This is a genomic window from Pseudomonas viridiflava (assembly GCF_900602065.1).
Taxonomy (GTDB): Bacteria; Pseudomonadota; Gammaproteobacteria; order Pseudomonadales; family Pseudomonadaceae; genus Aquipseudomonas.
In genome coordinates this window covers 57672-115342 of sequence record NZ_UWFN01000265.1, presented here as the reverse complement: position 1 = coordinate 115342, position 57671 = coordinate 57672, and the positions used below count along the sequence as shown (strand labels likewise).

The 57671-nt window shown below is 58.3% G+C and carries 49 protein-coding genes, 1 tRNA gene and 2 pseudogenes; 21 read left to right on the top strand and 31 right to left on the bottom strand.

From position 1 onward, the window contains the following. Positions 1–571: 571 nt before the first annotated feature. The gene (locus tag EE949_RS15500; RefSeq protein WP_122665084.1) at positions 572–2605 is read right to left on the bottom strand and encodes an acyltransferase family protein; all 2034 of its coding nucleotides are present in this window, start codon (positions 2603–2605) and stop codon (positions 572–574) included. Positions 2606–3040: 435 nt separating this feature from the next. On the opposite strand from EE949_RS15500, the pseudogene EE949_RS29840 reads away from it, so the two are divergent. Further along, positions 3041–3214 (top strand): annotated as a pseudogene (locus EE949_RS29840) (saccharopine dehydrogenase); the annotation flags it as partial. Positions 3215–3217: 3 nt separating this feature from the next. After that, the gene (locus EE949_RS15490) at positions 3218–3700 is read left to right on the top strand and encodes a DUF2269 family protein (RefSeq protein WP_122665083.1); all 483 of its coding nucleotides are present in this window, start codon (positions 3218–3220) and stop codon (positions 3698–3700) included. Between the two features lie 210 nt (positions 3701–3910). On the opposite strand, the gene EE949_RS15485 is transcribed toward EE949_RS15490, so the two are convergent. The 23 genes from EE949_RS15485 to EE949_RS15375 form a co-directional block, all read right to left on the bottom strand. Then, complete coding sequence (locus tag EE949_RS15485; RefSeq protein WP_122665082.1) at positions 3911–4498, bottom strand: biliverdin-producing heme oxygenase; 588 nt, start codon at positions 4496–4498, stop codon at positions 3911–3913. Between the two features lie 95 nt (positions 4499–4593). Further along, on the bottom strand, positions 4594–6738 hold the full coding sequence (locus tag EE949_RS15480; RefSeq protein ID WP_122665081.1) for an HlyD family efflux transporter periplasmic adaptor subunit: 2145 nt from the start codon (positions 6736–6738) through the stop codon (positions 4594–4596). A 40-nt stretch (positions 6739–6778) separates the two neighbouring features. Beyond that, the gene (locus tag EE949_RS15475; protein ID WP_122665080.1) at positions 6779–8122 is read right to left on the bottom strand and encodes an efflux RND transporter periplasmic adaptor subunit; all 1344 of its coding nucleotides are present in this window, start codon (positions 8120–8122) and stop codon (positions 6779–6781) included. Next, positions 8119–8931 carry an efflux RND transporter periplasmic adaptor subunit gene (locus tag EE949_RS15470; protein WP_205504986.1) on the bottom strand — a complete coding sequence of 271 codons (813 nt, stop codon included), beginning with the start codon at positions 8929–8931 and terminating at the stop codon, positions 8119–8121. The genes EE949_RS15475 and EE949_RS15470 overlap by 4 nt, the downstream gene beginning before the upstream one ends. Before the next feature lie 57 nt (positions 8932–8988). Continuing rightward, positions 8989–10671, bottom strand: a complete 1683-nt coding sequence (locus EE949_RS15465; protein ID WP_205504988.1) for a TolC family protein — start codon at positions 10669–10671, stop codon at positions 8989–8991. A 152-nt stretch (positions 10672–10823) separates the two neighbouring features. Beyond that, positions 10824–20336, bottom strand: a complete 9513-nt coding sequence (locus EE949_RS15460; protein ID WP_162874451.1) for a beta-propeller fold lactonase family protein — start codon at positions 20334–20336, stop codon at positions 10824–10826. Positions 20337–20379: 43 nt separating this feature from the next. Next, positions 20380–21966 carry a Tad domain-containing protein gene (locus EE949_RS15455; RefSeq protein ID WP_205504989.1) on the bottom strand — a complete coding sequence of 529 codons (1587 nt, stop codon included), beginning with the start codon at positions 21964–21966 and terminating at the stop codon, positions 20380–20382. A gap of 281 nt (positions 21967–22247) precedes the next feature. After that, positions 22248–22676 carry a YbaN family protein gene (locus EE949_RS15450; protein ID WP_122665077.1) on the bottom strand — a complete coding sequence of 143 codons (429 nt, stop codon included), beginning with the start codon at positions 22674–22676 and terminating at the stop codon, positions 22248–22250. A gap of 395 nt (positions 22677–23071) precedes the next feature. Beyond that, a complete protein-coding gene (locus EE949_RS15445) occupies positions 23072–23662 on the bottom strand; it encodes a TadE/TadG family type IV pilus assembly protein (protein ID WP_122665076.1) in 591 nt (196 codons plus the stop codon). Then, positions 23659–24165, bottom strand: a complete 507-nt coding sequence (locus EE949_RS15440) for a TadE/TadG family type IV pilus assembly protein (RefSeq protein WP_122665075.1) — start codon at positions 24163–24165, stop codon at positions 23659–23661. Before EE949_RS15440 ends, EE949_RS15445 begins: the two co-directional genes overlap by 4 nt. Before the next feature lie 8 nt (positions 24166–24173). Then, positions 24174–25022, bottom strand: coding sequence for a tetratricopeptide repeat protein (locus tag EE949_RS15435; RefSeq protein WP_162874452.1), 849 nt, complete (start codon positions 25020–25022; stop codon positions 24174–24176). A gap of 30 nt (positions 25023–25052) precedes the next feature. Continuing rightward, positions 25053–26015, bottom strand: coding sequence for a type II secretion system F family protein (locus EE949_RS15430; protein ID WP_122665073.1), 963 nt, complete (start codon positions 26013–26015; stop codon positions 25053–25055). Beyond that, positions 26012–27013, bottom strand: coding sequence for a type II secretion system F family protein (locus EE949_RS15425; RefSeq protein ID WP_205504990.1), 1002 nt, complete (start codon positions 27011–27013; stop codon positions 26012–26014). The genes EE949_RS15430 and EE949_RS15425 overlap by 4 nt, the downstream gene beginning before the upstream one ends. Then, on the bottom strand, positions 27013–28380 hold the full coding sequence (locus EE949_RS15420) for a CpaF family protein (RefSeq protein WP_122665071.1): 1368 nt from the start codon (positions 28378–28380) through the stop codon (positions 27013–27015). Before EE949_RS15420 ends, EE949_RS15425 begins: the two co-directional genes overlap by 1 nt. Positions 28381–28411: 31 nt before the next feature. Beyond that, the gene (locus EE949_RS15415) at positions 28412–29650 is read right to left on the bottom strand and encodes a histidine kinase (protein ID WP_122665070.1); all 1239 of its coding nucleotides are present in this window, start codon (positions 29648–29650) and stop codon (positions 28412–28414) included. Between the two features lie 85 nt (positions 29651–29735). Further along, positions 29736–30398, bottom strand: coding sequence for a CpaD family pilus assembly lipoprotein (locus tag EE949_RS15410; RefSeq protein ID WP_122665069.1), 663 nt, complete (start codon positions 30396–30398; stop codon positions 29736–29738). Positions 30399–30413: 15 nt separating this feature from the next. Beyond that, positions 30414–31901: a type II and III secretion system protein family protein gene (locus EE949_RS15405; RefSeq protein ID WP_122665068.1), complete on the bottom strand. Its 1488-nt coding sequence runs from the start codon at positions 31899–31901 to the stop codon at positions 30414–30416. Positions 31902–31970: 69 nt separating this feature from the next. Further along, positions 31971–32867 (bottom strand): Flp pilus assembly protein CpaB, encoded by an 897-nt coding sequence (cpaB, locus tag EE949_RS15400; protein WP_122665067.1) that lies wholly within the window; start codon positions 32865–32867, stop codon positions 31971–31973. Between the two features lie 15 nt (positions 32868–32882). Beyond that, positions 32883–33440 (bottom strand): A24 family peptidase, encoded by a 558-nt coding sequence (locus tag EE949_RS15395; protein ID WP_122665066.1) that lies wholly within the window; start codon positions 33438–33440, stop codon positions 32883–32885. Between the two features lie 21 nt (positions 33441–33461). After that, on the bottom strand, positions 33462–33662 hold the full coding sequence (locus EE949_RS15390) for a Flp family type IVb pilin (protein ID WP_122665065.1): 201 nt from the start codon (positions 33660–33662) through the stop codon (positions 33462–33464). Between the two features lie 137 nt (positions 33663–33799). Beyond that, positions 33800–35191: a sensor histidine kinase gene (locus tag EE949_RS15385; RefSeq protein ID WP_122665064.1), complete on the bottom strand. Its 1392-nt coding sequence runs from the start codon at positions 35189–35191 to the stop codon at positions 33800–33802. Further along, entirely contained in the window at positions 35184–35849 is a 666-nt protein-coding gene (locus EE949_RS15380) for a response regulator transcription factor (protein ID WP_122665063.1), read from the bottom strand. Before EE949_RS15380 ends, EE949_RS15385 begins: the two co-directional genes overlap by 8 nt. A 288-nt stretch (positions 35850–36137) precedes the next feature. Continuing rightward, on the bottom strand, positions 36138–37037 hold the full coding sequence (locus EE949_RS15375) for a LysR family transcriptional regulator (protein WP_122665062.1): 900 nt from the start codon (positions 37035–37037) through the stop codon (positions 36138–36140). Positions 37038–37169: 132 nt separating this feature from the next. Between EE949_RS15375 and EE949_RS15370 the strand changes: the two genes are divergently transcribed. The 8 genes from EE949_RS15370 to nadA all read left to right on the top strand — a co-directional run bounded on the left by EE949_RS15370 (position 37170) and on the right by nadA (position 44739). Next, complete coding sequence (locus EE949_RS15370) at positions 37170–38375, top strand: aminotransferase class I/II-fold pyridoxal phosphate-dependent enzyme (protein ID WP_122665061.1); 1206 nt, start codon at positions 37170–37172, stop codon at positions 38373–38375. Positions 38376–38462: 87 nt separating this feature from the next. Next, positions 38463–39269: an ABC transporter substrate-binding protein gene (locus EE949_RS15365; RefSeq protein ID WP_205504991.1), complete on the top strand. Its 807-nt coding sequence runs from the start codon at positions 38463–38465 to the stop codon at positions 39267–39269. Positions 39270–39309: 40 nt separating this feature from the next. Then, positions 39310–40011: an amino acid ABC transporter permease gene (locus tag EE949_RS15360; RefSeq protein WP_205504993.1), complete on the top strand. Its 702-nt coding sequence runs from the start codon at positions 39310–39312 to the stop codon at positions 40009–40011. Positions 40012–40013: 2 nt separating this feature from the next. After that, the gene (locus EE949_RS15355) at positions 40014–40760 is read left to right on the top strand and encodes an amino acid ABC transporter permease (protein WP_122665060.1); all 747 of its coding nucleotides are present in this window, start codon (positions 40014–40016) and stop codon (positions 40758–40760) included. Further along, the gene (locus tag EE949_RS15350) at positions 40757–41485 is read left to right on the top strand and encodes an amino acid ABC transporter ATP-binding protein (protein ID WP_122665059.1); all 729 of its coding nucleotides are present in this window, start codon (positions 40757–40759) and stop codon (positions 41483–41485) included. The genes EE949_RS15355 and EE949_RS15350 overlap by 4 nt, the downstream gene beginning before the upstream one ends. Beyond that, positions 41485–42522 (top strand): amidohydrolase family protein, encoded by a 1038-nt coding sequence (locus tag EE949_RS15345; RefSeq protein ID WP_122665058.1) that lies wholly within the window; start codon positions 41485–41487, stop codon positions 42520–42522. The genes EE949_RS15350 and EE949_RS15345 overlap by 1 nt, the downstream gene beginning before the upstream one ends. A gap of 196 nt (positions 42523–42718) precedes the next feature. After that, positions 42719–43396 carry an RraA family protein gene (locus EE949_RS15340; RefSeq protein WP_122665057.1) on the top strand — a complete coding sequence of 226 codons (678 nt, stop codon included), beginning with the start codon at positions 42719–42721 and terminating at the stop codon, positions 43394–43396. A gap of 284 nt (positions 43397–43680) precedes the next feature. Continuing rightward, on the top strand, positions 43681–44739 hold the full coding sequence (nadA, locus tag EE949_RS15330; RefSeq protein ID WP_122665055.1) for a quinolinate synthase NadA: 1059 nt from the start codon (positions 43681–43683) through the stop codon (positions 44737–44739). Positions 44740–44970: 231 nt separating this feature from the next. Here nadA and EE949_RS15325 read toward each other — a convergent pair whose 3' ends face one another. Then, positions 44971–46401, bottom strand: a complete 1431-nt coding sequence (locus EE949_RS15325) for a M48 family metalloprotease (RefSeq protein WP_122665054.1) — start codon at positions 46399–46401, stop codon at positions 44971–44973. Positions 46402–46550: 149 nt separating this feature from the next. Here EE949_RS15325 and EE949_RS15320 point away from each other — a divergent pair, with 149 nt between their 5' ends. Then, a complete protein-coding gene (locus EE949_RS15320; protein WP_122665053.1) occupies positions 46551–46802 on the top strand; it encodes a sulfurtransferase TusA family protein in 252 nt (83 codons plus the stop codon). Between the two features lie 35 nt (positions 46803–46837). After that, positions 46838–47908: an AI-2E family transporter gene (locus EE949_RS15315; protein ID WP_122665052.1), complete on the top strand. Its 1071-nt coding sequence runs from the start codon at positions 46838–46840 to the stop codon at positions 47906–47908. 117 nt (positions 47909–48025) lie between these two features. On the opposite strand, the gene EE949_RS15310 is transcribed toward EE949_RS15315, so the two are convergent. Continuing rightward, positions 48026–48499, bottom strand: a complete 474-nt coding sequence (locus EE949_RS15310) for a peroxiredoxin (protein ID WP_122665051.1) — start codon at positions 48497–48499, stop codon at positions 48026–48028. 9 nt (positions 48500–48508) lie between these two features. Further along, complete coding sequence (locus tag EE949_RS15305) at positions 48509–49072, bottom strand: glycine cleavage system protein R (protein WP_027899149.1); 564 nt, start codon at positions 49070–49072, stop codon at positions 48509–48511. A gap of 325 nt (positions 49073–49397) precedes the next feature. On the opposite strand from EE949_RS15305, the gene dapA reads away from it, so the two are divergent. The 9 genes from dapA to EE949_RS15260 all read left to right on the top strand — a co-directional run bounded on the left by dapA (position 49398) and on the right by EE949_RS15260 (position 55524). Continuing rightward, the gene (gene dapA, locus EE949_RS15300) at positions 49398–50276 is read left to right on the top strand and encodes a 4-hydroxy-tetrahydrodipicolinate synthase (protein ID WP_122665050.1); all 879 of its coding nucleotides are present in this window, start codon (positions 49398–49400) and stop codon (positions 50274–50276) included. 18 nt (positions 50277–50294) lie between these two features. Further along, positions 50295–51410 (top strand): outer membrane protein assembly factor BamC, encoded by a 1116-nt coding sequence (bamC, locus tag EE949_RS15295; protein WP_122665049.1) that lies wholly within the window; start codon positions 50295–50297, stop codon positions 51408–51410. Further along, positions 51411–52169, top strand: coding sequence for an MBL fold metallo-hydrolase (locus EE949_RS15290; protein ID WP_027899152.1), 759 nt, complete (start codon positions 51411–51413; stop codon positions 52167–52169). Between the two features lie 28 nt (positions 52170–52197). Next, complete coding sequence (gene purC / locus EE949_RS15285; RefSeq protein WP_077571533.1) at positions 52198–52911, top strand: phosphoribosylaminoimidazolesuccinocarboxamide synthase; 714 nt, start codon at positions 52198–52200, stop codon at positions 52909–52911. A 94-nt stretch (positions 52912–53005) separates the two neighbouring features. Further along, positions 53006–53095 (top strand) — tRNA-Ser (locus EE949_RS15280). A gap of 270 nt (positions 53096–53365) precedes the next feature. Next, positions 53366–53608: a hypothetical protein gene (locus tag EE949_RS30275; protein WP_240350594.1), complete on the top strand. Its 243-nt coding sequence runs from the start codon at positions 53366–53368 to the stop codon at positions 53606–53608. A gap of 80 nt (positions 53609–53688) precedes the next feature. Then, on the top strand, positions 53689–54276 hold the full coding sequence (locus tag EE949_RS15270) for an OB-fold protein (protein WP_162874453.1): 588 nt from the start codon (positions 53689–53691) through the stop codon (positions 54274–54276). A gap of 242 nt (positions 54277–54518) precedes the next feature. Further along, positions 54519–54839 carry a phage holin family protein gene (locus tag EE949_RS15265; protein ID WP_205505013.1) on the top strand — a complete coding sequence of 107 codons (321 nt, stop codon included), beginning with the start codon at positions 54519–54521 and terminating at the stop codon, positions 54837–54839. 457 nt (positions 54840–55296) lie between these two features. Further along, positions 55297–55524, top strand: coding sequence for a hypothetical protein (locus EE949_RS15260; RefSeq protein WP_122665047.1), 228 nt, complete (start codon positions 55297–55299; stop codon positions 55522–55524). A 120-nt stretch (positions 55525–55644) separates the two neighbouring features. Here EE949_RS15260 and EE949_RS29830 read toward each other — a convergent pair. From EE949_RS29830 to EE949_RS15240, 4 genes and pseudogenes are all read right to left on the bottom strand, one after another. Next, positions 55645–55728: pseudogene (locus EE949_RS29830) on the bottom strand (HAD family hydrolase); the annotation flags it as partial. 63 nt (positions 55729–55791) lie between these two features. After that, positions 55792–56076 carry an addiction module antidote protein gene (locus EE949_RS15250; protein ID WP_122665046.1) on the bottom strand — a complete coding sequence of 95 codons (285 nt, stop codon included), beginning with the start codon at positions 56074–56076 and terminating at the stop codon, positions 55792–55794. Between the two features lie 3 nt (positions 56077–56079). Beyond that, positions 56080–56373 (bottom strand): type II toxin-antitoxin system RelE/ParE family toxin, encoded by a 294-nt coding sequence (locus EE949_RS15245; RefSeq protein WP_122665045.1) that lies wholly within the window; start codon positions 56371–56373, stop codon positions 56080–56082. Positions 56374–56699: 326 nt separating this feature from the next. Continuing rightward, entirely contained in the window at positions 56700–57350 is a 651-nt protein-coding gene (locus EE949_RS15240; RefSeq protein WP_122665044.1) for an HAD-IA family hydrolase, read from the bottom strand. Positions 57351–57671: the final 321 nt, after the last annotated feature.

Genomic DNA, 57671 nt, shown 5'->3' with positions numbered 1-57671 from the left:
GCGAAAAATCAGGTAAAGGCTGATGAATGACCTTTATCCACATGCAATCCTATAATCATCCCGCAGCACCTGACAGCTCGGAGCTTTCTCGCCTGATAGATCTGATCGAGCTGCATCAGGCAATCGCAGCGCTCGGCCAGCCACCTGACTATAGTGGCGCTGCACTGTGGCAATAACCAACCGAAAGGAACCCGCGAAATAGGCAAGCCCCCTGTAGATGTATTGGCCTATCACCATGTGCGTGAAGTATTGAGTCAAGAAGGTATCAGTGCTGGGTCGTTAGACTCTCAGCACAAGATCAGGGAAGGGGTGAGCCTGCTGAAGGCTGAGGCCGAACGTCTAGAGCTTCTGAGCTAGAGCTTGATGGCTGAGCTGGACGATGCTGATGCCCCGGTGGCCAAGGAATAAAGGAAAAGACAGGCCATGGCAATGGGGTTAATCAGTTTGTAACCTGAAAGTTTCGGTGTGTTGTACGGCAGATTTTGTTGCCCCGTCCAGTGCCAGGACCGCTGTTGGCGTACGATCCCTGTACGCCTCGGGCATGTTGTTAGTTTGATAGTGCGGTACTGACTTATAGATCCTTACCAAACACCCACTCAAACGATTTTTTCTCTGCTTGATAGATCCTTTCCATCCCCGCATCGCTGATATGGCTGGTGTCAGCGTAAAGTAGCCCCTCTTCACCGTAGCCTCGGCAAAGTTTCTCATCACAGAACTGGGTGATTGGATCAATGAATCTTATGTTCGGTTCTTGGGCTACTGACTCTCTGAGCCAGGACAGAGCGTCCTTACGGGCTGTATCTACAGCAATACGTTCCTCTGAGCAGTGGATATCTCTTTCAACCCTATAGCGGTCAGATCTCATCACGCAGTCTTTAGCTGGTGCATTGAACACAGGAACTGGGCCAATAACGAGGATTCTGTCGATACCCTGCGCGCGAAGGTAGTTATAGGTGCCTTTCAGTTTCTCAACAAAACCAGCGCGAGTATCTGTGAACGGGGTGATGCTGCCGGGCTCGCTCAAGGAGTATTGCCCTCGACCTGTGTACAAGGACCAGCGTGAAAAAATGACTGCAAACTTTGGCTTGATCTCATCTCCAATAAGGCTTTTGGCATTGGCTCTGCCTTTCTCGCATCGCTCGCCCATTGCTTCATCTGGATCGTTTATGTGAGTGTTGAAAAATGCACCACACCCTCCTGAGGATACGCTGGCAATTACTGCGTCATCAGCAAGCGCGTGCTTTGCTATCCCTCGGTAAGCTGCGTCGGCATGTGAATCGCCAATTAGCAGTCCAATCGGTTTTTCGGCTGCGAGATCCAGGCAGGCTTGAGGGTCTGTGATTGAGTGGAGATTGCAGACACCAGCTCGGCTTGCCCGCTTAGGCGCTTGAGCTTCGGTGTAGTTTGAAGCAACTGACGGTGCGTAAACTTTGGTCATGTACACACCGGACAATCCTACGGCTATGCATAGCGATAGCGCTGCGCCCGTATGCTTCCAGTTCGCTCCACGAGGCAAATGCTGGCGCCAGGCTAAGATTTTTTTATCAACCAGCAAATAGGTCGCCCATGCAAGAAGGAGTGAAATGCCGGCCATCGCGAGATCAAATGAGAGATCTCGAGCGCCGAAATGGTATATCCGGCCGAATGAGAGAAGTGGCCAGTGCCAGAGATACCACGCGTAGGAAATCAGTCCGATTGCTACCAATGGCTTCAGTGATAGAGCCCGAGCTACCAGATTCTGGGGTTGAGCTACGCCACATAGGATGATGAGCGCTGCTCCAGCCACTGGCATAATGGCTTTCCAGGAAGGATAGGTATCTTCACCGGAGTACATGAATATTGCAGTTGCAACGAGTGTGAGCCCAAAGAGAGCAATGATTTCTGTTGCAGCTCTCGGAAATCGAAGAACGAATGGAACCAGAAACGCAAGAACCCCGCCTGCTATGAACTCCCATGCTCTCAGTGGCATCAAGAAAAACGCATAATTCCTACCAGCGCCACCGCCTGTTAATGTAATACACCCATACAGAGAAAGGCCGAACAATACAAGGATTGCGGAGATGCAAAGAGCGCGAGCCTTCGTTGATGATAGCTTCCTACATGCAGTGTAGATTCCAAAAATAGCGAGTGGGGCAATGATGTAGAATTGTTCTTCGACCGAAAGTGACCACATGTGTAGTAATGGTTTAACGTCAACCTCTGTGTCGAAGTAGCCTTGACTCCTGAGGAAGAAGTGGTTGGCTATCATTACGGCCGAATTTGTTACCTGTCTTCCAAATGATTCCAGTTCGTCTGGAAGAACTAGTACGAATGGGGCGATGACTGCACACGTCGCAATAACCAATAAATACGGTGGAAGAATTCTCAGTGCCCGTCGAGCCCAGAACTCGCTAAATTTAAATTTCTTTGCCTCCATTGAGCTGATCAGATGGGTAACAATCAGAAAGCCTGAAATCACAAAGAAAATATCAACACCGACAAATCCACCTGGTACCTGAGAAAAGCCCACATGATAGGCAACCACGGCCAGGATGGATAAGGCTCGGAGGCCGTCGATAAATGGCTTGTAGCCAGATGAATACTGCAGTGCTTTGCTGACTGTCATTCTTTGCAAATCGCCTGTATTAGTGTGTGTCAATGGTACTAGCTTTTAGCCATTTACGTCAGGCGTAAAGTCCTGGCAGGTATCATTAATAGGTGACTTCATTTTAGTCTGAGTTGGAACCTCAACAGTTTTCTGGGCTTCCCTTTAGCCGCCGCAGGCCCCTTTCAGGTAAGGCACTTACCCTTGACCTCCATTCCATTCAAACCCTTCTAGAACCCTTTGCTTGGGCCATTTACCCTTTCGAGGGGGTATGCGTGGTGCGGACTACACAGCGCATTCGAAATGGTATGCACCTTTCCTAAGGGACACAATTTCCCCGCGCTCTACCCAAGGACGAAAAAGCACATTGATCCGGAAGAAGTGATCATCCTGAGTTTCTTGATAAAGCTCCTTCAGGATTGATAGGCGTGTATTACCACCGTTGCGAATAATGAGGAAATTCCCAGTTGCGCTGCTGTCGCACTGATTGCGAAGGTCGCACAGGATTACCGTTCCGAGCCTGGTGCCCGACCGTGTGTAGGAGAAATTAACGTTGATGAGTACCTGGCGGCCATTGGTGATCCGCAGGATGTTCGGCTGTCGGTGTGCTTCTCCAGTGAGCAGGGCTGACGGATGCTCTATTTAGGGCTGAAGTATTTGCACGTTATCGCCGCGATTTTCCTGTTCGGATTCGGCATGGGTTCTTTCCTTTATCTGATTGCCGCCAACCGCACGCGAAATCTGCAGGTCATTGCCCACGTCTGCGCAATGGTTGTGCGTTTCGATACCTGGATCACCACCCCGGCAGGTTTTCTGCAAGTCGCCACAGGCTATGCGTTAGTCAGGCTTGCCGGGCTGCCTTTGACGTCGCCATGGCTGCTGACCTCGTTGCTGATCTTCTTCATGGTGGGCGCGCTCTGGCTGCCTGTGCTGGTGCTGCAAAAGCGCTTGCACAGGTTAGCGTTCAGCGCTGCTGAGCAAGGTTTGTCGCTGGATGAGCGATACCAGAGCGCTTACAGCAAATGGTTCTGGATGGGGATCTGCGGTTTTGCGGGGATGTTTGTCATTGTGCTGATGATGGTGACAAAGATGACGCCATGGCAGTGGCTAAGTTGACTCTGTTCCGTCGGAGCAATCCTGTGTCTCTGATACCGCGCTGTCGCCAGCGAACGAATTTGTTGGAGCGAGGCTTGCCCGCGAGCTCGCCAACCCGGTGTGTCAGGCACCACCGCATTAACGTTCTTCGCGGGCAAGCCTCGCTCCAACAGAGCTGTGTTTGCTAGCGAAGGCGCGTTATCAAAGAGGCGGGGCCGGGCGAGCGCTCACTCAGTGAAAGCACTCACGCAGGGCACTGCGATAGAAATCGAAAGCGTCAATGGCGCCCTGAATCGCTTCGGCTTTTTGCGCTTCGTCCAGGTTCAAACCATCCAGCAATGCCACGAACTGACGCCAGTGCAGCGCACGGCCGTCGGGGTGGGCGGCAAGATGGCGTGCGCCGTGTTCTGCGTTGAAGCCCATCTGCTGGGTTTCCTTGAAGAGAAACGCTGCACCCAGATTCGAGCCTTCCGCACAGTACAGCCAGCCAATTGCAGCGTGCATGGAATGCGGCTTCACTGCCGCCGGGGCCGCGGGAACTGACAGGCCGAGGTCTTTCATGTCCGCGCACACGGCGTCAAAACGAGGCAGCTCCCTAAGACCGGGCAGCAACTGATTCAGATCTGCATCGTCGTACAGGTCATGAATGGCACCATGAAAGCGATGCTGAAGGCGCAGAAAGCAGCCGTAGCGTTGATTGTCTTCAAATGGGCGGGACTGCATGACCAGCGTGTCGACGCTGTCATGGTCGCGGGTGCTTCCTGCTTTCAGGCGTTTGCTCAGCGGAAGTTCTGGTGGCTGTTGGGCGTTGGCGAGCATTGGCGAGGGTCCTGTGTGTGCTGCGACAAGTTACCAAATGATGGCCATGGCATGTAAGCGGGGCAACGAGCGGAGCATTAAGAATGCTTAACCGTTCAGAACGAGGACTCGCGAATCAGCACGGTCAGTGTGCTGCGCCAGGCTCGCATGATCAGGCTCTGTGCTTGAGCTTCGATGACCACGGTTCCACGCAAGCCCATTCGGGGGGTGGATGAAACGTGCGAGGGTGTCAGCAGGGCCCGGTAGATGGCCTGCTCGGGTTGCGGAACGCGCTCGCTGTCGAGGGTCGCCGCCAGACCTCCAGCATAGGTCGAAGCCAGCTCCGGTGCAGACGACAGGCGGCGTACGGCGGTGTGCTCGACGCTGTCCAGATTCAGTTCCAGTGACGCTCTGGAGAAGACCTCCGGGTAGAAGCGCGCGCTGCTGCCGGGTTCCAGACGTGCCAGATCATGTTCTTCTACGAAGGCTTCCACGACACCGGCATCGCTGCCGATCAGCGTACCAAGCCACTCGCCCGCCGACAGCCATTCACCTTGCTCCAGTGGGTCGGCAATGTCTGCCATGACACCGCTGAATGGCGCTCGAACGGTCAAATGGCTTGATTGCTGGCGTAGCACCGCCTGACGTTCCAGAGCCGCAATTAACTCCTGGCGGACCACCATCAGGTTAGCCGCAGCCTCCGTGTTGAACTGCTGAAAACTGCTTTGCCATTGCAGGGTGACAATCTGCCGATCAAGGATCGCCAGCTCCTGCTTGAGGCTGGGGGCCTCCAGAATGAACAACGGCTGACCTGCCTCAACGTTCGCACCGGGCTTTACCAGAATCTGTTGCAGCTGCGACCCGACCGGCACGTAAAGTCCCGCCTGTTGCTGGGTGCGCAGCAAGGCCGGGGCATGGATGCTCCCGCGCCAGGGAACACAGGCCAGTAGCAGCAGCCCAAGACATACCAGCAAGGTGCTCAGTGAGTTGCGATTCATGCGGTAGTCCTTGCGTCGGGAGAACCACTCACGCAGTTCGCTGAAGATGGGGCGCAGCAGGAAATAAACGATTTCAACGACGAACAGCAGGATGCCCAACAGCTTGAAGGCGAAGTGGTAGACCAGTAACGCGATCCCTAGAAACAGAAAAAACCGATAGATCCAGGTGCCCAGCGAATAACCAATCAGGGTGCGCTCCAGCCACGGTTCAAAATGTTCGGGGCGTTCTTCACCAAAACGGAACAGCCACTCACGTAAACGCCAGCGCGTCAGGCGGAACGCACGGGTTTGCAGGTTGGGCACGTCGAGCAGATCGGAAAGCAGGAAATAGCCGTCGAACCGCATGAACGGGCTCAGGTTGACCGTCAGGGTCAGAATCCAGGTGGTGGCGGCCAGCATGAACGCTGCGCTGCGCAGCATCCCGTCAGGCAGAAAGCTCCAAAGCAACGTGGCCCAGGCGGCTAATGCCAGTTCCACCAGCATGCCCGCTGCGCCAACGGCCATACGTTGGCGTCGCTGTTTGAGTCGCCAGGCACCGGAGGTGTCGGTGTACAGCACCGGCCACAGCACCAGCAGTGCAACACCCATCGTGGCGACTCTGCCGCCATAACGCTTGCAGGTATAGGCATGGCCGAGCTCATGCAGCACCTTGGACACAATCAGCGTTGCGCCGGCCAGTGCGGCACCTTCCAGCGTAAAGAAGTGCAGGAAGGTATGAATGAAGGTTTCCCACTGGCGTGCCGCCAGAAACAGACCAAGGCCCGCTGCTATCAGCGTCAGGTACAGGAACGTGCGACTGTAGAACGGCTCGACCCAATGACGGGTTTTGCCGAGAAAACGGTCTGGACGCAGTAACGGAATGCGTACAAACAGATAGTTCTTGAGCAGCCAGCTGGCCCAACCGACGCTTTGCGCATCAGCGATATGTTGCAGACGAGCGTTGTCTTCGGCACCGCAGGCTTGCAGCAACTGATTGGTTTGCAGAAAGTTTTTGAACGCAGAGATATCATTCCCATCCAGCTCCAGGGTGCTGTCCTGACTGATCGCGAGGGCAATGGCTGCCACATTCCCCAGATGCCAGCGCGAGAGGATCTCTACTTCAGCCCAGCCGAGCCGGAAAAATTGCCCCCGTGCCGGATCCTCCAGTGTCCAGGTCGGCGAACCGTCCCGATTGCGCGGCCCTTCGTGCAGCAACAGCTCATCGCGCAGTCTGGGGAGTGGCGTTGGTGGATTGGCTGTGCCCGGCAGCGCGGCGCTGTTCATCGGTTGTGCGCCTCATAGCTCGCGCAGGGGACGGCAGGCCTCACAATGCGAGCCAGATGCGTAGCGCTGACAGCGGGCGACGGAGCAGGTAATACAGCACGCTGGTGCGTTCGCCGTAGAGCTTCGCCGTGCCTTTGAGGCCAACCCGAATACGTGGGTCCGCCTCGGTGAATTCGGCTTTCAAGCGATAGGCCATGCTGCCGTCTGCTGTCGGGCTGGCCCGGTAAGCCAGACGTTGCAGGCTCGCAGGCAGCGGTGACGTTGGGTCAGTATTGAGGAACATCAGGATGTCGGCACCCGGCTGCAAGTCTATGGCATCAGCGATGGGCAACTGGATGTCCAGTTGTGCCTCGCTCGGCTCAGCGACCAGCATGATGCGTTCACCTAATGACACCGGACGACCTACCCAGTCGCTCGGATCATCGAACACCGCGACGCCGGCACGGGGAGCCAGAATGTTCATGCGCTTGAGGCTTTCCTGCAGGTAATACACCTCGGTCTGCGCCTGTTCGCGACGCCCCTGCAATACGGCCAGGGTTGCTTTGCTGCGTTCATCGCTGAGCGCTTGTTGCTGAGCCTGACGGAACTCGGCATCAGCGATCGCCATGGCCTGGCGTGATGATTCCAGGCGGCTTTGCAGTTCCCGGGCGTCGAGTTGCACCAGTACCTGCCCGGCCTGGACCAGTTCGTTGGGCTTTACCAGAATTTTTTCCACCACGCCTTGCAGCGGTGCACGCAAAACGCTGGGTTGACGGGCAACGATTTCGGCGGGGGCCAATACCGATTGGCGGACCGGCAAGCTCAGTAGTACGGCCGTTGCGAGCAACCCGGCCAGCCACCGGCGTTTGTGTGATTGGCCAGTTTTGCGTCGGCTGCTCTTGCCCAGCAATGCTGCCCAGGCATGGCCATACGCATTGATCAGCAGGGCAGCCAGTGGCTCCTGCGACGAGGGCAGCAGCGTTTCCCTGGCCAGCAACAGTGCGCCGAGGAGTCTGCCGTCGACATGCCGTAACGGCATCCAGATCAGGTGTGCAGGAAAATGCTCGGCCCACAGCGGCAGGTCATCGGTAGCCAGGCCGGCGGTATTGAGCGAATGAATGTGTTGAGCGTCGGGCTGGTCTTGCCAGCGTTTGCATAAGCCGCTGAGCCAGATATTGAACGGCGCATCCTGCTCGACCACCGCCAGGCCCGAGATTGCGTCGATCCGTGAGCGATCGCAACTCCACAGCAGAGCCTGACGATAGTCGAGCAGCAAGCGGCTGTCGTTGACCATGACAAATGCCAGTTCCTGAGTCGTCAGCGCACTGCGCGCCTGCTGTTCGAGTTGCAGCAGTTGGCTGAGGCTTTGCAGGGCTTGCTGGTCAGGGGGCTCGGCGGTCTTCATTTGGCGCTGACGATGGGCGGAGCGAGTTGCGCGGTGCCGCTCATGCCTGGCAACAGGCTGGCATCGCTGGCTGCGATTCGGCCGAAGACCTTGACCGACTGGCTGAGCGGATCAATGACCGAGCCCATGCGTACAACTTCTGCGGGGTAGCTTTTGCCGGTCTCATCAAGGCTGACTTGAAAGCGGCTGCCGGGCTTGAGCCAGGTCAGCCAGCGCGATGGGGCGATCAGCTCCACGTCGAATGCACTGTTGTCGTAAATGGCCAACAGCTCCTTGCCTTCGGCGACGTATTCACCTGGCTGGACCTTACGCTCGGCAATGCGCCCGGAGAACGGCGCGCTGATACTGCATCGCTGCAGCATGACCCGTCCTACGCCACTTTCAGCGCGTGCCATGGCCAGGGCTGCTTCGGCCTGAGCGACATCCGCAACACTGATGGACTGCAACTGGTCGAGGCGTTTGGCGATCATCAGTTTTTTGCTGGCGGCAGACTCGGCGGCGGTTGAGTGATTGAGTCGCGCCTGGTGAATGGCGCAGTCGAAGGCCACCAGACGTTCGCCTTTCTTGAAGCTTTCGCCTTCTTTCACGTCCAGACTGATGATCTTGCCAGCCAGTTCGCTGGACAGCACCGTGCGTTGGCTCGCGATCAGTTGTACGCGGATGTCGGCTGCCGAGGAGCCAGTCGCCGGGGACCCGACAGTCGAGGCGGTCGAGGGCGGTTGCAGGGGCGCGGGTTCGTCGGCATTGACCGTGGCGCAAGCCATTGCCAGCAGTAACAAGGAATAGGGGAGCGGAGGCGAAATACGCATGGCGGCTTGGGAATCTCGGCAGGGAAGCGCCACCCCGGTCGGAGTGGCGTTAATGGATCAGCGCAGGGTCGGAGTGTTCACCGGAACCAGCTCGGCATCTTGCAGAGAGCCGAGGCTGCTCCAGGTATTGATTCGCGCTGGAGCAGGCGCGGCTTTCGGTGCTGGCAGCGGCTGGGCTACGGTACGGGCCATCAGCGACGGAGCGGCATGCAGGCGTGGCACCGGCGTTTCACCTTTGGCCAGAGCAATCGCGTTGTGGGCGATGGCCTGGCTCAGGGTGGCGACGCTTTTGTCGGCCAGTTGTTCGGGCAGCGGATCAAGCCCGGCAGACTGGTAAACCGCGCCATAAGCGTTCTGCAACTCGGCATAACTGCGATCGCGAGTACGCGTTGCCAGGACCGTTTCGGTGCTGGTGCGTACACGCTCGACCAGCGTTTGCGCGTCGCTTTGGACGGCGCTTTCGGTCTGGGTGAGAATGCCGCGCTGAATACGCTGCAGTTCGTTGGAGCGCTCGAACAGGCGTGATGCGCGTTGGTATTGTTGCCAGGCCACGTTGACTTGAGTCAGCACGGCCATACGCAGTGCCTGGCGGCGAACATCGGCAACGGCTTCGCGCGCTTCGCCAGCCCGGCTGATCGCAGGGTAGGAGAGCACGCTGAGCAGGTTCCAGCTGACTTGCACACCGGCATCGGCCCAGTTGTTATTGGCCATGTAACTGGTGCTGTCGTAATTACCACCGATGAACAGCGAAGCGCCTGGCAGCAGGCGCAACATGGCGCTGCGGGTTTCCAGCACGGCGTTGCGCGCCAGGTAGCCTTCCTCACGGACCTCCGGACGCTTGACCATGGCCATGGTTTCCAGGTCTTCGAGGCTGTAGGCCAGTGGCGGTCGGGTCAATTGTTGCTCGCTGGGAACGACCAGGCTGTATTGGGTGGCCGGTGGCAGGTTCATCAACGCGGCCAGTCGGGATTTGGCAGTGGCCAGTTCGCTGTCCACTGATTCCAGTTGGCGGACCATTTCCAGCAGCCCCTTCTGGAAGCGCAGGGCATCCAGCGGCGCGAGCAGACGTTGTTTCTCGGTCTGTTGCGCGCGCTCCAGTGCACTGCGCGCTTCCACCAGTGTGCGTTGCACCTCAGGTTTCAGGCGCTCGGCCGTGGCGGCTTCCCAGTAGGCGGCACGTACCTGCTGAATGATGTCGGCCACCACTCGCCTGCGGCGTTCCTCGGCTCCCAGGGTTTTGTTGGCCTGAGCTTTGGCGCTGAAGTAACCGAGGCCGAAATCAAGGGTGTTCCACGACATTTGCAGGTCGGCGTTGCGGCTGGAGCGGTCCTGACTGGTGGACGGCTCCAGGGACTGGCTGCCGGTGCGAATAGATTCGCTGGACGACGCCGACACGTTGTCACGTCCACGCCAACCCGCCCGCGCCGCCAGTTTGGGTAGCATGTCGAGGTTCTGTGCGTCCAGCAGGTTGTCTTCCAGCGCTCGCTCCATCAGCATCAGACGTTGCTGCAGGTTGTATTTCACGGCCCGGGCCATGGCTTCATCCAGGCTGATTGGCCGGGTGACGGGCTCTTGGGCGTCGAACATCTTGACCCGGTCGGAGCTCGCCTCAGCGATTTGCTGGTCGAGGGTGATCGCTTCGGGTTTCACGGCGCAGGCAGACAGGCTGAGCGTGGCCAGGCCGATGGCCAGACGCAGCGACAGGCGACCAGTGAGGCCTGGAAGTTTGGTGTTGATCACGAGTGTTCCTCTGAAAAGTGCTGTCCGTACCGCGATCGGGTGAGGCCGGGGTGCGGGCCAGTTTGGGGCGGCGACAAGATAAGAATTATTCTTGATAACAGGCAATTGCGGGTTCATTAAGAATGCTTAATGAACCCGCGTCGTTGTTGCGATCAGGCCGCGTCGCGGTCGGATTTTTCCCCGGGCGTGGCATCTTTTGGCAGCAGTGCGGCGAGCAGTGCCTGAGCCCGGGCCAGCAGTCCGCCCTGGCTGGCGACCTGCAGTTGCTCGCTGACGCCTCTCTGTGCCGACGCCTGTGAGCGAGGCTCTGCGGTTTGAAGCGCGGGCGTCTGTTCAGGCGTTAGGCTGAGTGTCCGGTTGCCGTCGGTTTGCAGCTCTACGGGAATGCGCGCCTCTTTACCGCTCGCGTCCCGGGCAATCAGCACCAGCCGCAACCGTTCTGCCTGCTTCATACGATCGCGGTCAACCACGATCTTGCCGGTACGACTGTCGAAGCTGACCCAGCCCGGCAGCGGTAGCCCGTTGCTCAGGCGCAGGCTGACGGTCAACTGGCTGTCGCGGCTGCTGAAAATCCCGTCCGGTAGCTGGAAGTCGATCCGTGACGATGTCCCGCTCATGTCCAGCAAGGCACCGATCCGCTCGCGGTTGGTTGATAACGTCGTGCCATCGGGGGATGTCTGGCTAACCCACAGGGCGCTCTGCCCATTGGCTGTCCGCAACGGTGTGTCGAACACCGTAAAGCCGGAATCAGGCTGGGTGAAATCCAGAGGCTGGCCGAAGCTGTCGAGTCCGATGTTGTCGGTGAAACGTAAGGGCCTGTTGCCCGCGACCTCACCGACAAGGCTCGGCGATGACGCGCTTTCCGGTCGCCCTGAAGAGTCAAAAACAGGGTCGCGGGAAGCCGACGGCGCTGTATGCCAGGCGACCGGATCGACGGGAATTACCGGGCTTACGCTGTCGATCACCGGCGTCGGATTGCCTGCACCGGGTTCGCTTGCGACCTGTACGGTGAAGTTGATCGTGCGCGTGGCGGTCAGCCCGGCAGTGTCGCTGACCACCAGTGTCAACACGCCGCTGCCAGTCGGGATGCCGGACAGAATGCGAGTGGCCGGATCGAAACTCATGCCGTCGGGCACGACATCGGCCTGCCAGGTCAGCGTGTCGCCGTCCGGGTCGTTGAACAGGTTGGCGGGGAGGGTGACGCTGTAGTTCTGGCCGACGGTGCCTGGTGTCAGGTTGTACGGCGTGGTGCCCGCGATGGGCGACTGGTTGGCCGCCGGGTCGCGCAAGGTGATCTGCACCACGCGGGTCTGGCTGGTCAGTGCGGCATCACTGAAACTCATATTGAGATTCACTGAACTGTTACTGACGCCGGTAGCGTCTGTGGCGTAGGTCAGCTTGCCGAAAATGGCATTGGCGTCTGCGCTGCTGACCTGAGCTGTAAAGGTCAGGGTCAGCGTGCCGTTGAGGTCGATCAAGCTCGCAATGGCCGCGCCGCCCTTGAATATCTGGCCGTTCACCAGGCTCAGGCCATCGCCGTCGGCAAATCCGAAATGGTCACGGCTGTCGGCTGATGGAGCGCGGGAAATACTCACGCTTGCGCCTTGGTAGTTGCCTGCGCCAGCGTTGGCCGCATCCAGTTCAGCGTCGCTGAGGCTCAGCCCTGGCGCCAGTATTACCGGGTCTGTGCCGATGATGTAGATCGGCGCGGGCGTGGCGATGACGCTGAGCGACGTCAGGCCCTGACCTACGACAATGGCGTTGCCGTTACTGTCCAGAACGATCTGTTTCGCGCCGCCGAGCGTGCTGCTGTCGCTGCTTTGCAGGGTGTCGGCAAGGATCAGTGTCTGATCTACCACTGCGTAGCGATTCAGGGTGCCGTTTGCGGTTGAGACGAACAGTGCAGCGCCATCGTCTGAGAGGACCAGATCGCTGATATCGCCCAGGCCGCTGGCGACAACGCCTATTAACGTGAAGCTGCCATTACTGGCGTCGAAACTCAGCAGGCGTACGCTGTCGCCGCCAGCGATGTAAACGTATCGACCATCGTTTGACACGGCGACATGTTGCAGGCTGCCCAGTTCGACCGGGTTGTCGATTGCAGGATCTGTTGGGGTGTTTCGGATAAAGCCCAGCAACGTCAGTTGCCCGTCGCTGCCTTGACGGTAGGCGATCAGGCTGTTGCTGTAGTCGGTGCTGACGAATACCAGATCTCCCGACACATCAATTGCAGTGGGTAGCCAGAGGTAAGGCGCGTTCCAGCCATCGCCCAGCGTCTGGGTTTGAGTCAGTTGACCCGTGCCTGCATCGCGGCTGTAAACCAGCAGGCTGGTGCTGCCGAGGATGTACAGCGAGCGACCGTCAGGCGACTGGACAATATCCTTTGTCTCGTAGAATTCGAAGTCGCTTTGGGAGCTCAGGGTCTGAACAACGCGCAGCACGCCAGAACTGTCGCGGCTGTAAATCGCCACGCCGTTTTTCTCGGCATCAATGGCACCGATGGCATAGAGCGCCTGGCCATCGGCACTGATCAGCAGGCGGTTGATCGAGGTGAGTTCGCCTCCACCCGGCAGGGTGCTGAGGTAGGTCAATTCGCCTGTTGTCGCGTTGCGGCTGAACAGGGCGATGACGCCTCTGTTATCGGCGGCATACAGCGTCGAACCGTCCTGAGAAAGGCTGATCGCGGTCACACTCGACAGCCCGCCAAGCGTGCTGATGCTACTCGTGACCTGAATATCACCCAGCGCGATGACCGGATCCTTGACGATCACCGGTGTGTCATTGACCGGCGTTATGTCGATGCTCAACGCCATGGTGCTGGAGGTCAGGAAGCGGTCAGACAGGGTCACGCTGATCGCGAGGCTGTCAGCCGGGGCGTGATCGGCACTCACATAGGTAATCTGACGCAGGGTGTTCTGTACGTCCGCAGTGGTCGGGATAGTGCCCGCGTCATCATTGAAACGAATGGTCAGCACGCCGTCCGTGTTGGTCACTTGGCCGATGACGACGCCGTCCTTGAGTAAGGTACGGCCCTCCAGGCTCAGACCATTACCGGCATTGAAACCCAGCGTGTCGAGGCTGGTAGCACCGCTGCCTAGCGTCAGGGTCAGGGTGGCACCGCTGTAGTTACCGGCGCCGCCGTTCAGGGCGTCCATTTGTGCGTCGGTGACCGTTGCACCGGGAGCGATCGCAATTGCACTGTCGCCTTCGGTATAGGGGCGCGCTGGCACCGGGCCGGCCAGTACGGGCGCGGTGTTCGGGGTACTGGCGGGTTTGAGAGTGACGGTGACCTCGTCTGCCAGCACTGTTGTCGGCGAGCTGCCGCTGGCAAAATTCTCGGTAATGCTCAGGCCGATGCTGCGGGTACCGCTCAAACCGCTGCCGGTGTTGTTGTAGGTGATGCCGTCGATAAGTGTGGCGGTGCTGGCTGGATCTCGGCCCACAAAAATCGTCAACGTTGCCACACCGTTCTCCACGAGAACACTGTACTGAATACCGCTGGCAGTCTTTGGTGTGCCGTTGGTTGTTTGCAGCACAATGTTGCTGCCGTCGACTCGCAGCACTTCGTTCGGACCGCTGGCATCGACCGTAATGAAGACTTTCCAGATCGTCTGATCAGTCTCGATGGTGTCGATTTGCGTGCCATTGAACAGCTTCACCCCTTCGCCGTTTTCGGCGAGGTCGGGGTTGAGCGGGGTACTGATCAGCACGGACGGGTCATTCACGCCGTGCAGATCAACGCCCACTTCCAATACCGTGCTGTTGCCTGCGCCGTCGTCAAAGGTAACGCTGAAGTCCGGCGTTGCTCCGGCCCGCTCCGGGTCGTTGCTGGTATTGGCGTAAGCGATCTGGCGCAATACGTTCTGCGCATCTGCCTGGCTGCTGCCTGCCAGGAAAGTCACCGTCAGTTCGCCATTGGCCTGCACGAATGTGGCAATGGCCACGCCGCCTTTCATGATCTGGCTGCCATCCAGAGTCAGGCCATTGCCATCCAGGAAGGTGAACAGATCGTCGGCCAGTGCGCCGCCATCGCGGACGATGCTGATGCTGGCGTCTTCATAATTGCCGGTAACATCCAGTGTCGGGCTGGACAGGTGAGCGCTGGGCAACAGCGCGCCAGCGGAACCGCCTTCGGTGTAATCAAGGCGTGGCAGGTCGACGTTCATGGTGAAGAGTATTGAGGTTCCGGTGTCGCTGATGTACAGCTGTTTGCCGTCGTTACTCAGGCTGATGCTGTTCAGGCTTTTGAACGACAGGCCGAACTCGGTCCCGTCATCCGTCACGTCCGCATAGTGGGTGAGCGTGCCGTCGGCTGCGCGAGTGAACACTTTGAGGGTGTCTTCACCGACCAGAAACACTGCCGAACCATCGGCGGAAACCACCAGATCGCTGCCAGCCAGATTCACTGCGCTGCTGCCAATCAGCGTCAGGCGGCCATCGCTGCCGATGCTGATGGCTTCAAGGCTGCCAGGTGTGCCGTTGTTGATGGCGTAAAGGGTTTTGCCATCGGCGGAGACGGTCAGCCCGCCAATGTAGTTTTCCCCGGTGCCGACGCTGTTGAGGTAGGTCAACACACCGTCGGCACCGATACGCAGTGCGCTGGCAATGGCATTGCCGCCGGTGCCACCGACGAACAGGAACTGGCCGTCCACCGAGAGTTGCAGGCGATTGATGCTCGCCAGGCCCTGCATGCCATCGGCACCGTCGCTGTAAGTTTTGTCCAGTGTCAGCGAGCCATCGGCTTGCTGGCTGAACACCGACAGGCTATCACCGGCGGCGATGTACACATGGCCGCCAACGCTGACGATATCGCGGATAGCGTCGACACCACCGGCAATGGCACTGCCGTTCAATGTCCCGGCCAGGGCCAGTTCGCCGCTGCTGGTGTCGCGGCTGAAAACCACTACCGCGTTGTCAGTGCTGCCAATCACATACAGCGACTGCTGATCGGCCGACAGCACCACTTTGATTGCGCCGCCCAACCCGGCGATGCCATCGGCCAGGCTGGCGTCGAACAGGCTTCGTACCAGTGTCAGGCTGCCGTCCGCGGCCCGGCTGAACTGGCTTAGGTAGGAAGTGCCGCTTTCCGGGATGCTGACCACATACAGGTACTTGCCGTCGCTGGACAGCACGGAGTCCTGAGCGCCGCTGAGTACATCGGTAAAGAGCTCGGAGCTCCAGCCATCGGTCTGGCCTGCATACTCGATATCTGTGGTATCACCGCTCAACACCGGTGCGAGTGCCGGGTCGGCAGCGACGGTCAGGGTCACCTGCAGATCACGACTATTGCCGAGGGTATCGGTCACGGTGACGGTAATGGTGTAGCTGCCTTTGCTGTCTGGCGTACCGGAAACGGTTCGGGTGGCCGGGTCGAAGCTGAGGGTCGAGGGCAGGCCATCGACTTGCCACGTCAGCACATCGCCCTCGGCATCCTTGAACAGATCCTCAGGCAATACGACGCTGTACGAATGATTGACCGTTGCGGTGACGGGCACATAACTGTCGTTGCTGACCACGGGCGCATGGTTAACCAGCAAGACGACCACGGTGCTGTCGGATTTGCCGCCATCGCCGATGCTGACGCTCAGGTTGACCCTGGCTGGCGCGGTGCTGTCGCCGTTCTGATAGGTGACTTGCTTGAGCACCTGATTGGCCAGGGTTTTGTCCACGCTGGCGGTGAAGGTCACGGTCAGCTTGCCTGCATCGATCATGAAGTCGGCGATGGCCTGGTCTTGATAGAGAATCTTGCCGTTTTCCAGGCGCAGGTCGTTACCGTCGGCGAATGCGAACAGATCACTGACAGATGCCGTGCCGGAGCGGACGATGGTCAGCACCGTGCCCTTGTAGTCGCTCAAGGTGTCGAAGTCGGCGTCAGCGAAGCTCACGCCGTCGGCAAAGGTGGTGGGGTGTTGATCGCTGTAAACGGTATTGGCGCGGGCCGACAGAATGGCGACGCCCGTGCTGACCTGCGAAGACCCTGTGTAGATGTTCAGGCCGTCCGCGCTGACGGCCAGGTGGTTGATGCTCTTGCCAACGTTGACGCTCTCGGAAAAGGTCAGTTTGCCTGTCGTGGCATCCCGGGCGAATACCAGTACTGACTGGCCACCGAACGTGGTGACGTACAGCGCTGAGCCGTCCGCCGACAAGGCCATCTCGCGCATGGTCAGCGCAGTGGTGTACTTGCTGTTGTAGGTATCGACGGTGCCGACGTAGGTCAGCCCGCCATCGACGTCGCGCTGGAAGATGCTGATGGTGCCGATGGCATTAGAGCCGACATACAGGAACTGATCGTCCGGTGAAATGACGATGTCCTGCAGGTTTTGCAGGAAGCGGTTGTCAGTCGGTTGCACACCACTGTCCGGGTCGGCGCTGATACTGGCCTGATTGACGGCCGCCACATAGGTCAGGATGCCGGTGCTGATGTCACGCTTGAGGATCGTGATCATCGCGTTGCCGTTGTTACTGACGTACACCGACGTGCCGTCGGCAGACACGACCAGCCCGGTAGGCTGATTCAATCCCTTGTCGGCGGTACCTCCCAGATAGGAACCGATAAACGTCAGGTCGCCTGTGGCTGGGTCGCGAGAGAAAAAGGCGATTTCGCTTTTGTTTGTGGAGCCGTCGTTCGCGCGCACACCGTTGATGGTGTACAGCGACTTGCCGTCAGCCGAGAGCACGATTTCGCTGACCACAGTATCCAGGCCCGAGGTGGTCAGGCTGCCATTCACTTCGCCTTGGGTGGCAACGATGCCGCTGTAGGTCAGCGCGCCGTTGGCTGCGTCGCGGGTGAACAACACCAACGAATAGGCAGTGGCGCTGCCCGTGCTGGAGTACCCGGCCACATACACTGAAGTGCCGTCCGGGGAGACGGTCAGGGTGTTGGCGCCATTGAGACCGTTGACTTCGATGGCGGTGGTGTTCGGGTCGTCGCCGGTGCCTTGAGTGAAGGTCTGCAACAGGGTCAGTTCGCCGCTGGCCGTGTCCCGGGCGTAGACCCGGATATACGCGATGCCCGTTAGGCTCGCGCCGCTGCTGCCGGTGACGTACAGGGTTTTGCCGTCCGTGGACAGCGTGACGCTGGTGACGTAATCGGTGTTGCCGGACAGCGTGCCATCGGAATAGAACAGTGTCGGGTCGGGATCGACGTCCACTTGCAGCACGGGCGCATTGTTGACTGCCAACACAATATTCGCGACCAGCCCCGGCGCGCCGGTGTCCTTGCCATCGTTGGCCGTACCGCCGTTATCGCGCAGGGTGACCAGCGTCACGTTGCGGTTGCCGGTGACGGCCTGGTTGCTGTCATTGACGTATGCGATGGCGTTGACCAGCGCTTGCGCGGCGAAGGTGCTGATGCCGCTGGCGCTGCTGATGGTCAGGCTGCCAACGCCATTGGTCAGGCTGTAAACGTAGCTATAACCGTTAATGGTGGTATTGCTGCTGGAGGTGGACAGATCGATGCGCGTGCCATCAATGATGATGAATTCGTTGGCGACTGAGCCAAGGCCATCGATGCTCAGCTTCATCTCGATGATGCTCTGACCGACTTCGCCGGTGTTGACTGAGGCGTCCTTGAACAACGTCGCCACAGTGCCCTTGGTATCGTAAACCGGCTGCACCGGCACGGTAGCGCCGAGGGTCGGTGCGCTGTTGTCGGTCAACAGAAGAGCAACCGTTGCTGCAACGCTGCTCAACGTGCCATCGCTGGCGCTGATGTTCAGTCTGACCAATGTGCCGTCGACGTTATTGCCGGTGTTGCTGTAGGTGATCTGTTGCAGGACAGCGTTGGCATCGGCGCTGCTCGCCGCGGCTGTGAAGGTTATCGTCAGAGTGCCGCCGCTCTCGGTGAAGGTGGCGATTTCCACGCCATTCTTCAGGATTCTGTTGTTCTCCAGTGTCAGGCCCGATGCCGTGGCGAAGCCGAACTGATCCTCGCCGTTCGCGCCACCGCTGCGCTCAATGGTGATGCTCGCGCCTTGATAATTACCGGCGTTGTTGGCAAGGCGGTCGAGGTTGGCATCGGACAGGGTCAGGCCATCAGTGATTCTGGTTTCACTGCCATTGATGTAGCTGAGCGTGGTGCTGAAGCGGCTCAGGCTACTGCCTGCCACGACCAGCGATTGGCCGTCCGGTGCGAGGCTTACTGCTCCCGCGCCACTCACGTCGTTGAGAGTGCGGGTCAGGCTCAGAGCCCCGTTGGCGCCAATGCTGTAAACGCTCAATGTGCCTGCGCTGCTGGAAGTGGCATACAGTTTGGTGCCGTCGCCGGAAACGCTCAGTGCGCTGACCCCGGCCAGGCTGGTACTGCCCAGCGATACCAGGGTTTTTCCGCTGCCGTCGCCTTGCAAGGCATAAATGCGAATGGTCGAGCCGTCACCGATGTAGATCAGGCTGCCGTCTGCCGAGGCGGTCAGTGAAGGGGTGATGCTGGTGGGGATCCCGGTGGAAAGGGTGCCTGCCGACAGCTTGGTCAGCTTGCCATCTGCATCACGCTGCAGGGTTACCAGGCTGGTGCCAGACGCAACGAAGACATAGTCCCCGGCACTGACGATGGTTCGTGTGCGACCACCACCCAGGGCGCCCTCCTGAAGGGTCGGCAAGCCAGTACCGCTCAGCTCTCCGGTCGCGGTATCACGAGTGAACACGGTTATGCCGCCAACCCGGGTGGAGACGTAGACCTGCTTGCCGTCGCTGGACAGCGCCACACTTTGCAGCTCGCCACCACCACTGGTGCTATTGAGATAGCTGAGGGTGCCGTTATCCGAGACGTCGAGCGTGATGATGTTGCTGCCGGAAATGGCATACATCGACTTGCCATCGCTGCTCAAAGCCAGGTCGGTGATGCTGCTCAGATTGGTGCTGTCTTTGAAGACCTGCTCACTGGTCAGCGCCCCGTTTGCATCCACCGCGAATTTGACGATGGTGCCCGACGCATTGGCCGCATAGAGGTACTTGCCGTCGCTGGAGTAGACCACTTCCTTGCTGGTGCCCAGGTCCGCAAGGGTGACGGATTGCGCCAGATCCGGAATCCCGGCATCGCCAATCACCGGGGGGCGGTTGATCTGGTTATCGAGGTTGATCGTGGCGCTGATGTTCAGTGTGGCGGTGTCGCTGTCGTCACTGAGGCTTTTGAGTGTGATAGTGGTTGCGCCGCTCTCGATGCTACTGTCTTTTACTTGATAGGCAATGTTATCGATCAGGTTAGCGACGTCAGCAGGCGTGTTGTCAGCCGACGAATTCAGGGCGATGGTCACCGTGGTGATGTCGCCGTTGACAGCGACGGTGTACGCGTACTTATGGGTCTCGGTTACACCTGGCCCTGTCGTCAGATCGATTGTCGTGCCATCGATCACCAACGCCTGATTGGCACCGCTGCTATTGACTGTGACCACCAGTGATTCCAGCTCATGGTTGGCACTGTCTGCGCTGACTGCTACTGCGCCGAACAGATCCACCGCCGGGATAGTGGTGGTACTGTCAGTGACCGTGACAGTGGCGTTCGCGGGCGTTGCTTCTACACCGGGCGCGACATCGGTGGCCGCGACCTGCACAGCGACGTCCGCTGCCGTCGCCACGGCTGCCGCATCGAACATCATGCGCGGTTCCAGGGCCAATGCCAGGCTGGCGTGCTTGAGGCGTTTGCGTGTGTTCGAGGCGGGCAATGTCATGGCGGTGTCCTTTCTGCAAATGGCTGACGAAGTGGCCTGAGGCTTACTCGACCAGGCGGGCGTAGTGTTCATGTTTGATCTTGTTGGCGATCTTGTTCAGCAGCGTCTGGATCTGGTCTTCGCCCTGAACGAATGTGCTGGCGTCTGCGAACACCATGTCGCCGCCACCCTGGGCGCAAATCTGCAGGCCGGGGCCGGCAATCTTGTCGAACAGCACGCGTTGGGAGTCGGCGGGGTCACCGGGGCGCACGCCGATGAAATAGAACTTCAGCTTGCGTGCCCGGAAGCTGCTGCACAGGCTTTCGAAACGGCGCATGGCATAGTCAGTGCCGTTGTTTTCGCCGCTGACTGACTGGCCTACTTTTGCCGCGTTGTAGGAATCAGTGTCGAACCAGTCACCGACGGTGTTGGCCAGCATGACGATGATCTTGACGTTCTCGCTGCCGTCACCTTCGTTGAAGTCCAGCGGCAACTCAGGGTCCAGCCAGCCGTTGCTGCCGCGCATTTGCGGTGACAGGGCCATGCCTGCCCAGCCCATGGCGATGGAGTAATTAACGTTGAAACCGGTGCGCATGGCGTCCAGGCGCTTTTCGAGTTCTTCCTTGTCGTTGGTCAGCGGAAGCAACGCTGCTTTGGGGCAACCTTTGTCGGCGACGATGAAACGGGTGTCACTGATGCCGTTGGCCAGGCCGAAGTCCGGGTTGGGACCGACCCACGAAACCCATCTGGCACCCGGGTCGTTTTCGATCAGGTCGTGACGGTAATACACACGGGTGAACTGGCCGGTGGGTGGCTCATCCCAGAAGTAGTTTTCACCCAGAACCAGACCTCGGTTCATACAGGTCAGGCCGGATGCCAGGTCTGGCGTGCGCCGGTCAGCAAGGCTGCTGATCTTGCCGGTGCGAAACAGCGATTGCAGTTCAACCGCGTTGATCGCTTGAGAGGTTGCCCAGCGTCGGATGCGCTGTGCGTCGGCGGGGTCATAGACATTGACCGCCTGGCTGTAGGGCACCAGCGAAATCCACAGCCGTTTATTGTCGTTACTGCTGCTGTCTTCACCCAGCAGGCTGGTAATGAAGTTCTTCCCCAATCGACGCAGGGCGGCGAGTTGGGCGTCATTTTCGCTACCGGTATTGGGCAGCATCAAAGCGATCTCGGTGGCCCGGGAGATCACTTCCACAGTGGAGTGCACGTTCAGGTCCTGGCGCTTGCCACCGAGCAATTCAGGGTCGGCATGGAAGCTCACTTCGGCCCTGTAACGTACCCGGCTCTCGTCGTCGACGGTTTTGCTCAGTTCAAAATTGCTGTAGTCGATCTGCTCCGCCAACTGGCTGTCCATGCCCAGGTTGTTCTTCACATAGTCGTAGGCCAGTGCACTCAGTTTCGGCATGGAGTTTTCGCCATTTATCAGGCGTTCGTTACCCACGGCCATCGCGGCCGCGTCGGTGGCCCGCTTGACCTGGGCCGCATTGCTGACCATGCGGCTGGTATCCAGAACGTAGGCGGTGGCCAGCAAAGCGCCGCCCATGGCCAGGACCATGAACGACGCAATGCTGCCGCGCTGGCTGGCCGCACTGGGCAGTCGTGCGCGGCGCGCGCCTGCGGCCATCGGTGTGAAGGGGCGTTTCATGGGGGGCGGTGTTCCTGCACGATAGGGGCTGACGGCGCTCCATGAGAGGAGTGTCAGCAAGTGCGGCAAAGATAAGAATAATTCCTAATAGCGGGCAACCGCGGGTTCATTAAGAATGCTTAATGAGTGAGCTTTAACTTGGCAATTACGATACCTGTAGGAGCTGCCGAAGGCTGCGATAGCGGTGTCTCAGGATGAATGCTTCGCAGCCTTCGGCAGTTCCTACAAAATTACTTGCCTGCTGCGCTACAGCGTCGTGCCAGGTACGTCGAGAAGATGTTTCACTCGGAAAACTGCGGCCCATTGAGCAAATGGCCCGGTATCTGCTCAGGCCGCGACCAGATCCACAACGCGCCGCTGCCCATGCCCAGCCCGGCGCTGACCAATAGCCAGAGCGGCGGCTGATGCCAGATAAGGATCGCCAGACATAGGCTCATGCTCAGGCTGGCGACCAGCTTGCTCTTGCGGTTGATCACGCCGCCGTTTCGCCAGTTATGCAGCAAGGGCCCGAGCACCCGGTGTTGCTCCAGCCAACGACTCAGGCGTGGCGAACTCTTGGCAGAGGCCCACGCACACAGCAGGACAAATTCAGTTGTCGGCAAGCCGGGAATGATCAACCCGAGAAAGGCAAATGCCAGGCTGCCATAAGCCAGGGCGAGAAAACCCAGGCGCTTCAAACCGGTGGCGGGTGTTACGTGAGAAGGCGTCATGTTCAGGTGCGCAAAGTCCGAGAGCGGAAGGGCTTCCAGTAAAGAGTGCCGGCGATGGGTGAACAAGTTAAGAAGGGTTAATTTTCTGAAGTGGAATGTGTTTTCTGTAGAGCTGCCCGGCGTCCCTGACACCGCGCTGTCTCGCGGTAGACACGATTCCCTGTGGGACCGGATTCATCCGGGAAGGGGGCATTCCTGACGATGAAAATGTAGAGAATGTACGTGCCTCTCCCGGATGAATCCGGTCCCACAAGTGCAGCGTAAATTCAGATAGTTCTGCGCTGTTTGATAAGATTGCCCGTTGTCCCTGACAAGCGCTGACGCGTAGCAAACGAATGCCCTGTAGGACCGAAGGCTGCGATGGCGGTATGTCAGGATAAATGAGCTGCCACAGTTCAATCCTCCTGCTCTTGCCCCACTTCTTGTGCCAGGCGGTCATCCAGCTTCAATTCGGTGTAAACCATCCGGCTGAACGCCACTGCCTGCAAGGTCTTGTCTACCAGCAGATTGCTGCTCAAGGCCAGGGTGTTGCTGCTACGGCACAGCTGCACGACCAGCAAGGTGGTTTTGTTCTGGCTGTCATCTTCGTCGTCCTCGCTTTGCTCCGCACGTTCCTCGGGCATGTCCCCGGTGTAGCGCGTCGAAGCGCTGTAACTTGGGCAGATGCCTTCATCGCTGCCCCGGTAAATGGGGCGCCAGGGCATTTTCCGATCCAGCGCGACCCTGCTGATGATCAGCTCGTAATCGCCCAGCACGTCAGGCGTTGCCGCCTGTTCGATCAGCGCGTCGAGCCCGGCGCTGTCCAGTCGGCTTTGCATCGCCAGTACCGAGGCGATGTTATGCGCGCTCTGTTCCAGATAACTGCGAGCCTGACTGACGTTGTAGAGATCGGCGCTGATCAGTGCCGTACCAATCAGCAGCGGCATGATCAGGGCCGCCTCGATCAGCGCGTTGCCCCGCTGGCGAGAACGCAAAGCAACTTTCATTCGTCGTCTTCCTCGCTGATGAGATTGCCCAGCAGGTGTCGGTACTGGTACTGAAACGCGTTGCCCAGCCCAAACAGTGCTGGCAGCGGAGTCATGAATTCCTGGCTCATGTCGACGCTTATGCTAAGGATTGGCGGCGAGTTGTCCGTGCTGTCTTCTTCTTCCGGATCAGGTTTGGCACCCCCGAACTGGCGCAGGTTATCGAAGGCCAGGACGTCCACCGTGAAGTTCTCCTCGGTCAGAAAACCGTAGGAGGAGTCGATCATGCGTTGCGCGATATCGCTCTGCAGGTCTGCCTGGCTGTAATAGCGGGTGTCGGTGCGAAAGTCCTGTACCGCGCGTTCGAGTGACAGGCTGCCAACCCCGATCATCAACGCAATGCGCGCCAGCTCGAAAAGCATCATGACGCCGAACAGCAAGACCGGCAGGATCAGGGCGGTCTCTACCGCGGTGACGCCGCTCTGATCGCGCCACAGCGTGCGGCAATTGGGTGTCTCGGCCATGTCAGTGTTCAGTCCTGATCATGCAGTGTGAAGGGGTGCTGGCTAGCGGCGAGCAGCTCACTGGCCAGCGGCGCACCTTTGCTCACACGATCACGTGCAGCCTGGAACTCCACGAGGATCTTGCCCGCGCGCTCCGGTTGCAGTTTTTCCAGCAGCACCCGTTGCGCGGTTTCGTCATGGCCTGCCAGCACATAGGCCAGGGCCAGATTGAGTTGCAGTGCGACATTGCCGTTGTTACGCGACTGATTGAGCAAGCCGATCGCACGGGTGGTGTCGCCATCCGCCAGCCAGGCGAGGGCCAGGTTATTGACTGCTGCGTTGTAGCCCGGATCGATTTCCAGGGCTTTCTCGAACTGCTTGCGCGCTTCGCCATCCTGATGCTGCAGGTTCAGGGCGACACCCAGGCCGTTGAGCGCCTGGGCGTTGTTCGGTGCGCTTTCCAGAGCACAGCGGAATTCCTGCTCGGCCTGTTTCGCCATGCCCAGCGCCAGATACGCACGGCCGCTGCCACTGCACACGGTCAGGCGTTGCACTGGAGCAAGGTCATTGCCCAGTTGCTGTCTGGCCCGCCGATACAGCGCCAGTGTTTCCTGAGGTGGGCGAACGGTCGCTGCGACGCTGGCGTATTCGAGCAGATAGGGACCGCTCAACTGCTGACGCTGATCCATGCGCTCGTAGATTTCGTAAGACGCTTCAAGGCGACCGTTGTCACGCAGAACGTGCGCCAGGCGCAGTGCTTCTTTGGCTTCCTTGCCCAACGAAGGCGCCGAAGTGCTGCTGCTTAGCGAGGGGAGGTGAGTGCAGCCGCCAAGGGCCAACAGGCCGATCAGCATCAATTGAGAGCGCAGGCGTGACATAAACGGGGTGCTCCGTAGCAGCATGTAGGGTCAGTTACCGAGCAGACGAATGATGCGCACCATGGCGGGTGCTCCCATCATTGCGACAATCGGCGGGAGGATGAGGGTCATCAGCGGAACGCTGAGTTGGGCGGGCAATTTACCGGCCCGTTCTTCAAGGTCGAGAATCAGGGTTTTACGGCTTTCATCGGAGATCGTGCGCAGCGCCTGAGAAAGCGGCGTGCCATAACGTTCAGCCTGGATCAGGGTGGCGACCATGCTCTCGATACCGCTGACACCGGTGCGTTCGGCCAGATTGACCAAGGCCCGTGAACGGTCACTGAGGATCTGCAACTCGGCGAAGGTGTAGCGCAATTCTTCAGCCATTTCCGGCGCCGACAAGGCCAGCTCCTTGGACACCACTTGCAGCACCCGGCCCAGTGGCAGCCCAGCTTCGGCGCAGATCACCATCAGGTCCAGCGCGTCAGGCAGGCTGCGCGAGAGCTTGCCGCCACGCTTGGCACTGAGCCATTTGAGCCACACCTCGGGCAGTGCGGTACCGGCAAACATCGCGGTCAGACCACAGGCCAGCCCGGTAAGCCCGAAACGCGATTTTGCCTCCAGCACGCCGAACAGTACGATGCCGGCCAGCACCAGGCTCAGGGTGTATTTGCCGACCATCAACAGGCCCAGCGCTTCGTGGCTACGCATACCCGCCATGGACAACAAACGGCGCAGATGGCGGCGGTCATTGACGGTGCCCGCCAGGCCTTCGCCAATCCGGGCCAGCGGCAACAGGATTGCCTGCAGTCGGGGCGGCAACCGCAGACTCTGCTGACGCAGAATATTGGCTTGTTGCGCGCCAGGTTGTTCTGTTGCCTGACGTTTGCCAAGGCGCTGGAACAAGGGGGCAACACGTTTGCTGTGGTGCAGGCCGATCAGGGCCAGGCCGAGCCCCGCCAATAGAATGGCCAATGCGCCTTGTGCCATCGGGTCTTCGAACAGTGTGCTCATACCACTCTCCTGACCATCTGCTGGGTGATCAACAGACCCAGCGTGACGCTGCCGAACGCATAAAACAGCACACTGTTACCGGTGGGGTCATTGAGCAGAAAACGGAAATCGTTCGGCGAATTCAGGTACATGTAGCCCAGCGCCATCGGCACCAGCGAGGCAACGATTTTGGCTGAGGCTCGTGCTTCCGATGTCTTGGCCTGGATCTTCAATTGCAGCTCCTGACGTTCACGCAGGGTCGAGGCGAGCCGGTCGAGCGTTTCACCCAGTCGGCCGCCAGCCTCCTGGTTGATGATCAGGATCACCGCGAAGAATCGGTACTCGTTCAACGGGATGCGTTTGGCCGAATCCTGCATGGCCTGGCGCAACGGCAGGCCCAGTCTCATCCAGTTGTCGATCAGGGAAAACTCCACCGCCAAAGGTCCGGGAATGTTCTCGGCCACCAACGCGAAAGCGTTCGTGATCGGAACGCCCGCCCGAGCGGTGCGGGTGATCGCGTCAATCGCCTCGGGCAGGCTTTGCTTGAGTTGTTTGAGGTGTTTGGCCAGCGCGTTGCGGTAACTGATGTTGGCCAGCAGAACAAAGCAGAGCACTGCCAGGACACTCCCGGAAACCCACGGCATGGGCATCTCGCGGCCCAGTAACGTGGCAGGCAACAGGCTGGCCAGCGTCAGCATGGTCAGGCGTGTGCGCAAGGTCTTTTGCCAACCGAGTACGCTGAGGTTGAACCAGACTTTGCCCAGGGCCTTGCCAAAAAACGGCAACCGCGCGAACGGTGCGCGCTCCATTTCCCGGAGAATGTCCTGAGCCTTGGTCGAGGTCTGTGCAGCGGCAGCCTTGTCGCTATCGCCGGCGTTGAGCCGGGCTTTCAGCAAGGCCAGATACTGCGCGATATCTTTATCTTTCTTGCGACGGCCATTGAGGCTGCGCGCTGCAAAATACGCCAGCAGTACCGCGAGAAATACCAGCAGGGTGAGCAGATCCAGAGCGGCGTCCATCAGGCCTGACCTTCGAACAGATGCGCGTGGCTGGTGTAGAACTGTGGCCGCTGGCCGCTGGAAACAAATTGCCCGCTGAGGCGGCCTTTGGCATCGACGCTGGTGGTCTTGAAGCTGAACAGTTCCTGGCTCTGGATGACTTCGTTTTCCATGCCGCAGACTTCAGTAATGGAGACGATGCGTCGCGCACCGTCGCGCATGCGTTCCACTTGCACGATCAGGTTGACGGCACTGGCGATCTGTCGGCGAATAGCCTCAAGGGGCAGTTGCATGCTGGCCATCATCACCATGTTCTCCAGACGCATGATCGCGTCGCGCGGAGTGTTGGCGTGGACCGTACACAGCGAGCCATCGTGACCGGTGTTCATCGCCTGAAGCATGTCGAAGCTTTCGCCGCCACGCACCTCGCCGAGAATAATCCGGTCAGGGCGCATCCGCAGGGCGTTACGCACCAGGTCGCGCTGGTCGACCTTGCCCGTGCCTTCGGCGCTGACCGGTCGGGTTTCAAGGCGCACCACGTGAATCTGCTGCAACTGCAGCTCGGCGGCGTCTTCGATGGTGATGATGCGGTCTTCGTCGCTGATCTTCTGCGACAGTGCGTTGAGCAGGGTGGTCTTGCCCGCACCGGTCCCGCCCGAAACGATGATGTTGAGCTTGGCGACCATCGCCCGGCGCAACACCTCGACCATCTCCATGGAAATCGCGCCGCGCTCCGACAGGCTCTCCAGGGACATGTTGCGGCGCATGAACTTACGAATGGAAATCGTCGTGCCATCGATCGCCAGCGGATAGGTAATCACGTTGACCCGGCTGCCGTCGGCCAGCCGCGCATCGACCATCGGGTGGGTTTCATCGATGCGGCGGCCCACTGCGGCGGCAATGCGCTGCGCGGTGTTGAACACATGAGCTTCGTCGACGAAGGTAATCGGTGACAGTTCCAGTTTGCCGTAGCGCTCGACAAACACTTGCCCGGCACCGTTGACCAGAATGTCGTTCACCGAGTCGTCTGCCAGCAACGGCTGGATCGGGCCAATGCCGACCATCTCGTTGAGCATTTCTTCGGCGATGGTTTCCTCTTCCTGACGGGAGAGCTGCAAGCGGTTTTCGTCACAGATGCGGCGGATCAGCGACTCGATCTGCCCGCGCAATTTATCGCGGCCCATGGCTGCGGCTTTCAGCGGGTCAATCTGGTCATACAGATGGCCACGGATCAGCCGCCGGTTATGGGCACCTGCGCCATCCAGCGACTTGCCCGGCACGTTGCGGGCAACCGTCGTTGCCCGCACTTCCTGTACGGCGGCCGGGGCTGGGGTTTCCGCTGTTTGCTTGCGCGCGGGTTTGGGTTTCTGCGGCTGACGGATGAGCATGTTTGAATTCCTCGTTCTCAGGCGTTCGTTCTCAGGCGGCCGAGCGGCTGCGGCCCAGCACGTTCTTGAGACGGCTGATGATGTTGCTGCTCTGCAGGCTGGTTTTGCGTGGCGTGTGTCCGCACGCCAGATCGGTCAGTTCCAGTAGGCTGCTTTGGAACGCTGGCGCGCTGGACAGGCGCAGTGGGCCTGTCAGCAGGCTGCTGCTCAGGGACTGACCGGCATAGGGCAGAACCAGATCGATACGTCGTTCGACGAACTCCTCGAATTGCTTGCGCTCGACACCTGACGCCAGGTTGCCGCGTGACGGGTTGATCACCAGCAGCAGATGCTGACCGTCGCTTTCATCGCCAATCTCACGCAACAAACGGTGGGTGTTGCGTGCGTCCTGGACGTTCATGTCGGCGAGGACGATGCGCGTTTGCGCGTGGGCCAGGACATCCATGCAGCCGCTTGGGCGACCAGCGGGCAGGTCCCAGACCACCTGATTGAACATGCGGCACAGGTTGCCGCCGAGACTGAGCAGATGGTCGACCGCCAGATGCGGATCGATCTGGTAGCTGGGCTCCTGAGCGAGCAAGTGCAGGCGGTCGTTGATCTTGCCCATGGAACGTTGCAGGAAGCGGCTGTCGATCTCGTTGCTGCTCAAGGCACCCGCCAGTCCGGCATCACCGTCGTAGCCCAGCAGCAAGGCGAGGTCGCCATTGTGACGGTCGAAGTCCACCACAGCCGTCGCCGTGTGACGTTGCTCTGAAAGCAATTGCGCCAACCCGGCAGCCACGGTGCTGCTGCCACAGCCGCCGCTGGCACCGGTAATGGCAATGGTGCGGCCGTTACGCACGCCATGGGCTTCGTGCTGATCGGCACCCTGTGCTCTGGCCAGCGTTGCTGCCAGCAAGTCAAAAGGCACCGGCTTGACCAGGTAATCGCAGACCCCGTTGCGCAGCAGGGTACGGTAGAGATCCACATCCTGACGGCTGCCAGTGGTAACGATCTGGCACGTAGGGTCACAGTTTTCAAACAGCTCACTGAGCGACTGCAAGGGCAGTGGGTCGCCATCGATGTCCACCAGCATCACGGCGGGCGACGGGTTGACCTGGCTCCAGTTGATGGCTGCGCCGATACCGCCTGCCAGAACGTGGCTGGCGTCATGACCCAGACGCACGATCTGCTCGACGAAACGCTGTGCTTCCTGGGCGGAGGAGGGGAATAGCATGACGCCGCTGTTTAACGGTTGGTTGTCGCTGCTGTGAAGGGTGTTGTCATTCATGTTGATGTCCTCTCGGCGCCTGGCAGCACTGATTGCTGGAGTACGCAGAACGCCGTGCTCAGGCCCGGCGTGCTGGTCCAGAAGATCAGTCTTCGTTGAAGTCGATATCGAGCAACTCGCGGGTCTCGCCGTCCTGGTAGCGAGTCACTGCATTCACCGCCGCTGTTCCGTCACCGGCGTCGAGGGTTTGCGCCCTGACCAGATCACGCGGGTCGGCGACCATGCGAGCCACGTTGGCGCGATTGGCACAACCGAGCGTCCCGACGGCCATGTAGGGTTTGACGGTCCAGGTTTTATCGTCAGCGATGGCGCATTCCGGGGTTTTGACCACCAGGGCTTCGGAGATGACCTGCAGGTCCCAGTCCTGAGTGTTGCCAGCTTGCAGTTGTACTGGCGCGACCCGCAGTTGCTGAGGATTCGCACCTTGCTCGCGCAAGACGCTGGCCAGACGTTCAGCGAGTTTTTCGCCAATCGGTGTCAGGGGTTGCAGCGTCAGGGTCTGGTTACGCAGACGCCCCTGGGCCTTGAGCAAGGTGTTGAGGTTGGCCAGGGACTCTGGAGTAAAACCGCCATTGGGTGTGGCCTGCAAAGAGGTGACCATGGCCGAAGGCGCAACAGTAATGCCTTGTGCCTGAGCCTGGTCATGGGGCGCGAAACGGCTTTCACGCATCTGGTTCAGCGGGCGGTCGCAGCCACCGAGCAGCAGGGCCACGACGACGAGAGAAAGCAGTGATTTGACAGCGGGCATGATGTTCTCCGGGTCTCAGTACAGGTAGCCAGCGGACGCCTGGCTTGGCATTTGGGCGTCCAGCGCGCGAATGCCTCGGCCCGGTGTCTGCAGATCGCTTGGCACTGTTGGTTCCACGACGTAGGCGGTGGCGATGATGACCAGTTCGGTGTCTTCCTGTGAGCTGGTTTCGGTCTCGAACAGGCGGCCAATGCCAGGGATGCTTTTCAGGCCGGGTACGCCGGTGACCTGCTGGGCGACGTTGCTGCGCAGCATGCCTGCCAGGGCAAAACTCTGGCCGCTGGCAAGCTCTACGGTGGTGTCGGCGCGGCGGACTTTGAACGCCGGGATGACGTTGCCCTGCAGTATGACCGCGCCTTCGTCCGACAGATCGCTGACTTCCGGGGCCACATGCAGGCTGATGCGGTTGGGCGACAGCAGGGTTGGCGTCATGCGCATGATCACGCCGTACTGCTTGTACTCGATGGTCACGTTGTTGTTGGTGATGATCACGATGGGCACTTCGCCGCCCGCTGCAAAACCGGCAGTCTCGCCGGACATTGCGGTCAGGTTCGGCTCTGCCAGTACGGTGGCCAACCCGTCTTCGGAAAGTGCCGTCAGCAGCCCCGATACCGTGGTCGATCCTCGGGTACGCGAGCCTTGGCCGACGGTATTGGTGCCGGTCGGTTGCAGGATTGCCCCCGTGGTCGCATCGAACAGGCTGCTGGCATTACTGAAGAAGAAGTTGCCGTCCTTCAGTGCCACGCCCCAGTTCATGCCCAGTGATGTGGTCATGCTGCGCGACACTTCGACGATCCGTACGCTGATGTTGACCTGAGCGGACAGTTCGACTTTTAGCTGATTGATAACTTTTGGCGCCTGACCACCGCCTCCGGGTGCCCCCGCTGCACCACCACCACCGCCTTGGGAACTGCTGTCTTCAGCACCCAGATAAGACTCGACGCTTTTGATCACCTGCTTGGCTTGCTGGGGCGTGCGCACGGTGCCACGGACGATCAGGCCGCTGCCTGAAGAAGGACCGAATTCGACCTTCGAACCCGGCACTTCCTCGGCGATCTGCTTGCTGAGCGCCGCCAGATCGTGGGTTGCAACCAGGCGTAGCGCTGCGATGACTTCGTCATTTTCATCCATGGCGTAGAGCGTCGTAGTGCCCGCGTTCTGGGCAAATACAAAGACACTGCCGGGGGACGGCACTTGAAAGCTGGCCACGGACGGATCGGCCACCAGCACAGTGGTCGCAGCTCTCGGAAGCTGCAGCAAGCGACCTTGCTTGACGAGCAATTGCACGTCTTCGGTCTCTTTGACCTGCGTCAGCTTGCGCGGCAGATTCAGCCGTTTCGGAACGGGTTGCTCTTCGACGATGTACTGACCCTGATCGGCCTCATCCTGGCCTTGATCGGCTTCATCCGGCGCATTCTGCGCGCAGGCGGTGCTGGACCAGATCAGGCTTGCGGCGAGAACGCAGGCCAGCGAGGCGGCGGGAGCTTTCGAAACGAACTTCATTGTCTGTGATTCCGAGTGGGCTGTTCCGGCCGGTTCTGTGCCGGCGGTGTGCTGTGGAGATTTTTTTGCTTACCGGCCGAAGTCCAGAACTTCTGTCTGAATACCCCGGTACATCTGCACCTTGGGGGCCTGGCCGCTGAAGCTTTGGTAGATATGGGTGGTTTGGCTCAGCGAGGTGATCCGGCTTGGGTCTGTGACCTGGGCTTGCGCAACCGGCTCGCTGGCACTGAGCAGAACCAGCTGCAAGGTGCCGATTTCTCTCGCTACTGCCAGGCGCTCGGCTTGTGCCGGGCTGACTTCCAGCGTCGCGGTGTCGTAGAACTCGCGCTTGGTCTTCTTGGGCTCGGCTTCTTCGCTGCGGGGCGTCAACTCGCCACGAGTGATGTTATTCAGGGCCAGCACGCGCACATCGCGCAGTAAGGTCTGTGATGCCAGGCGAGGAGTGATCTGCCCCGGCTTCAGCGTGGCTTCCTCCTTGTCGCGGTCCAGGCTGAGGATCACATCAACACGATCGCCTGTGGAGATCAGGCCGGAGTTGCTGGCCACCGCACTGGTCGGCACGGAAATCGCCCGCATGCCAGGTTTGAGCACCGCAGCAATGAAGCCGGGCTGACCTGGATGCACCAGCAGGTTGCTGGCCAGCGCCTCGTTTTTGGCGATGGGCTGGCGCACGGTTGCACCCAGCACCATGCCGACGTTGTCTTTGCTTTTGAGGAAGTAGAGCAGCGGTGAGTGTTCTTGCTCAGTCTCTTCCCAGCGCACCGCGGCGGTGTCAATGAACTCGCCGGGCTTGAGGTCACGGCTCGCCACGAGAATGGCTTGCAGGTTTACCTGCTCGACCTTTTTCGGCGCTTGCTGCTGTACCACGGTGGCAGGGGCCGGTTTCAACATGACTCGGACCAGCAGCGCTGCACTGCCAGCCACCAGCAAGGTGCCTGCCAGAAGAAGAATGGAGGGGGCTTTCATGAGTGAACCGTGCTGTCAGGAGTGAATGGGGACGAACAGGGTGTAAAGCGCGCCGGTCGCAATGGCCAAACCATAAGGGATGCCAAGCGGGCGGTTTTCAGTCAGCACTGTCGGGGTTTCAATGTTCAGTTTCAGGTGCTGTGTCGCCACCTGCTGCCAGCCTCTGGCAAGGCTGTTTTCGACGACGCTCAACATCGGTAGAAGCAGTGCCAGTACGCCGCCTGCCAAGGCTGTAACGATGAGGAAAACCATCTGCCCGTCACCTGCCCAGAGGCACAGCACAGCCATCAGTTTTACGTCACCGGCACCCACCCGGCCCAGGCAGAACAAGCTGTAGCCCACCAGCAAGACCATCGTTGCAGTTGCCCCGCAGCGAGCCAGCAGGCTCAACAGCTGATCACCGCTCATCGCGCCCCATGGGCCAAGACCGAACGCGGCGGACATCGGCAGAAACAACCAGACAGCGAAGAGCAACACCACCAGCAAGTTGTGAATACGGCGGTAGAGCAGATCCGAACAGATCACCCAGGCCAGCGCTGGCAGCAGAACCAGCATGATGAAAGTGTTGCCCATGACCGGCTCCGATTCGCGTACTTACTTCGAGGCGCCAGGGGTATTGGTGTTGGTGATCTGGTCGGCGATAGACGCGAAGCGATCTTTCAGGGCCGTGACGAATACACCGTCGGAGCCGAAGATCACGCCAATCGCGGCGGCCATGGCGGCAGCCAGAATGCCGTATTCAATGGCAGTCACACCGCTTTCATCAGCGAGGAATTTTTTCAGGGACGGGGACATAGAGAAGGCTCCTTTGATCGGCTCGGTATTGAAATCTGATCTGGGGAAGTGTGTCCCCGGAATGGCCGATATTAAGATTCATTCTCAATTGGTTAACAAGCACGCGATTATTAAGAATGCTTAAGGAACCTCGCCCCTCAGCGCAGTTCCTGACGGGCTTTGATCTTGATGGTCGCGCGTAAGCCGGGGTTGTTATCAAGCAGCTTCAGCGAGCCTCCATGCAGATCACATATTGCCTTGCTGAGGGTCAGTCCCAGGCCATTGCCGGGAACGTTGCCGCTGGTGTCCAGGCGTTGAAAGCGTTCCATGGCCTTGTCGTTCATCTGAGTTGGAATACCCGGTCCGCAATCGGCGACTCCTAGGTGACACCAGTCCTGATGATGGGAGGCGAAGAGGGTGATGGGCAGTCCGCTCGGCGCATATTTCAGGGCGTTGTCCACCAGATTGGCCATGGCTTGAAACAGCAAGGCCCGATCACCGTAGAGCCAGCAGCGGCTGTCAGTGTCGATCAGTAGCGGGCAGCCTAACTCTTCGGCCATTGGCAAGTAGTAATCGCGTACGTCGATGAGCAGTTCGTTGGCCTGAATGCTTTCGAAATCATGAGCACAACGACCGGTTTCCACTTCACCCACGCGCATCACGGCGCGGAACAGATTCTGAATGCGCTCACTTTCTTTGACGGCCTGCAGCAGTTCTGCGCGAATGTCGCCGTCGACACCTTCGGTGGCGTTTTGCAGTCTGCTCTGCAGGCGCGTCAAGGGTGTACGCAGTTCATGGGCGATATGGCTGGTGACGTTACGCACTTCGTCCATCAAGCGGTTGATGCGCCGCAGGCATAGGTTGACGTCGCTGCCCAGTTGGTCGAACTCGTCCCCGTATTCGTCGTAGGGCACGGTCACGCTGTGATCGCCCTTGGCGTAAAGCGCCAAGGCGTGACGGATGCGATTGATGCGGTACATGTTGCGCATACTGAACGGCAAGCTGGTGAGCAGGATGAACAACAAAATCAGCAGCAGGCCTGCGCCAGTCAGCAATGGAATGATGCGGGTACGCTCCAGCATTGGATGCAGGTCGTACGCGCTGAAGTAGTGACCGCCATCGGCGAGAGGCACCAGCAAACCGAGTATTTCGCTCTCGTTACCCTGCGCATCGATGACTTGTGTATGGCGCCAGTTGTTGCTGCAGGCTTCTTTGCAGTGCCTTTGCGGAAGCAGATTAGCGTCACCGAAAACCACATTGTCATCACGGTCGAACAGCAGCGCGTGGCGGTCCTTGCGGGTTTCAAAAGGGTCGCGATACGCGAGCGCTGCCAGCACTTGCTCGGTTTTTTGCAGGCGGCCATTGAGCTGTTGCGAGCGCACATCGGCCAGGATCATCTCGCGCACATGGCTGCGCATGACGATTTCCAGCAGGTGGTTACACAAGATGATCGAGGCCAGCGCTACCAGCAAACAGATGAAGGCGATGGTGGTGGCCTGACGAAAGTTACTGGTGTTGAGCAGCAGCCTCAGGTTATCGGTGTTAACCAAGGGCGTATCCAATCGCGCGAATCGTACGGATCATCGAGCGCTGGAAACCTTTGTCGATCTTGGTGCGCAGTTTCGACAGATGGACGTCGATCAGGTTGGTCTGCGGATCGAAGTGATAACCCCATACTTTTTCCAGGAGCATGCCGCGGGTAACGGTCTGACCATTGTTTTTAGCCAATACCAGCAGCAGCTTGTATTCCTTATCGGTGAGGTCGATGCGCTGACCACCGCGGGTCACTTCACGACGACCCAGATCAATGTGCAGGTCTTCAATCTGGATGCTTTCTTCCTGAGTCGACTGGCTGCGGCGACGTGCGAGCAATTCCAGGCGCAGCAGCAGCTCGGTGAAATCAAAAGGCTTGCCCAGGTAGTCATCGGCCCCGGCCCGCAGGCCTTCGACTCGATCAGCAGACTGGTCGTTAGCCGAGAGAATCAGGACCGGAGGATGAGGCTTGCCGTGCAGACGTGTCAGTACTTCTATACCGTCCATTTTCGGCAGGATGCGGTCCAGGATCACAACGTCGAAAGCTTCACGCTCAAGCATTTCCAGCGCGCCTTCGCCGTTATCGGTCATCCGGCAGTTGTGCCCGCTTGCATGCAGTTTGCTGCCGAGCCAGTGGCTCACGGCCACATCGTCCTCTACCACCAGTACTCGCATGTCGATCTTCCTTCTGGCTTTGCTCTAAGCGGGCTCTCTTTTAACAACAGTGCGCTTGGAATAGGGTTAAGAATTGTTAAATGTAATGATAATGATTCTCACTATTGTTACATGATAGTCAAATGCCATGCAATTGGGATATGAATGCTTTTGATGCATGCATTGAAAGAGGGGGAAGGGGGGCCGCAGGATGGGTGTGCCGGGTGGTACGTTGTGTCGTCTGGTCGGGTCCTGTTGGAGTCTGTCGTATGAACCGCATTCCAGTTCAGTAGCCCGAAGCCCCGCACCTCAATGAATAATGAACTTGGTGAAGTCACACGCCTTGCGCGTAATGCCCAGAATGTCAGCCATGAATCGGTCATCCTCGGTGCTGCGATGCATCGCCTTGTACGAAATCTGCGGCAGTGCAGGGGTGACATCCAGACGTTGCAGCAGCTTGCGATCCAGCACATGACCCAGACAATGCAGCGGCAGGCAAGCCGTCGCGAGCCCGGACACCGCCAAGCCGATCTGCGCCAGCAGGTTGTTGCAGGTAATCGACTTATGGATGTCGATGCCTTTCATCTTGAACCACTGCCCATAAGCCATGCCCATGCCTGACAGCGCGCCCTGAATAATCAGCGTGCGCGACGCCAGCTCTTCCAGCGTCATGCGCGTCTGATCACCCGCCAAAGCCGGTGTACACATCCAGGCGTTCTCCACTGAGTCGAGTTTCTCGGCAGAGAAGCGATTGTCCTGAAAGATGTCCGGAACAATGATCAAGTCGATGGAATTGCTCGCCAGACGCTCGTACAGCACCGGACTCAGGTCCACCTCCGGAATGATCTCCACCAGCGGATAAGCGCTGCGAATCCCGCTGACCAGATCAGGCAACCAGGTCAAGGCAGTCAGCTCCGTGACGCCCAGACGCAACTTGCGTTGCAGGTTCTCCGGGCTTTCAAGACGCTGCAGCATGGCGTCCCGCTGGTTCAAAAGACTGGAGGCCAGCGCGACCAGTTCCGCCCCCATCGGCGTGAGTTGAGCGCTGCGCCGGGAGCGGTCAAACAAGGGTTGGCCGTAACGCGTTTCCAGGTCCTGGATACGCTTGGAAATGGCCGACTGCGTGGTGTTCAGGTGGTCGGCTGCCGAGTCGAAACTGCCCAGCCGGGCGACCCAGAAAATCGCTTCTATCTGCTTGATCGTAATCATTGCGCAATCCTCATTCGCTCTTTGAAAGATTCCCTTAGGAGATGAGTAAACGCAACAAAAAATCGCTTTTTGTTCGTTTTGGCAATCAGTAGTCTTCAAACCAACCGAGCCTAAACACACAGGTCATCCGCAATGTCGTACCCGCTTTCGAACAGACTCAACCGTTTCGCATCGTCCGCCAGTGTTGCCGCGAAAGCGCGGGTCATGGAGCTGGAAGCCGCTGGCAAGAAGATCCTCGACTTCTGTGTCGGTGAGCCGGACTTCGTGACGCCGACTTCGATTATTGAAGCGGCGCGCACTGCCGCTCTGGCCGGCCAGACTCGCTACACCGCGACCACCGGCACCAAGCAACTGAAGACCGCCGTGCAGCGCAAGTTCAAGCAAGACAACGGCCTGGATTATTCACTGGCTGAAATCGTTGTCGGGTCGGGCGCCAAGCAACTGATCTACACCGCCTTCACCTGCACCGTGGACGAGGGCGATGAAGTGATCATCCCCGCGCCTTACTGGGTCAGCTATCCCGACATCGTCAAGCTCAATGGTGGCGTCCCGGTCATCCTCGAATGCCCGGACTCCCAGGGCTTCAAGCTCAAGCCAGAGCAACTCGAAGCGGCGATCACGCCGAAAACCAAATGGCTGGTGCTCAACTCGCCGAACAACCCGAGCGGCGCGATTTACAGCGAAGCGGAAATGCAGGCCATCGTCGACGTGCTGGTGCGTCATCCGCACGTGTGGCTGATGACTGACGAGATTTACGAATACTTCAACTATGCCGGTGCCGCATTGCCCGCACCGGCTGTGCAAGCCCCGCAACTCAAGGAACGCACCCTGGTAATCAACGGTGTGTCCAAGGCCTACGCCATGACTGGCTGGCGCATTGGTTATGCTGGCGGCCCGCTACCGCTGATCAAGGCCATGGACAAGCTGATGTCGCAAAGCATCGGTGGCGCATCGGCGGTGAGTCAGGCTGCCGCAGTGGCAGCGCTCGAAGAGGGTGGTAGTTTCGTGGAGGAGGCGGCACGTGTGTTTGCTGAGCGCCGCAATCTGATCATCGAATTGTTGAACGACGTACCAGGCCTCAAGTGCCTGGCCATTGAAGGGGCGTTTTATGCGTACCCTAACTGCGGCGGTCTGATTGGCAAGCGCACGCCAGACGGTGTAGTGCTGCAGTCGGATCTGGATGTACGCAACTATTTGCTCGAGAGCGCGAACGTCGCGGTGCTCGATGGTGCGGCTTACGGCCTGTCACCTTATCTGCGTCTCTCGTTTGCCACGTCGACTGAGATCATTACCGAAGGCTGCCGCAGAATGAAGGAGGCATGCCAGGCATTGAGTTGAGGTGAGTCGTGAGCAAAAACTGCTTTCAAAAAAACTAAAAAAAGATCCGCTTTTATTTCTGCCCTCATTCTTGAAGAGATACCGACAATGATGAAAAAGGTTTTGCTTACTTTGATGGGGTTGATGGCAGCAACCACGGCAATGGCTGATGGTCTGCAAGACGTCAAGGATCGCGGAACCCTGCGTTGCGCGACGTTGACTGACAGCGTGCCGTTGGGATACCAGGATCCGACCACCCGGGAAATCGTTGGTCTGGATGTCGATTTGTGTAAATCCCTGGCCAAGCATCTGGGCGTCAAAGCCGAGTTGCAGGGCGTTGCCGTCAGTGCGCGGATCCCGACGCTGATTTCCGGCCGCGCCGATGTAGTGGCAGCCGCGCTGGGTTACACCAAGGAGCGTGCCGAGCAGATCGATTTCTCTTCGGCTTACTATCAGGTGCCGATCAAGGTGCTGGTCAAAGGCGACAGCGGCATCAAGACCTTCGCTGATCTGGCGGACAAACGCGTCAGTGCCATCAAGAGCTCCACGCCGGAGTTGTATGCGCGCCAGCAAATCACCGACGCCAAGGTCGTAGGTTTCGAAGACGCACCTTCAGCGTTCCTCGCTCTGCAGCAAGGCAAGGTCCAGGGCATGGCAATGACCGAGCCGGCATCGATCCGCTTCCATACTCGCAGTCAGAACATGCGCTTCCTTGATCAGGCGCTGCACTTCGAGCCCAACTGCGTAGGTGTCAAAAAAGGCGAAACTGCACTGACCAACGCTATCAATCAGGCATTGGTGGACATGGAAGCCAGCGGTGAGCTGCAAGCACTCTGGGATCACTGGTACGGCGACCAGACTGAATACAAGCTGGTACGTGAGAAGAAACTCACACCGCTCTCTGATTTCCAGTGATTGAAAGCGGGCCGCTTCACGCGGCCCGATTGAGGTGCTTGTGTCAATTTTCAATGGCTTCGGTTCCCTGCTTCAGGGGGACTACCTGCACGCGTTTCTGGGCGGGGCAGGGGTAACACTGCAACTGTTCTTCATCTCGGCAGTGCTGGCCTTCGTTCTGGCTTGCCTGTTGATGGGGATCCGCCTGATCCCCGGCCGGATCGGTGACTTCGTGGTGGCAGTCTTCGTTGAATATCACCGCAACGTACCCAGCCTTGTGCAGTTGTTTGTGTGGTATTTCGGCATCCCGCAACTGCTGCCGCTGGCTGCACAGGACTGGATCAACGGCCACGGCGGCGAAGTGATTTTCGCCGTCATCGCCCTGACGTTGAACAGCGCGGCTTACGTGTCCGAGGACCTGCGCAGCGGCTTCCGTTCTTTGCCCAACGGCCAGACCGAAGCGGCCCGTGCGCTGGGGATCAATTACGTGCAAACCCTGCGCAAGATTCTGATTCCGCAGGCCATGCGCGCATCGGCTCCATCGCTGGTCAATCAGGCGCTTTCCCTGTTCAAGACCACTGCATTGGCCATGGCCATCGGTACAGCAGAAATGATGTACATCACGCGGCAAATCGAAGGTGAAACCTACATGACCTTCCAGACCTTTGCCGTGGCAAGTCTGTTCTACCTGATCGGCTCCTGGACGATCATGATTCTGGGTGCCGTCTGGCAGCGACGCATCGACCTGCGGATGGCGAGGTAACCATGCTCGAGATACTTCACGATTACGGGATCATGCTGCTGGTCGGCCAGTATCCACAGGGACCGCTGGGCGGTCTGGCGCTGACTGTCATCATCGCGTTGCTGGCGCTGATTATTTCGTTCCCGCTGGCAGTCATGATGGGTCTGGCGCGTACGTCATCCATTGCACCGATTCGCAACGTGGCCATGGGTTACACCTATGTCGTGCGGGCGATCCCGCTGCTGTTGCTGATCTTCTGGTGTTACTTCGCAGTGCCGTTGATTACCGGCATCAACATCTCCGGCTTCGTCACCATGCTGGTGGCACTGGTGGTGTACGAGGGTGCGTATCTGGGTGAAGTGGTAAGGGCCGGGATCAACGCCGTGCCCAAAGGCCAGGTTGAAGCCGCCCGGGCGATTGGCATGAGCTACGGCCAGTGCATGCGCAAGATCGTGCTGCCGCAGGCGCTGTTCAACATGCTGCCGAGCATCCTCAACCAATTCATCATGATCACAAAAAACACTTCGTTGGCTTACCTGATCGGTACGCAGGAAGTCACCTTCGCGGCCTATCAGATCAACAACCAGCTATTGACCCAGCCGTTCGAGGTCTATGCGCTGCTGGCCGGTTTCTACTTTGTGTTGTGCTTCTCGCTGAGTCGTCTCGCCAAATGGCTGGAAGACACCATCAACCGCAAGCGCCTGGGTTCTGCCCGCGCCACAAATGACAGCGTTGAAGAAAATCCAGTTCTGGTGGGGCAACCGAAATGATCGAATTCAAGAACGTGAACAAGTGGTATGGCGAATATCGCGCACTGAGCGATATCACTGAGCAGGTATCCGCTGGTGAAGTGGTTGTAGTGTGCGGACCTTCGGGGTCGGGTAAGTCCACGCTGATTCGTACCGTGAACCGCCTTGAGGAAATCCAGGATGGCAGCATTCTGATTTCCGGCGAAGACGTTCATGCCTCGAAAAAGAACCTCAATGCCTTGCGCAGCCGGGTGGGTTTCGTCTTCCAGAACTTCAACCTGTTCCCGCACATGAGCGTGCTGGATAACGTGATGATCGGGCCGATCACGGTGCTCAACCGTAACAAGACCGACGCTGCAAAAACCGCTCGTGACCTGCTGGCCAAGGTCGGGCTGGCACACAAGGCCGATGCCATGCCGCTGCAATTGTCGGGTGGTCAGCAACAGCGGGTGGCGATTGCCCGGGCCTTGGCGATGGAGCCACCGGTGATGTTGTTCGATGAGCCGACCAGCGCGCTGGACCCGGAAATGGTTGGCGAGGTGCTGCAGGTCATGAAAGATCTCGCGTCCGAAGGCATGACCATGATCTGCGTGACCCATGAAATGGGCTTTGCCCGGGAAGTGGCTGACCGTATCTGGTTCATGGACGCGGGTCAGGTGCTGGAGGGCGCCGCGCCGGAAGACTTCTTTACGGCGCCGAAACACCCGCGTGCGGCCAAGTTCATCTCTGATATTCGGGCGCACTGATGAAGCCGTCAGGATCGCCGCACCTGCCCGTTCGCAAGGATTGGCTGGCGCGGGTGGATGAACCTGCGATTGATCCGCAGTTGGCGATTGTCGATGCGCATCACCATCTGTGGGATCGTCCGGAAAACCATTACCTGCTGGATGACTATCTGGACGACCTCGACAGCGGTCATCGGGTCGTGGCATCGGTGTATGTGCAATGCCGCTCGATGTACAACCTGGATCGGCCCGAGTCATTCCAGTGCGTGGGTGAGGTGGAGTTCGCCAACGGTATAGCGGCGCTCAGCGCCAGCGGTCTGTATGGTCCGGCGCGGATTTGCAGCGCCATCGTGGCCGGTGCGGATCTGCGTCTGGGGCAGGCGGTGGTGCCAGTACTGGAAGAGATGCTTGAACGGGCCGGACCACGCTTGCAGGGCATTCGTAACGTCACAGCCTGGCACGCCGATCCGCAGGTGGTTTCAAACCCCAGGCCGCCGCCGTCCGGCATCCTCCTGGACACGCACTTTCGCAAGGGCGTGAGTCTTCTCAAGGATTACGGGCTGGCGCTGGATGTCTGGGGCTATCACACCCAGCTCGAGGAAATTCTGGATCTGGCCAGGTCCTTTCCGGATCAAGTGATCGTGCTGGATCACGTGGGCGGGCCCATAGGCATCGGCCCGTATGCCGGTCGTCGGAAAGAGGTCTTCGCTCAGTGGTCGCGGCTTATCTGCCAATTGGCCAATTGCCCCAATGTGTTGGTCAAGCTGGGCGGGTTGGGCATGGACGTTGGAGGCTTCGCGTTGCATACCCGTGAACTTCCGCCTGACTCGGACACGCTCGCCGAGTTATGGCGTCCTTATATCCTGCACTGCATCGAAGCGTTCGGTGTGGAGCGTTGCATGTTTGAAAGTAACTTTCCGGTGGATAAGGGTATGTATTCCTATGGCGTGATGTGGAATGCCTTCAAGAAAATAACCGCTGATTTTACAGCGGGGGAGAAACGCTTTCTGTTCAGTCAGACGGCGGCGTATACCTACAACTTGAATCTTGCCGGCTAATACAGGAAACACGTTAACCGTATCGTTGTTTATTCAGGCTTCATTCGTTATTTCGATTCCGGTATCCGGGGCGCGGCTTCGTTCGCCCTGAAGAAAGTTTTCTCCAGGTTTTAGCGTTCGTTTTTAAATAGTTATCTAACTCAAGATGGAGCGCCGTTGTTGGCGTTGGTCCGTCAGTGCATAGTGAGGCGACATCATGTCCAGTGGATTCAGAGTATTGAAACGCACCCGTCAGGTAAGTGTGGAGCAAGTCGAAGGTTATCGTAAGGTGCCCGTGGCCAACGTCAGTGACTCAATGAACCGCATGGCGGCCGGTGGCGCAACCTTGCGGCCTATGCACCGTTCCGGCGTGCTGGCGGGCCCCGCGCTGACGGTGAAGTGCCGGCCCGGCGATAACCTGATGGTGCATTACGCCCTCGATATCGCCCAACCTGGCGATGTGATTGTGGTGGATGCCGGGGGGGATCTGACCAACGCAATCATCGGTGAGTTGATGGTCGCTTACGCCATCAAGAAGCGCTTGGGCGGTATTGTCATCAACGGCGCTATTCGAGACGCAGCGAGCATTGGCGCTGATGACTTTCCTGTTTTTGCCGCCGGTATTACTCATCGCGGTCCTTATAAAGACGGTCCCGGTGAAATCAATGTTCCTGTTGCAATCAACGGAATGGTAATTGAACCAGGCGATATGATTGTCGGTGATGATGATGGTTTGCTGTGCATCCCGTTTAATGAAGTTGATGACGTGCTGAAGAAATCCAGCGCCAAACATGCGGCTGAAACCCAGCAACTTCTGGATATCGCTGAAGGTCATAACGATCGCCGTTGGGTTATTGACAGTCTCAGAAATAAGGGCTGCGTATTTCTGGAATAAAGCGTCAACGCATTTGCTGTTTTATCGAGGGGAATTGACCCTGCATCGCAGACCGCTGAAACAGATGGTAAATCTGAAAGGGGCTGGCTAAAATCCGCCCGCCTTCAGCGGCTTGAGCCATCGGACGTGAACGACTGGCTCCAAGACCGAACCACGACCCCAGGTCGACATACTTATAAAGCTGGAAGGCCCGTGAAAATGAGGTATTCCAGCTTTTTTTGTGTCTGCTTTTCGGGTGTAAACTCGCCTTGTGCGCTATCAGAGCGCTTGCAGGTTCAGCGAACATGACGCAAATTTCCGAACGCCTGTTGGTCCAGGCCCATCTTGATGCCAAGCAGCCTAAAGAGCTGAGCGTCGAAGAACAGGCCCACTACCGCGCAGCCATTGCGGCCGAGCTCAAGGCTCAGGACGCTGTGCTGGTGGCGCATTATTACTGCGATCCGGTGATTCAGGCGTTGGCGGAGGAGACCGGCGGTTGTGTCTCCGACTCACTGGAAATGGCCCGTTTCAGCAATAACCATTCGGCGAAAACCGTCCTGGTGGCTGGCGTGCGCTTCATGGGCGAGACCGCCAAAATCCTCAACCCTGAAAAACGTGTACTGATGCCGACGCTTGAGGCGACCTGCTCGCTGGATCTGGGTTGCCCGGTAGACGAGTTCACAGCGTTCTGCGATCAGTATCCGGAGCGTACGGTGGTGGTGTATGCCAATACCTCGGCCGCTGTCAAAGCCCGTGCCGACTGGGTCGTGACCTCCGGTTGCGCGCTGGAAGTCGTTGAAAGCCTGATGGACAACGGCGAGAAAATCATCTGGGCGCCAGACAAACACCTGGGTCGTTATATCCAGCGTGAAACCGGTGCTGACATGCTGCTCTGGGACGGTGCCTGTATCGTCCATGAAGAGTTTAAGTCCAAGCAGCTTGAGGACATGAAAGCGCTGTTTCCGGAGGCGGCGATTCTGGTTCACCCTGAGTCGCCCGAGTCGGTGATCGATCTGGCCGATGCGGTGGGTTCGACCAGCCAGATGATCAAGGCCGCACAGACGCTGCCGAACAAGATGTTCATCGTGGCTACTGATCGCGGCATTTTCTACAAGATGCAGCAGCTGTGCCCGGACAAGATTTTCATCGAAGCGCCCACTGCCGGTAACGGCGCGGCCTGCCGCAGTTGCGCGCATTGCCCGTGGATGGCGATGAACACGCTTGAACGTACATTGCAGTGTTTGCGCGAGGGTACTAACGAGATCTTCGTCGATCCTGCAGTTATTCCCCATGCGGTACGTCCATTGCAGCGGATGCTGGATTTTACCCAGGCTGCGCGGATGCGTCAGATGGGGAATGCTTGATACCGCCTGGCAACTTACCTGAAGTGGAATGCTATCCCTGTGGGGGATTCTATGTTTCCCTGCCAGATCGATTCACTGTGGGAGCGAATTTATTCGCGAAGGGGCCAGTACATCCGCAGCCTTTGTATTGAGTGAAACGCCGTCTTCCCGAATGAATTCGGTCCCACAGGTGCGCCATTGAGTTTGAAATCAATGCCAACCTGTGGGAGCGGTGCTTGCCGCGCTTTAGCGTTACATCATGTCCTTGACCATCCGCTCCTGATCCGCCAATTCCTTCTGCCGCGCATCAATGCGTGAAGCCAGCTGGAAGTTGTTGTTCGCCCGACGTTTGGCGAAGTCCAGTTGCTGGATGGCCTGCCTGAAATCACCCACCAGCGCGAAGTACTCGGCACGGGCCTGATGCAGACCAATAGTGTTGCCGTTCAAACCACGGGTCTCAGCGACCAGATACCAGATGTCCGGATCATCAGGACGGTTTTTCAACAGCCCGTTCAGGGATTTCTCCGCTTCAGCGGTACGATTCTGTTTGAGTAGCACATCAACCCGAACCTGATTCAACGGATAGTTGTCAGGATATTGAGTCAGCATCCGGTCCACGCGTTGTTGTGCGTCATTGAGCCGGTTGTTGGTGATGTCCAGATCAATCTGCGTCAGGTTGTAGGTGATGTCGTTAGGTGACTTGTCGATCAACGGCTTGAGGGTTTCCCGTGCTTCGTTGAGCTGCCCACCTTTGATCTGCGCGATAGCGAGGCCGTAGCGCGCAGGGGCCGAATTTGGGGTCTCGGTCAGTTGGGCACGAAAGCGCTTGGCGGCAATCCCCGGTGTTTCTTCGTAGATCAACGCCACCCGCGCACGCATCAGCTGGTAGCGCACGCTGTCTTCCTTGCCGCCCGGTTTTGCTTGTTCGGCGCGGTTACGGGTGTCCGCGATCCGCGATTCAGTTACCGGGTGAGTCAGCAGAAATTCAGGAGGCTTGGCGTCGAAGCGATACTGACGCATCAAACGCTCAAACATGGTCGGCATGTTGCGCGGGTCGTAGCCGGCCTTTTCCAGATTGAGAATGCCGATCCGGTCGGCTTCCTGCTCGTTCTGGCGGGAGAAACGACGCTGTTCCTGAATGGCCGCGGCCTGTGAGCCCGCGATGGCCGCAATGCCTGCATCGCCCGCTCCCGCAGCGGCCATGACAATCCCCGCAAGCATTGCTGCCATGACGGGCACTTGCATGCGCTGTTGGGCTTCAACACCACGAGCAAAGTGGCGTTGCGACAAGTGAGCCAGTTCGTGCGCCAGTACCGAAGCGTATTCGCCTTCAGTCTGGGCATTGAGGAACAAACCGCCGTTGACGCCGATAATCCCGCCGGGTGCGGCGAAGGCGTTGAGTTGCGGGCTGTTGATCAGAATGAACTCAAGGCGTCGGTCCTGTACCTGGCTGGTTTCCGCCAGGCTGTAGACCGAGGTCTCGACGAAGTCCTTGAGCTGAGGGTCGGAAAGTTGCGAGACCTGACCACGAAGCAGCCCAAGCCAGGCACGGCCCAACTGGTGTTCCTGCTCCGGCGAAACAATCGCGGAACTGGCATCGCCGAGGGACGGCAGGTCATCGGCATGCGCAGGAACAGTCATCAGGCATGCGAGCGTCAGCAGGGTGGGGCGCAGAAAATTCATCCATGGAGCTCTGAGTTGGAGAACCTCTACTGTAGCCGTCTAAATGGCTTGATGGCCAGAGTGCGGTATTCTTCCGGCCTCGAAGATGTATCTGATAGAAACATTTTGCCTTCGTATAGCAATTTGATGTGCCTGCCCGGAGAGAAACGATGTCTGACGCTGTAACGCGCCCCGAAAGCTGTGACGCTGAAGTCGACGCAAGCGGCCTTAATTGCCCGCTGCCGTTGCTCAAGGCCAAACTGGAGCTCAACCGCCTGAACCGCGGCGCCGTACTCAAGGTCATCGCTACCGACGCCGGATCCCAGCGCGACTTCCGTTCCTTCGCCAGGCTTGCTGGCCATGAATTGCTTCATGAGGAAGCCGAGGCCGGGATCTACACCTACTGGCTGCGTAAGGCGTAACCGAAACAGGCCCATCCGCTTCAAAAGGATTTTTGATGTTCAACGTGCTTCGCAACTGGGTACAACGCTACTTTTCCGATGAAGAGGCGGTTGTGCTCGCGGTGTTGCTGTTTCTGGCGTTCACCATTGTTCTGACCCTTGGCGGCATGCTCGCGCCCGTGCTGGCCGGGATGGTGCTGGCGTTCCTGATGCAAGGGCTGGTGAGCCTGCTTGAGCGTTTTCGGGTGCCCGAATCCGGCGCGGTCGGCCTGGTCTTCATGCTGTTCATGGGGGCGTTGCTGGTGTTCTTGCTGGTCCTGGTGCCGCTGCTCTGGCATCAATTGATCACGCTGTTCAATGAGCTGCCGGGCATGCTTGCCAAATGGCAGTCGTTATTGCTGCTGTTGCCCGAGCGTTATCCGCATCTGGTTTCCGACGAACAGGTGCTGCATGCCATCGAAGTCGCACGTGGCGAGATCGGCAAGTTCGGCCAGTGGGCACTGACTTTCTCGCTGTCCAGTTTGCCGTTGCTGGCCAACGTCATGATTTATCTCGTGCTGGTGCCGATCCTGGTGTTCTTCTTTCTCAAGGATCGTCGTCTCATTGGCCGCTGGGTGGTCAGCTACCTGCCACGCGAACGCGCTTTGATGACGCGTGTTGCCGAAGAAATGAATCGGCAGATCGCCAACTACATTCGCGGCAAAGTCATCGAGATATTTATTTGTGGTGGCGTGACCTACATCGGTTTTGTGGCGCTGGGGCTTAACTACGCTGCGTTGCTGGCGATGCTGGTGGGGATTTCCGTGGTGGTGCCATACGTCGGCGCGGTGGTGGTGACCGTACCGGTGGCCTTGATCGCGTTGTTTCAGTGGGGCTGGAGTGACCAGTTCATCTACCTGATGGTGGTCTACGGCGTGATTCAGGCGCTGGACGGCAACGTGCTGGTGCCACTGCTGTTTTCGGAGGCGGTCAACCTGCACCCGGTCGCAATCATCTGCGCTGTACTTTTGTTTGGCGGGTTGTGGGGCTTCTGGGGGATCTTCTTCGCGATTCCGCTGGCGACCCTGTTCAAGGCCGTGCTGGACGCGTGGCCAAGGCAGGAGCCTACCGTGGCGCCTTTGTTGTAAGCACCGACGCCATCGCGAGCAAGGTGGAGCGCCACCCCGGTCGCTCCTACAGATTGAAACGCATTCTTCTGTAGGAGCGAGCTTGCTCGCGATAGCGGTTGAAAGCGCACCAAGGCTTCAGGCTTTATTCAACGCCTGAGCCTGTTCCAGCACCGCTTCCACATGCCCCGGCACTTTCACGCCGCGCCATTCGTGGCGTAGCACACCGTCCTTGTCGATCAAAAAGGTGCTGCGATCCACGCCAAGGTATTCCTTGCCGTACAGCTTCTTGAGCTTGATCACATCAAACAGCTGGCAAAGGGCTTCGTCCTTGTCCGAAATCAGCTCGAACGGGAACGACTGCTTGGCCTTGAAATTCTCGTGAGACTTGAGGCTGTCCCTTGACACACCAAACACCAGGGTGTTGGCCGCCTGAAACTGCTCATGTTGATCGCGAAAGTTCTGACCCTGAGTGGTGCAGCCTGGCGTGCTGTCTTTCGGGTAGAAATAAATCACGACCTGCTTGCCCTTGAGTTCGGACAGGCTCACGGCCTGTCCGCTAGTGGCTTGCACCTGAAAATCGCTAACCGGTTGATCTACTGCTACAGCCATGGGACTTCCTTACATGGGGGCTTGCGGGCGCCACGGTTCGATCAGTGCATCCAGGTTCAGCGCGTCGGCGAAATCCAGAAACTGATCGCGCAGCCAACTGATCTGGATGCCCGCAGGCAAGGTCACGGTGAAGGTTGCGTTGAGCATGGTGCCGCCGGTCTGCGGAGCCAGATAGGTATCGCAGATCAGGTTTTCCAGTTCCACGTTGTGGTCCATGAAGAACTGGCACAGCTCATTGATGATGTCCGGGCGATACGCCGAGCTGACGTAAGCCACGTAAGGCAGCGCCTCTGGACGGCTTTCCAGCGTGGCACTGCGTACCACGCTGGTGGTGAAGTCGTGCTTCTTGGACAGGCCGGGCAGGCCTGTTTCCAGGCGGGCCAGGGCATCCCAGCTACCGGAAACCTGAAGAATCAACGCACTGTATTCGCCGTGACGGGTCAGGCGCGAGCTGACTACCGAGCAACGGCTTTCGTGACTGGCACGGCACAGGACGTTGGTCAGCTCCATTGGGTTTGCGCCAAGGGCACTGATGACAAGGAATTGTTCGCGAACTGTGGGGGTGGACGACATGCAGCATTCCTAGACGATGAGCGGTCGGTACATTTATTGGCTTGCGGGGCCGAATCGACGATCAACAGCGTCAGACGACAACCGCAACCCTGGCGAGGTGCGTCTGCCCGATTGGCCAAAGGCAGGCTGCAACAGCGCTGGAGCAGGGGTTCTGACGTTTAAATCGACCGAATGAATGAGGCGCGCAGATGACCAGTACCGATCAAAGAACGAAGGGTAGCGAAAACCATCGCTCAGGGGAATGCTCACAGCGTGGTACTTCGCTTGTACAAGGCTGATAGCGCCAGTACCATTACGGCTCTCTTTTTCCGGCAGGAGCGGTTGCATGATTGCGGGCAGTATGGTGGCACTGGTCACACCCATGGATGCACAGGGACGTCTGGACTGGGACAGCCTGAGCAAACTGGTGGACTTCCACCTGCAAGAGGGCACCAACGCCATTGTTGCCGTTGGCACCACAGGTGAATCGGCCACGCTTGATGTGAATGAACACATCGAGGTGATCCGTCGTGTGGTCGATCAGGTGGCAGGGCGTATTCCTGTTATCGCAGGCACAGGCGCAAACTCAACGCGTGAAGCGATCGAGCTGACCAACAACGCCAAGCGCGCAGGCGCCGACGCGTGCCTTCTGGTCACGCCGTATTACAACAAGCCGACTCAGGAAGGCCTGTATCAGCACTTCAAGGCTATTGCCGAAGCAGTAGACATCCCGCAGATCCTTTACAACGTGCCGGGCCGTACCGCCTGCGACATGCTGGCAGAGACTGTTGTGCGCTTGTCCACCGTGCCGAACATCATCGGCATCAAGGAAGCGACGGGTGATCTGCAGCGCGCCAAGGACATCCTGGCGGGCGTCAGCAGCGACTTCCTGGTGTATTCCGGTGATGACGCGACAGCCGTCGAATTGATGCTGCTGGGTGGCAAAGGCAACATTTCCGTGACCGCCAACGTTGCACCGCGTGCCATGAGTGAGTTGTGTGCTGCGGCCATGCGTGGTGACGCTGAAGCTGCGCGGGCGATCAATGAAAAACTGATGCCGCTCAACAAGACCCTGTTTATCGAATCCAACCCTATCCCCGTGAAATGGGCCCTGAACGAAATGGGTTTGATGCCGGACGGTATCCGTCTGCCGCTCACCTGGCTCAGCCAGGCCTGTCACGAACCGCTGCGTCAGGCCCTGCGCCAGTCCGGCGTTCTGGTTTAATTGAGGAAGCATTACGCAATGAAGCGATTGGCCGGACTTTCCGCACTTGCCTTGATTATCTCCAGCACCAGCGGTTGCGGTTGGCTGTGGGGTGAAGATGGTTACTTCCGTGACCGTGGCAGCGATTACCTCGAAGCACAGCAAACTGCACCGATGCAGATCCCGCCGGGTGTTTCGGAGACCAAGCGTCTCGACCCGCTGCTGCCGATCCCGCGTAACGTGGCAGATGACACCGTCAAAGGTGAATTCGTCGTACCTCGTCCGCAACCTCTGTCGACCGTTGCCGATGCCAGCGATTTCAGCCTGCAGAAGAGCGGCAATAACAGTTGGGTGCTCGCTCAACGTGCGCCTGCTGAAGTCTGGCCTGTAGCGCATCAGTATTTCGAAGATAACGGTTTCCGTATCGCCGAAGATCGCCCGCAAACAGGTGAGTTCAGCACTACGTGGCAGCGTCTGGACGAGCTGTCCGCGGTCGTCGCCAAGCGCCTGAGTGCCAGCGGCACGGCTTCCGATGCAGAAACCCGCGTGCGAGTACGTATCGAGCCGGGCGTGCAGCGCAACACCAGCGAGATCTACGTGGTCAGCGCTGAGCGCCCAGCGGGCAGCACCGCTGACGTCCCGTTCACTGATCGCGCTACCAACGTGGCGCTCGATGCTGCGTTGACCGATGACATGCTGGCCAGTCTGAGCCGCAGCGCAGAACAGGGCGGCTCCGTGTCGCTGCTGGCCGCGCGTGACTACGACACCCCAAGCCGTGTTGCCTTGAGCGAAGACGGCAGCGGCAACCCGGTTCTGAACGTCGGTTCGGATCTGGATCGTGCCTGGTCAAGCGTCGGTCGTGCACTCAATCAGGGTGAATGGCGCGTAGAAGACATCAACCGCAGCCTGGGTCTGTACTACATCAACCTGGCAGAGCGGGCTGATACGCCTGAGAACAAACCTGGTTTCTTCGGCCGCCTGTTCGGCAGCAAGGAAACCAAGGAAGAGATCGATGCCCGTGCCGAGCGTTATCAAGTGCGCTTGAGCAAAGTGGGTGACAACGTTCAGGTAACCGTTGAGAAAAACATCAACACCGTCGCGCCGGCAGATGTTGCCCGTCGCGTACTGGGTGTCATTCAAGACAACCTGGGTTAAGTGCGTTTCGCAGTATTAGGCAGCGGCAGCCAAGGGAATGGCACGCTGGTAGCCAGCGGTAATACGCATGTGCTGGTGGATTGCGGTTTCTCCCTGCGGGAAACCGAACGACGACTGGCGCGGCTAGGGCTTAGCGCGCATCAGTTGAGTGCGATTCTGGTAACCCACGAACATGCCGATCACGTGCATGGCGTGGGTTTGCTGTCTCGGCGCTACAATCTGCCGGTGTACATGAGCAGTGGCACGGCGCGAGGGTTGCGCAAGCCTGTTGAAGTCGCCGGGTATCTGGCAGGCGGGCAGGATTTGCAGTTGGGAGCGTTGAACATCCACGTGGTGTCCGTCGCTCACGATGCCCTTGAGCCGACGCAGTTTGTCTTCACCGACGGCACGCGTCGTTTTGGTCTGCTGACGGATCTGGGTTCGTACTGCCCGACGGTGCTGCAAAGCTACCACGGTCTGGACGCCCTGATGATCGAGTCCAACCACTGCCGGGACATGCTTGCCCGCGGTCACTACCCGTACTTCCTGAAGCAGCGGGTCGGTGGCAGCGAAGGACATTTGAACAACCATCAGGCCGCAAGCCTGGTGAACGAGTTGGGCTGGCAGGACCTGCAACATCTGGTACTGGCCCACCTCAGCAGCAAGAACAATCTGCCGCATCTGGCCCGGCAATGTTTCGTCGACACCTTAGGGTGCGATCCGGACTGGTTACAATTGGCCGATCAAGATTCAGGGCTCGACTGGCGACATATCGCCTAGCCCAACTACTTAGCAAGCGGAGCCCATCATGGAAAAACGTGAAGAACTCTACCGCGGCAAAGCCAAGTCGGTTTACAAGACCGACGACGCTGACCGCTTGATCCTGCTGTTCCGTAACGACACTTCGGCGTTCGACGGCAAGCGTATCGAACAGCTGGACCGTAAAGGCATGGTGAACAACAAGTTCAACGCCTTCATTATGCAGAAGCTCGAAGCTGCAGGCATTCCGACCCAATTCGACAAGCTGCTGGCCGACAACGAAGTCCTGGTCAAAAAGCTCGACATGATCCCGGTCGAATGCGTCGTGCGTAACTACGCCGCCGGTAGCCTGGTAAAGCGCCTGGGCGTTGAAGAGGGCCTCAAGCTCAACCCGTACACCTTCGAGCTGTTCCTGAAGGACGATGCCAAGGGCGACCCGTTCATCAACGAATCCCACGTTGTGGCATTCGGCTGGGGCACCGCCGAGCAACTGGTTCGCATGAAAGAACTGTCGCTCAAGGTCAACGAAGTCCTGAGCAAACTGTTCGATGACGCCGGCCTGCTGCTGGTCGACTTCAAACTCGAATTTGGCGTGTTCAGCGACGGCTCCATCGTCCTAGGCGACGAATTCAGCCCGGACGGCTGCCGTCTGTGGGACAAAGACACCAAGAAGAAAATGGACAAAGACCGCTTCCGCCAGGGCCTCGGTGACGTCATCGAAGCCTACGAAGAAGTCGCCAACCGTCTGGGCGTACCGCTCTAAGACGGAAAAAAGTAACGCAAGCGCTTGATAGCACGAAAAAAAATTAGCAAAAGGTATCGCCTTCTGCGATTGAACTGTTATGATGCGCGCCGTTGGAGAGATGCCGGAGTGGCCGAACGGGACGGATTCGAAATCCGTTGTACTGGCGACAGTACCTAGGGTTCAAATCCCTATCTCTCCGCCATTATTGCTACACGCCAAACCCCTGATAACGTTGAAGTTATCGGGGGTTTTTCGTTTCTGGTCTTAAAGTCTAGGGCAGGTTTAGGGCAAATATCGTCTGCTCTAGACCTTTAAGGGACGCTCTAGTCCTCCCTGAACCCCATCATCTGCGAAACATACCGGCCATGCTTTTGGTGTCGGCGGGTATCCGCCTGGCCTCTACGCCGGTGCCGGTACCAACCTGTCGAGGTGGCTGCTGACCGGTGAGCTGCTCGACTTTTACGCCGACCGCATGGTCCGCGACCTTAGCCTGTCTGATAAGCGCAAGAAGACTGGCGCATCGCTGATCAAGTGCCACTTACAGCCGCGCCTGGGTAATGTGCCACTGACCGGCATCGACAAGGCTACCTTGGGTGATCCGCTCATGTGGCCAGCTCAGGAAACGGGCTTTGGCGAAGAGAAAACCAGGCAGCTCTGGAAGGCTGGCTTGGCGTGGATATATAGCGCGTTGGAGTTCTGTCGCAAAGCAGCTTAACCAAGAGTCGTTGTGATGATGGCAATTTGGTGTTGCGCAGTCCAGAATGTGCGCCTTTACAGATCGCCATGGAGAGCGAAATGAATGATGTAAATGCACCATCCACACGAAAAGTTGGTTTTCTTCTCGGGGCGGGGATCGTTTTTTTTCCGGTTATCTTTTCGTGGTTTCTGTTTCGAAAAGGTCATTCCACGCTGTCGCGCGTACTTGGCTTTGGCTGGTTAATCCTCAGTTTGGTAGTCATTTTTGCAGCGCCGTCATCACCCAAAACTGACGAGGCAGTGCAGACCCCTGCCCAGCCAGCGGCTCAAGTTGCTCCTGCCCAACCAGCAGCGAAAGCTGCACCGGCGGAGCCTTTGAAGGTATATACAGCTTCGCAGGTCTCCTCAAGTTATGAGGAGAATACGGTCGCCGCTGATATTCTATTCAAGGGCAAGCAGGTCAAGATCACTGGGCGCATTGATGATATCAATACTGATTACAGAGGCAGGCCGTATCTGGTTTTGGCCAGTAAAAATCAGTTTATGGGGCCGCAATTCCAGTTCGATAAATCTGATCTAGAAGTGATGGCTCAATTGAAAAAAGGTCAGAACGTTACAGTGATTTGTACGGGCAAGGGCGATGTGATCAAAACTCCAATGTTCGAAGATTGCAAAATGTCGAACTAGTCACTCAAACAGAATCTCGACAGGCCCGGGCCTGTTCTATAGATTTACCGTTACTTTGTGGTTTTTCCGCGAGCAAAGCCCAGCCACAGTGCTGGGCTTTTTGCTTTCTATGGTTCTTCGAGCCACGGCATTTGCCGGGGCTTTTTCGTCTTTTGCGCCGCCACTCCCATCGCTCCGAGCTAGGAGTGCTGCTGGGGCCCAATTTATTTTGCTCCCCAAGAGGGAGGAGCCGGATGCCAGGCATACCCGAAAAGAATCCCGGCTTTTGGGCGCAGGTCTGGGTTGTCCTGAGTACACCTGATTGGCAAGGGGCGATCATGACCGCGACTATTTCTCTACTGCGCATCCTGTACGAAGCCAAAGAGACCAATAAGCGGCCAATTACTTTCGAGTCGCTGCTACCCGGCGAGAACAAGCGTGCCCTGGGCTTCGACTTCGTTGTGGGCAGTGAAGGCGAGGAGATGGCGCTGAATCATCTGGCGCGGCTTTTTATGGATTACGCAAATTTGTCATTTCGGCGAGCGTTGGTGGCTCGACGTAGACGGTTGGGTGCTGATGAGTGAATTGAGGTGATTGGCTGGACGGGTGGAGGAGTGTGGGTGGTTCCCGGTGTACCTGATGCCCGGCGGCGCCTGAATCGCGGGCAAGCCTCCCCACAGGTTCCACGCCATCCCGTAGGACCGGCTTTAGCCGGGAGGGCGTCGGGACATTTATCAAATATTCTTCGGCAGAAATACCGCCCTCCCGTCTGAAGCCGGTCTTAACGGATAGCGGGCAAACACAGAACTTCTCACTGGGATAGGGGATCTCGGCTAACGCGGGCCAAAGGGGGTTTAGGAATCGTCCGATTTTCCTCTGGTTGATAGTCGAGAGCCTGGAGATATGAATAACTACCGCAGTCGCCAATTGGAATTGGCTGAAGATGAACCTGAATCCACTCGGCATAACGAGGGAAATCAGTTTCAGGGGCGCAGGCTCATATAGGCGCTCATTTCAGGGAAAACCATGCAGGAACACGTCATGACTGAAGGCGAGCTCGAAAAAACCAAAGCCGAGATCAAAAAAATGTTAGCCGAAGCGCACAAGCTGGTTTTGGAGGCTGACAAGCTCGGCGCTGAAAAAAACAGGCTTAATACTGAAGCTCGCAAAATGACTCGAGAAATCTTCTGGTATCCCGTCGCAATTGCCATCGGCATGATTGGCGCAGTTTCCACGGTAACGCTGTTGCTGGCCAGGCTACTCAGCTAATCGCTTTTTGCTGGCATGCAGTCTGATGGTCAGTTCCGAGTGAGACTCAACCCCTCAGCATCAACCACCACCGTCACCCCTTCATAGCTCGCCAGCGTCGCGTGCGGCGTCTCTATCTCATGCTGCGTCAACGCCATGACGTTCTACCCAGTGATTCCAGACCCGCTCGGCGGCGACGATGGAATTGAGCAGCGTGCCGTCCATGTCGAACAGAAATGCCGAGAGCGTCGGTTGTTGAGCATGGGTTACCTCGGGTTGAAATTCTGGTTAAGGACGATGAGTGACCAGCTTGATTCCGAGTGCATTTAATACTTTCAGTACTGTGTCAAAGCGCGGCTTCGCCCCTGGAGCCAAAGCTTTGTACAGACTGGCTCTGCCAAGCCCTGAATCCTTGGCTATCTGAGCCATGCCACGTGCTTTTGCTACATGGCCAACGGCACGAATCAGTTCGTCCGTATCACCATCAGCAAGAACCTGGGAGAGGTATTCGTTGATGGCCTCGTCGCTGTCAAGGATTTCTGCCATATCAAACGGCACCAGGGTATCAGCCATTTATCAAACCTCCTTCGCCATTATTTTTGCCTGCCTCATATCACCCGGCTGAGTTGATTTATCCCCGCCGACCAGGAGCACGATGATCGTACGGTCCCGGGTGGTGAAATAGATTCTGTATCCTGCGCCGACATCTACGCGCATCTCGGACACTCCTTCGCCGACGGCTTTCACGTCTCCCAGATTACCTGCCGATACGCGCTCAATACGTCGCGCTATAGCGATCCTGGCCCGTATGTCGCGCAAGCCTGCGTGCCAATGGGTGAAAATTTGTGTCTGCTGTATTGTGTACGTCACTGCCAAGTGTATCCGACTGGAGACAATTTTTCGTCGTTTTTTAGGTTGGCGATATTCGCGCAGGCGAGTTCATTCGAGCCCGGATTCGGCTATTTTTCGAGGAGAAGGGCTGGACGAAATATCACAACGGGGCGGAGAGCTTAGGCTCGCAACCTGTATCGAGTGCGGTAGATACCTACCGCGCTTGGTCTCACGGAGTCGATGCTGGAGAGGTTGCTGATGAGTTTTTCTGGTATTCCATGGCAGTCGCCGCTGGCATTAGTGCCACGATCGCGACGATTACTATCTAGATAGTCAGGCTCTTGGGTGCGGGCTGACTTCCTGCTCTAAACCCGCATCAACCCCAACCCCTCAGCATCAACCACCACCGTCACCCCTTCATAACTCGCCAGCGTCCCGTGCCGCGTCTCCATCTCATGCTCATGCGTTGCCGTAATCACAACCACACTCGCGCCTGCTGCTTCCGCCGCCGCAATACCTGCGGGTGCATCTTCGAATACCAGGCAGTCTTTCGGATCAACGCCCAGACGTTTCGCTGCAAGCAGGAAGCAGTCCGGGAAGGGTTTGCCTTGGGTGACGTCTTCGGATGTGACGATGTTGACCGGTAGTTTCAGGCCAGCGGCTTTCAGGCGCGCTTCGGCCAAGGCGCGTGGGGCGGAGGTGACGATAGCCCAACGCTCTGGCGGGAGAGAGGCGAGGAGGCGGGCGGCGTCGGCGACTTCGATGACGCCTTCTACATCGTCAATTTCTGCTTGTGAGATGGCTTCGGCTTCCCGTTCTGCGTCAACGCCGGGCAGGTTGAGGTTGCGGATGGTGTCGATGCATCGCACGCCGTGGATAGTGGGCAGAAATGTTTTGACGTCCAGGCCGTGGCGTTCTGCCCAGTGAGTCCAGACCCGCTCGGCGGCGACGATGGAGTTGAGCAGCGTGCCGTCCATGTCAAACAGGAATGCCGAGAAGCGTCGGTTGTTGAGCATGGGTTACCTCATTGAAATGGGGAAGATACGCACGATTTTGTAGGAGCTACCGAAGGCTGCGAAATACGGAGTGGCATGAAAAACGCCTTCGCAGCCTTCGGCAGCTCCTACAGTGGTCAACATATTCCGTGACAATTCCGAGTCTACCCAGCAGCGCCGGGGCATACGAGTCTGATTTTTTGCCATCCTTTCGCCATGTAGTAGCGGCAAATTGTCGCAACACGATTTTGCGCGAGTAAGATGTGCACCTTGATTTCACGACCCCCGATTTTTCGGGGCTGGCCCTGATGCGCTCTGTAATGGAGATTCCGGGTTGCCGGC

Bases quoted from the DNA above. Each gene is read 5' to 3' on its own strand.
- EE949_RS15305 (WP_027899149.1), bottom strand. From the start codon at position 49,072: ATGTCGTCCACCCCCACAGTTCGCGAACAATTCCTTGTCATCAGTGCC.
- EE949_RS15405 (WP_122665068.1), bottom strand. From the start codon at position 31,901: ATGAAGTTCGTTTCGAAAGCTCCCGCCGCCTCGCTGGCCTGCGTTCTC.
- EE949_RS15445 (WP_122665076.1), bottom strand. From the start codon at position 23,662: ATGAAAGTTGCTTTGCGTTCTCGCCAGCGGGGCAACGCGCTGATCGAG.
- EE949_RS15345 (WP_122665058.1), top strand. From the start codon at position 41,485: ATGAAGCCGTCAGGATCGCCGCACCTGCCCGTTCGCAAGGATTGGCTG.
- EE949_RS15460 (WP_162874451.1), bottom strand. From the start codon at position 20,336: ATGACATTGCCCGCCTCGAACACACGCAAACGCCTCAAGCACGCCAGC.
- EE949_RS15365 (WP_205504991.1), top strand. From the start codon at position 38,463: ATGATGAAAAAGGTTTTGCTTACTTTGATGGGGTTGATGGCAGCAACC.
- EE949_RS15410 (WP_122665069.1), bottom strand. From the start codon at position 30,398: ATGCCCGCTGTCAAATCACTGCTTTCTCTCGTCGTCGTGGCCCTGCTG.
- EE949_RS15250 (WP_122665046.1), bottom strand. From the start codon at position 56,076: ATGGCTGATACCCTGGTGCCGTTTGATATGGCAGAAATCCTTGACAGC.
- nadA (WP_122665055.1), top strand. From the start codon at position 43,681: ATGACGCAAATTTCCGAACGCCTGTTGGTCCAGGCCCATCTTGATGCC.
- EE949_RS15440 (WP_122665075.1), bottom strand. From the start codon at position 24,165: ATGGCCGAGACACCCAATTGCCGCACGCTGTGGCGCGATCAGAGCGGC.
- EE949_RS30275 (WP_240350594.1), top strand. From the start codon at position 53,366: ATGGTCCGCGACCTTAGCCTGTCTGATAAGCGCAAGAAGACTGGCGCA.
- EE949_RS15430 (WP_122665073.1), bottom strand. From the start codon at position 26,015: ATGAGCACACTGTTCGAAGACCCGATGGCACAAGGCGCATTGGCCATT.
- EE949_RS15240 (WP_122665044.1), bottom strand. From the start codon at position 57,350: ATGCTCAACAACCGACGCTTCTCGGCATTCCTGTTTGACATGGACGGC.
- EE949_RS15470 (WP_205504986.1), bottom strand. From the start codon at position 8,931: ATGCGTATTTCGCCTCCGCTCCCCTATTCCTTGTTACTGCTGGCAATG.
- EE949_RS15475 (WP_122665080.1), bottom strand. From the start codon at position 8,122: ATGAAGACCGCCGAGCCCCCTGACCAGCAAGCCCTGCAAAGCCTCAGC.
- EE949_RS15435 (WP_162874452.1), bottom strand. From the start codon at position 25,022: ATGTCACGCCTGCGCTCTCAATTGATGCTGATCGGCCTGTTGGCCCTT.
- EE949_RS15370 (WP_122665061.1), top strand. From the start codon at position 37,170: ATGTCGTACCCGCTTTCGAACAGACTCAACCGTTTCGCATCGTCCGCC.
- EE949_RS15380 (WP_122665063.1), bottom strand. From the start codon at position 35,849: ATGCGAGTACTGGTGGTAGAGGACGATGTGGCCGTGAGCCACTGGCTC.
- dapA (WP_122665050.1), top strand. From the start codon at position 49,398: ATGATTGCGGGCAGTATGGTGGCACTGGTCACACCCATGGATGCACAG.
- EE949_RS15310 (WP_122665051.1), bottom strand. From the start codon at position 48,499: ATGGCTGTAGCAGTAGATCAACCGGTTAGCGATTTTCAGGTGCAAGCC.
- bamC (WP_122665049.1), top strand. From the start codon at position 50,295: ATGAAGCGATTGGCCGGACTTTCCGCACTTGCCTTGATTATCTCCAGC.
- EE949_RS15485 (WP_122665082.1), bottom strand. From the start codon at position 4,498: ATGCTCGCCAACGCCCAACAGCCACCAGAACTTCCGCTGAGCAAACGC.
- EE949_RS15415 (WP_122665070.1), bottom strand. From the start codon at position 29,650: ATGAATGACAACACCCTTCACAGCAGCGACAACCAACCGTTAAACAGC.
- EE949_RS15260 (WP_122665047.1), top strand. From the start codon at position 55,297: ATGACTGAAGGCGAGCTCGAAAAAACCAAAGCCGAGATCAAAAAAATG.
- EE949_RS15315 (WP_122665052.1), top strand. From the start codon at position 46,838: ATGTTCAACGTGCTTCGCAACTGGGTACAACGCTACTTTTCCGATGAA.
- EE949_RS15375 (WP_122665062.1), bottom strand. From the start codon at position 37,037: ATGATTACGATCAAGCAGATAGAAGCGATTTTCTGGGTCGCCCGGCTG.
- EE949_RS15455 (WP_205504989.1), bottom strand. From the start codon at position 21,966: ATGAAACGCCCCTTCACACCGATGGCCGCAGGCGCGCGCCGCGCACGA.
- EE949_RS15325 (WP_122665054.1), bottom strand. From the start codon at position 46,401: ATGAATTTTCTGCGCCCCACCCTGCTGACGCTCGCATGCCTGATGACT.
- EE949_RS15480 (WP_122665081.1), bottom strand. From the start codon at position 6,738: ATGAACAGCGCCGCGCTGCCGGGCACAGCCAATCCACCAACGCCACTC.
- EE949_RS15425 (WP_205504990.1), bottom strand. From the start codon at position 27,013: ATGGACGCCGCTCTGGATCTGCTCACCCTGCTGGTATTTCTCGCGGTA.
- EE949_RS15420 (WP_122665071.1), bottom strand. From the start codon at position 28,380: ATGCTCATCCGTCAGCCGCAGAAACCCAAACCCGCGCGCAAGCAAACA.
- EE949_RS15355 (WP_122665060.1), top strand. From the start codon at position 40,014: ATGCTCGAGATACTTCACGATTACGGGATCATGCTGCTGGTCGGCCAG.
- EE949_RS15320 (WP_122665053.1), top strand. From the start codon at position 46,551: ATGTCTGACGCTGTAACGCGCCCCGAAAGCTGTGACGCTGAAGTCGAC.
- cpaB (WP_122665067.1), bottom strand. From the start codon at position 32,867: ATGAAAGCCCCCTCCATTCTTCTTCTGGCAGGCACCTTGCTGGTGGCT.
- EE949_RS15390 (WP_122665065.1), bottom strand. From the start codon at position 33,662: ATGTCCCCGTCCCTGAAAAAATTCCTCGCTGATGAAAGCGGTGTGACT.
- EE949_RS15340 (WP_122665057.1), top strand. From the start codon at position 42,719: ATGTCCAGTGGATTCAGAGTATTGAAACGCACCCGTCAGGTAAGTGTG.
- EE949_RS15450 (WP_122665077.1), bottom strand. From the start codon at position 22,676: ATGACGCCTTCTCACGTAACACCCGCCACCGGTTTGAAGCGCCTGGGT.
- EE949_RS15500 (WP_122665084.1), bottom strand. From the start codon at position 2,605: ATGACAGTCAGCAAAGCACTGCAGTATTCATCTGGCTACAAGCCATTT.
- EE949_RS15490 (WP_122665083.1), top strand. From the start codon at position 3,218: ATGCTCTATTTAGGGCTGAAGTATTTGCACGTTATCGCCGCGATTTTC.
- purC (WP_077571533.1), top strand. From the start codon at position 52,198: ATGGAAAAACGTGAAGAACTCTACCGCGGCAAAGCCAAGTCGGTTTAC.
- EE949_RS15395 (WP_122665066.1), bottom strand. From the start codon at position 33,440: ATGGGCAACACTTTCATCATGCTGGTTCTGCTGCCAGCGCTGGCCTGG.
- EE949_RS15350 (WP_122665059.1), top strand. From the start codon at position 40,757: ATGATCGAATTCAAGAACGTGAACAAGTGGTATGGCGAATATCGCGCA.
- EE949_RS15270 (WP_162874453.1), top strand. From the start codon at position 53,689: ATGAATGATGTAAATGCACCATCCACACGAAAAGTTGGTTTTCTTCTC.